Genomic DNA, 56,401 nt, shown 5'->3' with positions numbered 1-56,401 from the left:
CAAGCGCGCCAACTTGCGTGATGCCGCCGCCACCAGCGCCCATTCCGCGCTCGTTGGCGCCACGGCTCTCAGAAAAATCGCAGCTGATTCTGAGATATCCGCCCTCGAGGTGTACGGGGTGCTCACCCCCGCGCTCGCCGAGACATTCCAGCGTGCCCCACTGCAGGTCATGGCGAAATTAGACCGTATTGCAGGCGGGGAGGGAGTGCCGGAGCGCCAGGCCCCGCGGCTCAGCGCGCTGGCGCAGCTGGTGGGGCAGGTAGAAACGTGTGCGCTGCTGCACGGGGAGATCTTGGGCCACCTCATCTTCGGCCCCCGCTCGATCGTCGTGGGATACGCCACAGTGCGGCTCAATGCCATGGCCTCGGGGCTTGATCCCAAAGGGCTGGCTATGCCGGAGCCCTATCTGCTGCGTGATCCGGCTGCGCACACCGCCCTGATTCGCGATTATTGCCGCGGTGAGGTCGATCCCCTCGCGCTGGCACACTTTGCTGCCTGGCGCCGCGGCGGCGAGGAAGCCGCACGGGTAGCCGATCGCCTCTAGCATGCCGCGCTGGGCCGTGCCGGCTAGCTGGAGCGCAGTGCGCCCCAGCGGGTGCTGAGCCACCAGCTGCCCATCCCGAGCGCCAGGGCGGCGGCCACGGCGCCGCCGATACCCAGATCCTTTTTCGACGGGCTAGACAGCAGCGGTACGGGGTTTTTGAAATTCAGCACCGGCCACTCGGCGGCAAGCGCATGCTTTTTGAGCACTCGGTCGGGGTTGACGGCCCGCGGATGTCCCACCATCTCCAGCATGGGAATATCGGTGGCCGAATCCGAGTAGCCATAGCAGCGGGCGAGGTCATAGCCGTGGCTGCCGGCTACCTTGCTGATCTCGGTCGCTTTGGTGATGCCGCGGCAATAAAGCTCGAGCTTGCCGGTGTAGGCACCATCGACCACTTCTAAACGGGTGGTGATGGTGTGATCCGCTCCCAGCTCGTGGGCGATGGGATCCACCAGCTCCTTCACCGAGGCAGAAATGATGATCACATCGTGGCCGCGGGCATGATGCTCCTCGATGAGCTCGCGGGCCTCCGCGAAGATGGTGGGCACCACGCGATGCAGCAGGGTGTGGTCAATGGTGTGCTGCAGATCCTCGATGCGCAGCCCCTTGACCATCTGAGTCAACTGATCCTTGGTGTCATCCATCTGGGTTTGGGAGTGTCCCGCGATCATATATCCCGTTTCGGCGAGCACCAGAGTGAGCGCCTCTTTGGTGCTGAGCATCCCGTGGGAGACGAGGGTGCGGCCGAAGGCAAAGGCGGAGGAGGTGGCGATGATGGTCTTATCCAAATCAAAGAAGGCAGCAACAGGTGCCTCTGGGTGCTGTTCGGTCGCCATGACCCACCTCCTCGCGTGATACTGATGTGAAATAAGTGACTAAGAGTGATGCTACTGAGAAGTGGCTGTGCCTGCATCTTTAGGCCTCTGTGGGGCTATTGACGTGCTATTCAAGCTGTGACATACTCGGAACCGCACGACCCCGATATACAGTGTGGTCTGCCCCGGCCCGTCCCCCCGAGTGGCCGGGTAACCGCAGACGGCCCGCGCATACCACCCCCCCATCCCGCGCGGGCCGTCTCTTAATTTTTGGGCTCATCCTTCTCTCTTGATTTGCCCGCGCAAGCGCGGCCGCGGCGGCACTGCCGATAGCCCGCGGCGCAGGGCGCACGACGCGCGGGACCAACCCGCTGACGCTAGTGGAACAACCCGCCCACCGCACCGGTGAAGACTCTCCGCTGTGCATAACTCGCCGCAGCAGAAGGTTATGCACAACCCCCAGGCGGGAGGGAGCGACGTGGAGCGCCGAGTGCACCACACTCTGGGGCCATGAGCGCCACCCGTGATCAGTCCCAGGCCCCCGTTGTTATCGCTGTCTGTGATCCTCTCGTCCACCCCGAAGCCATTCATATCGCCGCCGCGACCGTCCGCCAGGTGGTGGAAGTGTCCACTGCCGAAGAATTGGCGCGCCACCACCATGCTGCTTTCGCCATCTTGGTAGATGAACAGGGCGCCCAGTTCCTGCTGGAGCGGCCCCAGCCGCGCCGCGACAAGGTCTTTCTTGTTGCCGCAGACCAGACGCCGGTGAACTTCGAGCTGGCGATGAAGATTCACGCCGAGCAGGCCTATGCCCTGCCTGCCGAGGCGGCATCCCTGCTCACCGACCTCGGGCGGGATACGCGCAGCGAGGAGGGTCTGGTGGTGGGAGTGACAGGCTGCGTCGGTGGCTGCGGCGTGAGTACCTTTGCCGGCGCGCTGGGCGTGCAGCTCGCGCAGCGCGCCCCCACCACGGTGGTCGATACAGACCCTAGTGGCGGGATGGATCTCATCCTCGGAGTGGAGGAGGAACCTGGCCCGCGCTGGGATGAGCTGGACTTCAACCAGGGCGATCTCGCCGCCGCCGATGTGCGCGCCGTGCTGCCCACCGCCACCGCAAGCTGTGTCAGCCACCGCCGCGATCGCGGTGCTGGCCCGCCGCCGTCGACCGACACCATCCTTGGTGCCCTGCGCACCTTGCGCGAAGAGGGCTATACGGTGGTGGATCTGCCCCGAGCGGACGCCCTAGACCCCGACATTGTGGCCGCTCTCGATCATCTCGTGGTGATTATTCCCCGCGAGGTGCGTGGCGTCTGCGCCGTGGCCGCGCAGTTGCCGCAGCTCCGCCGCACCCATGTGCCCTTAAGTTTTGTCACTATCAGCCGCACCTGGGCCTCCTTGAGCACAGCTGAGGTGGAGTCCGTGGCGGGTATTAACGTCAGCGCGGATGTGCGCTGCAGCACCGCGGTGGCCAAACAGCTTGAACAAGGCGGGCTGCGTGGCCGCTCCCCGCGGGTCCTAGCCCGGGCGGTGGAGGATATCTGCACGGATATAGAGCACACCCAGCACCGCGGACAGCAGTGGTGAGGCGGCCATGAATAGCGAACGCATCCTGGATGCCGTGCACGCCCGGCTCGCTGCCTCCGAACAGCCCCAGCCTGAGGCCGCCGTGATAGCGGAGCTCATCCGCCAAGAAGCGGGAGTGATCTCTGATCGAGAAGTATTCACCCTGCTGCAGAAGCTGCGCCATGATTCCACCGGCGTCGGCATCCTCGAGGGACTGTGCAGCCTCGAGGGAGTCACCGACGTGGTGGTCAACGGGGTAGATCGCATCTATTTCGATCGCGGGCACGGCATGGAACACGCCGCGCTGAGCTTCGACTCGCCCGAACAGATTCGCGCCCTAGCGACACGCCTGGCTGTCGCCTGCGGCCGTCGCCTCGATGATGCCCAGCCTTATGCCGATGGGAAGCTGCGGCGTGCCGATGGCAGCTCCATCAGAGTGCACGCCCTGCTGGATCCACCGAGCGATACCGGCCCGCTCTTAAGCCTGCGCATGCTGCGCTCAGCGGCCGCCACTCTCACAGAGCTAGAAGAACGCGGCACCATGCCGGCGGAGGTCACCGAGTTTTTACAGACCATGATGGCCGCGCGGAAATCCTTTGTGGTGGTAGGAGGCACCGGCTCTGGGAAAACCACCATGCTCTCGGTCCTGCTCGCCGAGGTGGATGCGCGTGAGCGCATCATCTGTATCGAAGACACCGCCGAGCTGTCGCCAGCGCATCCGCATGTGGTGAATCTCGTGAGCATGGGGGCCAACGCGGAGGGCCGTGGGGAGATCACGCTCTCTCATCTGCTGCGCCAGGCGCTGCGGATGCGACCCGATCGTATTGTGGTGGGAGAGATCCGCGGCGCGGAGATCGTCGACCTGCTGGCCGCGCTCAATACCGGCCACGAGGGCGGTGCTGGCACCCTCCATGCCAACTCGCTCAGCGAGGTGCCCGCCCGCATGGAGGCGCTGGCTGCCCTCGGCGGGATGTCGCGGGAGGCGCTGCACGCCCAGCTCACCGCCGCCGTGGAGATAGTGATCGCGATGCGGCGCACCGCCACGGGCCGGATCATCAGCCAAATCGGCGTGGTGCGTTCCCAGCCCGTGCGCATCGAGGTGATCTGGGATGCGCGCCATCCGGCAGCTGACGGTCTGGCAATTGCAGAGAGTTGGCAGCGATGATCTCTATAGCGCCACTAACTCCGCTCGCCCTCGCCGCGGCCTTGCTCTTCATCACCGGTGCGGGCCCACGGCAGCGCATCCAGCACCGCGCTCGGCGGCGGCGCGGCGGCGCCCCCTGGGTTCTTGCCGCGATCGTCATGGTGGCCATTATCTGTGTGCTCGGGGCGGTGGCTCTCACCTGCGCTGCGCTCGTGGTGGTGGCGACCATCGCCTACGTCGCTCGCGATATGCACCGCCGTCGCCGGCAGCAGCGCGCCGCCGCGGCCGCCGGCCAGTGCGCCGGGGTACTGGCGGCGAGCATCCGCGCCGGGGCAAGCCTGCACCACGCCCTGGCGACCGCCGCTGAGACCGCCGCTGCCACCCCCATCGCGCAGCCCCTAGCCGCCGCCGTGAACCGCGCCCGCAGTGGCCGCAGCCCCGCCCCCGCGCTCAGCGGCGCCACCGACATCCCCGAGCTCGCGCGGATTGGGGCGCTCTGGCAGCTCAGCGAGCAGCACGGCATCGGGTTGGTGGCCCTGCTGGAGCGCACCCAGCAGCAACTCGATCAGGAACAGCGCCATGACAGCACTGTGCAGGCCGCACTCCAAGGGCCGATGGCCACTGCCGTGCTCCTGAGCGTGCTGCCTGCACTCGGGGTGGGGCTAGGCACCCTGATGGGCGCAGCACCGCTGGCCTTTCTCAGCGGCACCACCCTCGGCGGGGTGCTCCTCATGCTCGGCACCGCACTGATGTGCAGCGGTGTCCTCTGGACATATTCGATCATCAACACCGCACGGGGGTCCTAAACCACCATGGCAATCCTCTTTCTCGCCCTCGCCCTGCTGGCCTATCCCCAGCCCACAGCACGCATCCGACTGGCTACTGACCCCAGCTCGAGAAATCGCCGCCCCCGCGATGACCCGGTGGTCAGGCCACAGGATCGCGCCGCAGACATTGAGCTTCTTGCGGCCTGTATCAGCGGCGGTATGTCCCATGCCGCTGCCGTGAGCGCCGTGGCCACCGTGGCCGCGCCCGCAGACCGGCAGCTATGGGACACCGTGGCAGCCCTGCTCCGACTGGGTTGCAGCGCCGAGAAATCCTGGCAGCCCTTCCTGCACCACTCCGTGTTCGCTCCCGTCGCCGAGTTGGCGGTGCTGAGCAGCCGCGGGGGAACCTCTATTGCCAGCGGGCTCGACAGGATCGCCGCCTCGGTGCGGCACACAGCAGAAAACAACCAGCGCGCCGCCGCTGAGCGCGCCGGGGTGGTGATCGCCATCCCTCTCGCTGCGTGTTTCCTTCCGGCCTTTCTCATTCTGGGACTCATTCCCATCATCGTTGATATCGCCAGCACCCTGTTTTAAACCCACAACACCACTCAAAGGAGTCATCATCATGAACACCATCTATCACCTCATCCAGGTCCGACTTTCCCAGCTCCACCGCGAGGAGGAGGGGATGAGCACCATCGAATACGCCATGGGCAGCCTCGCGGCTGCCGCGCTTGCCGGGGTGTTATTCCTCGTCATCAATTCCGGAGCGGTCTCGGACGCGATTGAATCCATCATCACCGATGCGCTATCGAATTCCCCGAGCTAGCCGCCGGCTCCTCGCGGCGGAGGACGGCTCCGTCACCATCGAGGCCGCCCTCGGGCTGGCCTCGATGGTGGTGGTGTTTGCCCTCACGATCAGCGGCGTCGTGGCAGTGGCGGCATATCTTGCGGCCATCGATACCGCAGGGGCCGCGGCCCGTGCTGCCGCTATCGGCGAGAGTTTCATGCCTCCCCGAGGAAGCGTGCAGATCACCTCCAGCAACGGCGTCGTGGAGGCCACTGCGGCCATGCCCTCTCCTTTCGGCACCCTGCATGCCACGGCCCGCTTTCCGGTGGAATACACCGCCGGCGACGCACCTGGGGATAGCTGATGTGGCGCGATGAACGCGGCTACGCCACTGTCCTGCTGGTGGCCATGATCGCCGTGCTGTGCAGCATCCTGGCGGGCACGGCCACCGTGGGCAGCTTGCTCATCGCTCGGCATCACGCCCAGCTCGCTGCCGATATGGCGGCCGTGGCGGGCGCCTATGCGCATAGCGACGGCCACGATGGGTGCAGCGTGGCGGGGGAAGTGGCGCGAAGCAATAACGCGGATCTCGGCTCCTGCGCAGTGGAGGGCGCCGACATCGTGGTGCACACTGTCGTGCGCGGTCGAGAGGCCGTGGCCCGCGCCGGGCCTCTTTAGTCACCTGCGGCGATGCGCTTAGAGCCTGGCCACGTAGTGGGGAAGCGCCGTGCTCCCGTGGCTGGTGATGGTTCGCCGCGTTTGGAGAGTGTGGCCGACGCTTGCGAGTACACGGGCGATCGTGCCGCAGCGCTATCGGAGGCGGCGGGCGCTGCTAGGCGGCGCCGGTCATGCTCACCAACGCCCCCAATACGGCGATGGCTGCATCCTTATCTAGCGGTTGGTTGCCATTGCCGCACTTGGGCGACTGCACACACGAGGGGCAGCCCTCGGCGCAGGGGCAGGAGCGGACCGCCTCAAAGGTGGCGCTGATCCATTCGGGGAAACGGCGAAAGCCGGTGTCAGCGAAGCCCGCACCGCCCTCGTGGCCGTCATAGACAAATACCGTGGGAAGCCCGGTATCGGGATGCTCCATCGTGGATACCCCACCGATATCCCAGCGATCGCAGGTGGCCAGAAGCGGCAGAATGCCGATGGCCGCGTGCTCGGCCGCGTGCAATGCCCCGGGCGCCTCTGCCGCGGAAACATTCAGTTGCTGAAGGATCGCGGGATCGAGGGTGTAGGACACGGCGCGGGTGCGCAGCACCTGGGGAGACATCTCCAGCGGAATCTCCTCCAGCGGTTGGCCGTTGGTATAGCGCTTCACATAGCCCACCACCTGCTTCGTTACCTCCACCTCGAGGTTGGCCACCCAGAGCCCAGGCGCATAATTCACCAGCGCCTCCTCCTCTGGTGCGGCAAGGATCCGCAGGGTGGTGGAGCTGCGGGAAAAGGTGGAGTACGGGGGTTGTTCGGGGTGGACGAGGGCGAGATTCTCGGCCACATCGAGCTCATCCACCACGAAGCTTTCTCCTTGGTGCAGATACACCGCGCCAGGAAAGACCTGGGCTTGGGCACGTGCGGGGTCCACGGTGCCGAGCATGCGGCCGTCGGTGGAATCGACGATGAGCACCTCACCGCCGTCGTTGCCACGCAGTGCCACCTGGCTGTGAATGGTGTCTACCTGCCGTGGGTCGGCGGGGTAGTAGCGGCCATGGCGGTGGCGCAGCAGCTGATCCTCTACCAGCTGAGGAAGGACCTGCCCCGCGCCCAGGGCGTCGATATCCGCGAGATTCAGCGGCTTTTCCGCGGCCGCGCAGAGCACATGTTCGCTCACCACATAGGGGTTGGTGGGATCAAAGACGTGTTCTTCCAAGGGGCGCTCGAGCAGGGCCTCGGGGTGACGGATGAGGTAGGTGTCCATGGGGTCGCTGCGGGCGACCAGCACATAGAGCGAGCCTTGGCCGCGGCGCCCTGCGCGGCCGGCCTGCTGCCACATCGAGGCCACGGTGCCGGGAAAGCCGGCAGAGACCACCGCATCAATACCTCCGATATCGATGCCCAGCTCGAGGGCATTGGTGGTGGCCACGCCCAGCAGCTCCCCCTCGTCCAAGGCCCGTTCGAGGGCGTGGCGATCCTCGCGGGTATAGCCGGCGCGATAGCTGGCAATCCGGCGGGCATAGTCGCGGTGACCGGCGTGAATGAGCTCTTCGGCGCAGCGTAGCGCCACGGTTTCCGCGGTGTGGCGGGAGCGCACAAAGGTGAGCGTGCGAGCACCTTCGGCGAGCAGTAGCGCCATCACATCGGCGGCCTCGGTACTGGCGGCTCGCCGCTGGGGCGGCTGCCGCTCGTCCGCGCTCGGGAGAAGGGAGGGCTCGAGGAGCATGATGGTCTGCTCGCCGGCAGGCGCGCTATCGCGCTCCACGCTGGTGATATCGAAGTCGGGGACATCGATGAGCCTGCTGGCGTGTGCCGCTGGGTCGCGGGAGGTGGCCGAGGCCAGCACGAAGGTGGGGTGCCCGCCGTAGTGGGCGCAGAGCCGGCGTAGCCGTCGCAGGACTAGCGCCACGTGGGCGCCGAACATACCGCGATAGACGTGGGCCTCGTCGATCACCACATAGCGCAGGTTGCGCAGCAGCCGCGTCCAGGAGCCGTGGGCGGCCAGGATGGAGGCGTGCAGCATATCCGGGGTGCTAAACACGAAGCGAGAGGCGTCGCGGATGGGGCGGCGCGCGTCGACGGGGGTGTCGCCGTCATAGGGGTGCGGGGCGACGTCGTGAAGCGCAGAAATGGTGGAGCACAGCCGCGCTACGGTGTGGAGTTGGTCATTGCCCAGGGCCTTGGTGGGGGTGATGTAGAGCGCGCAGGCGCGATCATCGGCGGCGAGGGCGCTAAGGATGGGCAGCAGGTAGCCGAGGGATTTACCCGAGGAGGTGCCGGTGGAGATGATGGTGTCGCGGCCGGCATGGACCGCTTCGGCGCATTCCACCTGGTGGGCATAGGGGCGGGTGATGCCCTTGTGTTCGAGGTGGGTGCGCAGCTGTGGCAGCACCCAGTCGGGCCAGTCTTGGTAGGCGGCGGGCCGGCTCGGGCGGGTACCGATGAACGTGGGCGTGGCGGTGGGGAGCGCAGTGCTGATGATGGTGGTGAGTTCGGCACCAAAAGAGGACATAACTGCGCCACTTTCTGTTGGTTTTGTGTGCTTATAAAAAATAGTATTAGCGCGTTGAGCTGCGGAAAGGCAGTATTTTTCAAATATAGACTATCCCTTTGCTGAAAAACATGACACACTGGGACTCGGTCGGACGTTTTCTGATAGCTGCACAGCATCAGATGTGACCAGCCCACTAAGTGGGCACACAGAGGAATCGAAGAGTTTGTAAGCGCCACATAGAGCGCCACACCACGTTGTGAACAATCCGGTGAATAAGACGCCCTCCCGGCATGGCTCGTGCAATAGGAGCTAGGTCGTATCGCACTTCAAGAAAAAGATTTGAGTTAGTTTTTATGGCACAGGGAACTGTGAAATGGTTCAACGCGGAAAAGGGCTTTGGTTTCATCGCCCCTGAGGACGGCTCTGAAGACGTCTTCGTCCACTACTCCGAGATTCAGGGTGGCGGTTTCCGCACTCTCGAGGAGAACCAAAAGGTTGAGTTCGAAATTGGCGAGGGTGCTAAGGGTCCGCAGGCCCAGGCAGTGACTGCCCTCTAAACCTCCTGGCGTATCGGCCCTCGGGTCGATTCTGCTTGAAGCCCAGCGTGTAATGCGCTGGGCTTTTGTGGTGCGTGCAGGGCATGTGCAGGAGCAGGCGCCGTTGCCGGAGTGCTCGCGCGATCGCCGGCTGTGCTGCGCTTGTGCCAGTGCATGGCGTCCCCCGTTGCTGGTACCCCAGATAGCACCGTGGAAGACCCATATATTACTGTGTACGCTAAATGACCACAGATAAAGAAGATGGGTACTGGTGCAGATGTGTCTGCGCGGTGACGCGTGGAATGTGACTAGTGTTCATCGTGGTCGGATCGTGCGGTAGCGCGAGCGTCCTAGACGCGCCCGCGGCATGGAGTGACCGCTACATGCGCAGCACCGCCCACCTCACTAACCATCTTGAGATAGCTCCAATACACGTGAGCAGCAGCCGCGAGTACCGCTAGACGGCACCGTGGCTGCACCACGCGAGGAAAGGTAACCGTGGCTGAAGGAACGAAGCGCCTAGTGATTGTCGAGTCGGCGACCAAGGCGAGGAAGATCCAGCCGTATTTGGGCGATGATTACATCGTCGAAGCATCGGTGGGGCACATTCGTGACCTCCCGCGTGGTGCTGCGGACATCCCCGCGAAATACAAGAAGGAGTCGTGGGCTCGGCTGGGCGTGGATGTGAACAACGAGTTCGCCCCGCTCTATTTGGTGAGCCCCGATAAGAAGAAAAAGGTCGCCGACCTTAAAAAGAAGCTGAAGCAGGTAGACGAGCTCTACTTGGCCACAGACCCCGACCGCGAGGGCGAGGCCATCGCGTGGCATCTGCTCGAGGTGCTGAAGCCAAAAATCCCCGTGCGCCGTATGGTGTTCAATGAGATCACCAAGCCCGCCATTCTGGCCGCCGCGGAAAATACCCGCGAGTTGGACATGAATCTGGTGGACGCCCAAGAGACCCGCCGTATCCTCGACCGCCTCTATGGCTACGAGATTTCGCCGGTGCTGTGGAAGAAGGTGATGCCGCGGCTGTCCGCAGGCCGCGTGCAGTCGGTGGCCACCCGCGTGATCGTTGAGCGCGAGCGCGAGCGCATGGCCTTTGTTTCGGCCGAGTACTGGGATCTGGTGGCGGAGGTGGCCGCGCAGCACGCGAAGGCCGATGAGCCGCGTGATTTCCAGGCGAAGCTCACCGGGGTGGAGGGCAAGCGCATCGCCCAGGGCCGCGACTTCAACGATGCTGGCGCGCTGCGTAAGCCGGATGATGTTGTGGTGGTGGATAAGTCCACCGCCGAGGCCCTCGAGGAGGGCCTGAAGGGCCAGCCCCTGCGGGTTAGCGCGGTGGAGGAAAAGCCCTATACCCGCAAGCCCTATCCGCCGTTTATGACCTCTACGCTGCAACAGGAGGCTGGGCGCAAGCTGCATTACACCTCGGAGCGGACGATGCGCATCGCGCAGCGCCTCTACGAAAACGGTCATATCACCTATATGCGTACCGACTCCACCACGCTGTCGCGTGCCGGCCAGGAGGCTGCTCGGGTGCAGGCCCGGGAACTCTATGGCGAGAGCTATGTGCCCTCCAGCCCGCGCCAGTACTCCCGCAAGGTGAAGAACTCCCAGGAGGCACACGAGGCGATCCGCCCCGCCGGCGAGTCTTTTGCCACCCCGGCTTCCCTGTCGGGCCAGCTGGATGCCGAGGAGTTCAAGCTTTATGAGCTGATTTGGCAGCGCACCGTGGCCTCCCAGATGGCGGATGCCAAGGGCACCTCCATGAAGGTGAGCATCGCGGGCACCGCCCAGTTGTCGTCCGGGGACCAAGAGGTGGAGTTCTCCGCCACCGGTCGCTCGATCACCTTCCCCGGCTTTTTGAAGGCCTATGTAGAGACCTCGCGTCTCGCCGATGGTCGCAATGTTGCCGATAATGCCGAGAAGCGTTTGCCGCGTCTCAGCTCCGGTGATGAGCTGCGCACCAAGGACGTGCATGCGGAAAGCCATGCCACCAATCCTCCGGCTCGCTACACCGAGGCGAGCTTGGTGAAGAAGATGGAAGACCTCGGTATTGGTCGCCCGTCCACCTATGCCTCGATTATCAAGACCATTCAGGATCGCGGCTATGTCTTCCCCCGCGGCAATGCGCTTGTGCCCTCGTGGGTGGCCTTTGCCGTCGTGGGGCTGATGGAGTCCAACTTCTCGGCATTGGTGGATTATGATTTCACCTCCTCCATGGAGGATGAGCTCGACGATATCGCCGTGGGTAATGAGGATGGTCACCACTGGCTGAGCGATTTCTACTTTGGCAACAAGGCCGCATCTGAGAACACGGCGGAGTCGATCGCGCGTTCCGGTGGGCTGAAGTCGCTTATCGACGACAACCTGGAGAGCATCGACGCCCGCTCCGTTAATTCCCTGACCCTCTTTGATGACGAGCAGGGGCGCCCCATCGTGGTGCGCGTGGGCCGCTATGGCCCCTATCTGGAGCGCGTTGTTGGCACCCAATCGGATGGCAGCCCCGAATATCAGCGGGCGAACCTGCCGGATTCCACCACCCCCGATGAGATCACTCTCGAGGCAGCGGAAAAGCTCTTCGCCACCCCCCAGGGCGGCCGTGAGCTGGGCCGTAACCCAGAGAATGGTCGCATGGTGGTGGCCAAGGAGGGCCGCTATGGGCCCTATGTGACGGAGCTGGTGACCAACGATGAGGAAAGCCACATCCTCGAGGTGGCGGAGCAGATCATCGCCGAGGAGCGCGCGGCCGAGGACGCCGAGCGCGCCAAGGAGGGCAAGCGCGCCAAGAATTGGGAGACCAAGACTGCGGCGAAGCAGAAGGAAAAGCGGGTCCGCGAGATCATCGACGAGCGCCTCAAGCCCGGCACGGCCTCGCTGTTTAGCTCGATGGAGCCGGCCACGGTGACCCTCGACGAAGCCCTGAAGCTGCTGTCCCTGCCGCGCGAAGTGGGCGTGGACCCGGCCGATAATGAGCTCATCACCGCCCAAAATGGCCGCTATGGCCCCTACCTGAAGAAGGGGAATGACTCCCGTTCGCTGGGCGATGAAGAGCAAATCTTCAGCATCACCCTCGAGGAGGCGCGCCGCATCTACGCCGAGCCGAAGCGCCGTGGCCGGGCCGCCGCCAAGCCGCCGCTGAAGCAGCTGGGCGATAACGATGTCTCGGGCAAGCCCATGTCCGTCAAGGACGGCCGTTTCGGCCCCTATGTCACCGATGGCACCACCAATGCCTCGCTGCGCAAGGGCGATACCCCAGAAACCATGACGGATGCTCGCGCCTGCGAGCTGCTCTCTGAGCGGCGCGCGAAAGAGGCGGAGAACCCCAAGGCCTCGAAGTCCGCTAAGAAGTCGCGGAAGAAGGCGAGCAAGAAAGCCAGCAAGAAAGCCACGAAGAAAAGCAGCAAGAAGTCGGTGAAGCGCACCACCAAGAACGTGGTGAAGGCCGGATCGCGGCGGCGTTCGGCGAAGTAATGGCTACAGGCGTGGTGCGGGTGACAGCCGTGGTGGTGCGGGATGAACACGGCCACGTGCTCGCCGTGCGTAAGCGCGGCACCACCCGGTTCATGCAGCCCGGCGGGAAACCGGAACCGGGCGAAAGTCCCAAAGACACCGGCATTCGGGAATTGCGCGAAGAGATCGGGCTCGTGCTCACGCCGGAGGAACTGGACTCGCTCGGGTATTTCGAGGCCCCAGCCGCCAATGAGGCGGGCTGGGTGGTCTCAGCGGATGTCTTTGTGTGCACCCGTCTGCTCAGCGCGGCCGAGGCCGCGGCCATCGCGCCCGCCGCTGAGATCGAGGAGCTGCTGTGGATGGATCCGCACCGGCTATCCGACTATGGCGTGGAGTGCGCCCCACTGATGGTGCGGGAGATTCTGCCGCGCCTCGGCACTTAGGAACGCTCCGCCAAGGTGGGGCGGATGGGGCGCGCCAATTGCGTCATCGCTTGGCGCCCGCGCAGCTCCACAGACTTCAACACGGTCCAGCGGGCCTGCTCGGCCTCGTTGGCGTCGCGCAGCGTGGAGGCAGAGGTCAGGGTCTTGCCAGGGGTGTCCTTGGCGAGTTCGGTGAGGCGGGCGGCCTGGTTTACCGCATCACCAATCACGGTGTATTCGAAGCGGTCATGGCCGCCGATATGCCCGGCCACCACGTGGCCGGTTGCGACACCGATACCGCATTCCAGCTGGCTGTCCTTGAGGCGGCGCTGCAGATCGCGGGCCGTGGCTAGGGCGGCACCGGTGGAATCAGATAGCGATACCGGCGCCCCAAACACGGCGAGGGCGGCGTCTCCCTGGAACTTATTGATGATGCCGCGGTGCTCATGCACCGATTCCACCACGTGCTCGAAAAACTCATTGAGCACGGTGACCACTTGCTCGGGGGTGTGGTGCACGGCGAAGGTGGTGGAGCCAATAACGTCCACGAAGAGCACCGCCACCTTGCGGTCCTCGCCGCCCAAGGTGGGCCGTTCCTCGAGGGCGCGGCTGGCCACCTCGGCGCCGACATAGCGGCCGAAGATATCGCGCACCCGCTGGCGCTCGCGCAGCCCGCGCATCATTTCATTGAAACCGGCTTGGAGCACACCCACCTCGGAGCCGTCGTAGATGTCCACGGCCACGTCCTTCTCGCCGCGCCGCACCCGGTTGATGGCGTCTTGCAGCTCCATGATGGGATCCACCACGCTCATGATCAGCAGGGTGGTCGCGAGCAGCCCGGTGATGAGCGCCACCACACAGAGCGCCAGAATAGCGGGCAGAATGTCGGCGGGCTCGGTGGTGAAATATCCCACCGACTGCCCGGTGAGCAGCAAGATGATGCCGACGATGGGCATGGCGGTGGTGGCCAGCCACGTCAGCCGCATGCGATGCGACACGGGCGGCTCGAGGGTGGAATCTTCGAAGCGCCGAGCCAGAGCTTGGGTGGCCACGGGACGCACAAGGCGCTGCGCCTCGAAATAGGTGAGCAGCACAACCGCGGAGCCGCCAAGGAAGGTAGCGAAGAAGATCACCGCGGCGAAACGCCCCGAGACACTACTGGCGACGATGGTGAGAATCGCGATACCGATCAGCCACACCACGCCCGCAATAATCGCCTGATAGACGGGGATGCGCATCACCAGATTGCGCACCATATTGCGGTCATGTTCATCGGGGTGGCGCTGCCACATCAGCACCGGTTTGAAGAGGTAGTAGGTGGCGATGGCCCCCACGATCATGGCGAAGAACACGTAGAAGATGCCGATGGAGGCGACGTCGAAACGCGACTGGCCAAAGTTCGTGCCCTCAGGCAGCGGGATGAGGTAGTGGATGAACGCCATGATGGCCACGGCACCCAAGAGGTTCGACCCGAGAACAGTGGCGCCATAGAGCGGCCACGCAGTTCCCCAGAGCCATGTCAGTGCCCGTGCCAATCGATTCATAGTGATTACTTTAATCAGTTGATCTCCGTTTCGGTGAGCTACGCTAGTTTGTCGTGAGCTCCGAAGTATTCAACCGCCTCGCTGGGGCGACGAGCGTGACACGGGCGCTTGTCGACGCCGCCTCGCACCCCGAGCACATGACCCATGCGTGGCTCCTCACAGGCCCACCCGGATCTGGACGATCAGTGGCCGCTCGAGCTTTTGCCGCCGCGCTCGTCTGTGACACCCCAGGCGGCTATGGCTGTGGGCAGTGCGAGGGCTGCCGGATGGTGTTCGCCGATACCCACCCCGATGTGTTTCACCTCGTGCCCGAGGGCGTGGTGATCCCCGTGGCCCAGGTCCGCGACCGCATCGTCCCGCTGGCCAATACCTCGCCCACCCACGGGCGGTGGCGCGTGATCATCATCGAAGACGCCGACCGGCTCGGATCGGAGTCCTCCAATGCCTTGCTGAAGACTGTGGAGGAGCCGCCGGAGCGCACCGTCATGATCTTCTGCGCGCCCTCCACCGACCCTGAGGACTTCTCGGTGACGTTGCGCTCGCGCTGCCGCCACCTCTATATCCCCATGCCCAGCCCCGAGGACGTGGCCGAGCTACTGATGAGGGAGGGGGTGGCCAACGAGCAGGCCGCGCACCTAGCGGCGGCAGCCTCCAGCGGGCACATCGGCCGCGCCCGGCACCTCGCCACCGACACCCAGGCGCAGAAACGACGGGCACGAGTGCTGCAGCTCGCGGAACTCGTCAACCACGGCTCCAGTGCCTTCCAAGACGTGGCGGCGCTGGTGAAAGTGATCGAAGACGAAACCGAGAGCACCCTCGCCGCCCACAATGAAAAGGAAACAGACGAGCTGAAGCAGTCCCTCGGCATGGGCTCGCGGGGCAAGGGAACCGCCGCGGCGCTGCGGGGCAGCAGGGGCGAGCTGAAAGAGCTCGAAAAGCAGCAGAAGCGGCGGCGGACCCGCTCCACCCAGGATGCGCTCGATCTGGCTCTCACCGACCTCGCTGGACTGTATAGGGATGCGATCATTGTGGCGAGCGCGGCGTCGACAAGCCTGACGCACCCAGATTTTGCGGGGCTCTCGCGCGATCTCGCCGAACAGGTGGGGGTGGCGGGGCTGCTGCGCTGCATCGATGCGATTGCGGAATGCCGGGAGATGCTGACATTTAATGTGCGCCCCACGGTGGCGTTGGATGCGATGATCGGGAAATTCCGGCTGGCGTATGGGGTGGAGCAGTAGCCGACGGGCGGATTTAGGAATGTGCGCTGTGGTGCGCTACACTTCCAGTCGGTAATGGCGACGCCTCTGGCGTCGTGATACCGGCCGCCTTAGCTCAGTCGGTAGAGCATCTCACTCGTAATGAGAAGGTCGCGAGTTCGATTCTCGCAGGCGGCTCCACTGAAAAAGCAGGTCAGCCCCACTTTCCGGGAAAGGAAGGTGGGGCTTTTTCTTATGGCTGGTGGCCTCGACCTGCGGTGGTGGTCGTTTCTTGCCCCTCCTCCCAATCGCCCAGGGTCTGTCTTGTCTCCGTCTTCCAGAGGGTCCGCCCATTCGCGGATACCCAGCCAGAGACGATGGCCCCGGCGGCGGAAGGGGAGGTGAACACGACGTTTTTCACTAGCTGGACTAGATCCGGTGTGGGGCCGGGTCTGGAGGTTTCCACGATCGTCGCATGCAGGGCTTGGCGGTTGGTGAATTGTTTCCTCGTCGAATCGGACCAAGCGGGGTTGTCCTTCATGGCCGCGGGGATGATGGAGCCTGCCAAGAGAGTGAACTCGCCATCGATGAGCTGTGCTTGGGCGTCGGCCCCTTTCCGGTTTCTAAAGTAGAAGACGGGGCTGTCCGAAGACTCAGAGGCTTCATCAGTCGGCGCAGGAGCGACTGGGGCAGTGGACCCCTCGGGGATCGTCAGTGGGGTGGTGCGGCCTCGGAAGATATCGAAGCCGAGAACCGGCATGAGAATCCGTATCTGGGTGATGAAGTACTGCATGTCGGATTGATCAGCCTCGGGCAGGGCAGCTCCGCCGCTCGGGGAGACACTGTTGTAAAGGGAGATCCGACCGATGGACTTAGCGAGTGTAATCAGCTCCGACTCGAGGTACCTCACGTGGGCCTTGGTGAGGTTCATGTCCTTGGATGTGATGATGACGACGTCTTCCCAGAAGTCCTTGCGGGCGTTGTGATTCTCCAGCCGTTTGATGACATTGTCGCCCTCGCCGATATAGGCGGCCCGCTCACCGTCCTCATTAGTGCCGAAGAGGACGTAAACGCCAGTTCTTTGGGCTTCCTCGCGATTCTTGAGCCTAGCGAGGTCCTTGCGGCGTGCCCGGAGCATGTGCCCAGTCCAGTTGAGAATCTCGGCGGTCATCAGCCCGCCGACGGTGCCGTCGACGAGGTAGAGCCGAACTTGCTTGCCATTCATCGAAACATCCTCCGATTTTTATCCCAGCCGGATTCGGTACAGGCTCTCCAGGGACTCTGGCGGGGCTGGGGTTGCGACACAGATCTGTTGTATAAGCCTATCGGGACGCGAAGCGGAGTGGACTCTTCTCCGCCAGTGACAAGAGCCGATTGGGTGGAGTGCCCAGTGGGTATGAGCAGCCGAGCTGAGCACAATCGCTGTGGCACAGGCACAGGCGTTGTAAGTTGAGGCTGGAGATACGTGGTGTCCGTGTGGTGGTCGGGTCTGTGGAGGAGATGTCATGGCGGTATCGCAGAAAGCTCTGAGGGCTGCTCTCGCTGTTCTGGGCGCACCGGAGGAGGCTGTATCCCCAGAGACCGTGTGGGAGCAGACAGTCAGCTTTTACCCCGCATCGTGGAAGAAGAAGTGGCCGGCGGAACTTCCCCTGCCGTGGTTCTTGGAGAGAAAGGAGCCGGCCCTTTCGGTGTCTCGGCAGAGGCTGTTCGAGATCGGGCAATCCGTGGAGACCGAAGAGGACGCCGTGAACTTCTACGTCGCTGTCTGCTCCTGGGGTGCTGGGACGAGTGCTCTGCAGATTTCTCGAAGTGTTCGTCCCCTCCACGAGCCCGACGCGCCCGGCAGGCTCGTGGAGGGGATCACAGCTGCGTCGACAGTGCCGGCGGCCGAAGGCTATGCACTGTTCTATCGTTCGGGACCAGCAAAGATTACAGGGTTGGGGCCTAGCTTCTTCACCAAGCTGCTGTACTTCGCCGCGGGGCAGCCTAGCCCAAGCGATACCCGGCACCCGCTCATTCTCGATAGGAGGGTGGCGCAGTCCCTGGGGTGGAAGACAACGACAGGCTGGACACCTGCCGGCTACACCTCATATCTCGATGTGGTTGAAGCAGCGCATGAACGATGGCGGCCGGATCTTCCTACTGACGTCATCGAGTACACCCTTTTCCAGGGGCATACTTCCGAGACTCCCCCGTCCATATAACGGGTGCAGCCCCACGGGTGTGGCGCGCCATCTCTTGCGGGACTAGGCGGCGCCCGCAGGTGTTTCTTGGTGGGTGTCTTTTCGGCAGCTACTGTGTATGACACGCTACTAGGTTGGGCGAGGGGGCTATATGGCGGAATCGCAATTGCGCAAGGGAGCTATCGAGCTGGTTGTGCTTGGGCTGCTGCAGGAACGAGCATCCTATGGCGGCGAGGTGCTCGAGCGGCTGCGCGTGGAGGCGGGCCTCGAGGTCTCCTCCGGCACGGTCTATCCGCTGCTCGCTCGACTCCGCAAAACCGGAATGGTGGGCACCTCGTGGGAGGAGTCTCCTATAGGGCCGCCGCGCAAAATCTATGAGCTCACCACTTCTGGGCGCACCCGCCTCGTGCAGCTGGCAGAGGAATGGGAGCAGCTCGCGGCGGCGGTGGCGGCAACAACACGGAAGGCATGAGTGAGCACAATGAACTGGTGGACTCTCGACGAGGATGGGCAGCGGCGCGTGTGTGGGCTGCCGGTGTCCTCGTTCTGGGCGGGGGATCGAGATGCGGTGCTCGATAACTTCGAGCCGGAAAATCCGCGTCTGTTTGTGCCCCGCACCTTGGGGTTGGGCTGGGATCTCAACCTCGGGGCGGTGGCGGTGAAGGCGGGTTGGATTCGCCCCGATGATTCCTTGCCGGATCTCGCCGAGCATATTCCTGCTAGGTGGCGTCGCGTGCTGCAGCTCGGGCCGCGTATCGGCGGTCTTGGCGTGGCTGCTGGCGCCCTCGCGGTGGCGAGTCTCAAGACGGCGCCCGTCCAGTGGTCGCTGGGTGGCCAGCCGAAGAAATGGGGTCCAGGGATCGTGGCGGCGGCCCTGCCGGCGGGGATCGTCGGTGTTATCGCAGTGCTGCCGCAGCTGACGGGGCGCCGCGGCTCGGAGGCACCTCAGGAGGCAGATCTCTCGCAGGCGTTCTCGGTGGCCTCGCGGGCGGAGCTATGTGGTGCACAAGTCATGGCACTGCTGGCGCTGCATGCCACGTTCTGGTCGGCGCTTCGGCCCGAGCGACGCCAGATTGTGGGTGCAGCCGCACCGTGGGCGTGGCCGGTGATCAGCGGTGGGCTCAAGATCGCGTGTGTGCGCAGCGCCTTGACGGCGCTCGATGCCCAGCTGCGGGAGGCGGACTGAACTGGGCTGAGAGGTTGGCCATCCATCCCCAGCCCGCGTCGGCAGTGCCGAATGACGCCTAGGATGGCCCTATGAGTGCTACACACACATCACAATCCACCCCTGACTCCACCGATCGCGCTGCACAGCAGCGGCGCACAGTGCGCGAGCTCATCCGCTCGGCGCGTTTTGCCATGGTCACCACCACGGATAGCGCTGGGTCGTTGGTGTCTCGTCCCATGACGGTCCAGGCGGTCCGCGACAACGGCGAGATCGTATTTATCCTTCCCCAGGAGGGCGATACCGCCCAGCAGGCAGATGGGGCGCAGGTGAATCTGGCCTTCAACGATGACATGTCTTTCGTCTCCGTTGCGGGAGTGGGCGAGATTTCCCACGACACCGAGCTGCTCGCCGAGCTCTGGGGCCCGGGCACCGATGCTTTTTCGGAGGAGGGCGAACACCCCGAGAACACCGACAAGGTGGTTCTGATCGTGCGTGGCGAGTCCGCCCAGTACTGGGAAAGCCCCTCGCGCCCCTCCCTGATGGTTCGGACATTTACTGGTCTCGTCTCCGATGAGCGCCCCTCGGGCGATAGCGGCACCGTCGAGCTCTAGATTCCTTTCCCCAATCCTAGGAGCACACCGCCTATGACCACCTATGATGTCATCGTTATTGGCGCCGGCGTGGCCGGTTTGGCCGCTGCCCGCGCCGTGCAGGACAGCGGCCACAGCGTCATCGTCCTCGAGGCGAGCGATCGCCTCGGCGGCCGCATCACGACCGAGGAGGTCGATGGCTTCCTCGTCGACCGCGGCTTCCAAATCTTAAACCCCGCCTACCGTCACCTGCGCGCCAGCATCGACATCACGCGGCTCGGGCTGCGTTCTTTCCCCGCGCGCTACGGGTGCGCACCGAGTCCGACCTAGTGGAGCTCAACGACCCCACGCGCTGGCCGCAGGCGCTGCCCGCCGTGCTGAAATCTGGTTTGGTGGCCAAGGAGGATCTCGCCGCGTTGCGCCTGCTCAAGGGGATTACCAGCGCCGATACCACGCGCGCCGAGGCCTTCGATAAGGCCGGTTTTAGTGGCGCTTTACGACGCCACGTTCTCGATCCTTTCCTCGCTGGCGTGGTGGCAGAACGAGAGGGCAGTACCTCCTTTAGGCACACCGCGTGGCTGCTGTCGATGTTCATGGCCGGTACTCCTGGCCTGCCGAGCGGCGGCATGCGCACCCTGCCGCGCATCATGGCTGAGGGCCTAGATGTGCGGTTGAACCAGCCGGTGAGCCGAATCGATACCACCACGGCCACCATGTGGGTGGGAGAGACAGAGCTGCACGCGCGCAGCATTGTGCTCGCTGCCGGACTGGAGTCCTCGGCTGAGTTGATGGGTACTGATACCCCGGCGATGCATGGCACGCGCACCTTCTGGTTCGCCGCCGATGAGGCCCCCAGTGATACCGCTGCGGTGCATATCGACGGGCGTGGTACCTCCGGAGAATATGGACCTGTGACCACGACCTGCGTGGTGAGCCATGTCGCGCCCGAGTATGCGCCGGCCGGCCAGCATCTCATTGCCGCGCTGACGCTCAGCGATGATACCGAGCCGAGCGAGGAGGATACGCGCCGCCACCTGGGTGAGATCTACGGGGTGGACACCACCGCGTGGCGCTGTGTGGCCACCCACGATGTGCCCGATACTCTGCCCGCCGTGGCCCCTAGCGAGCCGGGCGGCGACCGCGCGCTGCGGCATGAATTGGTGGTGGCCTGCGGCGATCAATTCGGCAATGCGTCCACAGATGGCGCTATCGCCTCCGGCCAGGCGGCCGCGGAGATCGTGGAGGATATTCTCGCCACTCAGTAGTGCGGAGCGGCGTGCTCGTGGCGTCGATAAGCGGCGCCGGGAACCTACCCCAGAAACAATAAAGGGATCCCACGCACCCGTCAGAGCTCGCTGACCCTTGCTGCATTCCTGCCCTGGGGGAGTTCACAAGATGGACGCCGCGTGGAATCCGTGTACCACTGTAGCAATAGCCAAGCGTGAGAAGCAATAAGGTAGGCGATCTCGGCGGGCTCTGGGGCGACCGGCGCGCCGGGCTGCTGGTTGACCGGCGAAAAGAGGGCGGCTGACAAGGCGTTTTTGGGTTTGTGGTCGAGTGTGTGTAGTGTATCTAGCGAACAGAGGCGCTCTGCGCTTGTGTTTGGCATGGAGGATTCGACTAGCGGCCTATGTCACACGCCTGGAACGCGTGCGGGGTTCACGCCCCTCGTGGGTTCAAATCCCACATCCTCCGCCACTGACAAATCTCCCGACGCATCCTGATAGATGCGCCGGGAGATTTTTTTATGTCCTTCAGTGGGGCGGCGCGGTGCTTAACCGAGCTCGCAGCGGTTGAATCTGTAGATTCCCCACAGGAACACCACGAGCACTAGGCTCAGTGAGCTCCCCACGGGAATCAGCCAGGCCTCTACCGCGTCCTGGCTCGAGATCTCAGTGCTCAGGCGCGACAGGCCCAGTGGGCTATAGGCGGCAATTCTGTCGAATGTCCCGCCGATTGCAATGAGAAGATAGAGCCCGACTCCGGCCAGTACTGGGGCTCCGATACCTGGTTTTAGTGTGGTGGCGAGGAGCTGGACTGCGCTGATGAGCGTCATTTCTAGACCCCACACCAGGCTGGCAACGAGGACTGGGAGATAGGGGGCGTCAGAAAATACCAGTGCGGTGCCTGCCCACGTGAATGTCGCCCCGATGACCGCATAAGCAAAGATGGCGCACCACGTAGAGATAGCCCCCGTCGCTAGGTAGTAGGAGCGTCGCAGGTTCTTCGTCAGAATAAAAGGAACATCGCCGTTGCTGCTCAGCTGCGCGTATCCGAGTGCGTTGATGGTGAGCAGCCCGAGCGTGATGATTTGCGCCAGGTTTTTCATCCATCCTGCATAGGAGTGGTGCCACGATGGTTCAGGCATCGTGGCGGCCAGAAGCTCGGTCATCTCTGGCCCAGCCAGACTGCTCATGATCTCGGGCATATGCGAGCTAATCACGCCCTGGGTGCCTGCCATCGCCACGATGAGCGCGAGCATCACCCACGTGCTGGTTGAGCGCAGTAGCCGCACACCGTGGTAGCGCCATAGGGGCAGTAGCTGCTGAGACGCCATCACTGCTCCTCCTTTCCCTTGGTGAGGCGTGCGTAGAAGTGCTCGAGTCCCTGGTGCTGCGGTTCGATGCGTGACTGCGGGTCGATTGCGTGAATGGCTGCGGCGATGCGCTCGGCGTGCTCGGCGCGGGTGCTGAGGGCAAAGTGTGCCCGCGGCATCCCGTGTGATTCGAGAAGCTCGTCGATCTGCCCCTGGGCGAGAAGCCGGCCGCGATGGAGCACTCCAAGGTGGGTGGATACTTTTTCGACATCCGCCAGAATGTGGGAGGAAAACATGATGGTTGCGTGCCCTCTCAGCTCCTTAATGATCGCCAGCACGTCCGCACGCCCCATGGGGTCCAGAGCGCTGGTGGGCTCATCCATGATCAGCAGGGTCGGTGCAGTAATCAGTGCCGCGGCGATCCCTAGCCGTTGCTTCATTCCCCTCGAGAACGCGCCGACTGTGCCCGGTGCATGTGTCAGCCCTACGAGTTCTAGTAGCTCAGTAGCTCTGTGCGACGCCACCTCCGATGGCACATTATCGAGGCGGGCAAGTGTGATGAGGGCGTCTGTGGCGCCGAGCCACGGACTGAGTTGTGGCACATCGGGAAGATACGAGACCCCTCCTCGTGGTGTGGGCGGCAAGGTGCCGCGAGGAGTGCCCAGCACCGTGGCCTGCCCGCTGCTGGCAGCGGCAAGGCCTAATAGGATCCGGATCGTGGTGGTTTTTCCGGCCCCATTCGCCCCGACGAAGCCATAAACAGCGCCCCGTGGTACCCGCAGCTCCACGTCTGTGAGCACGCGGTGGCTGCCGTAGTTTTTGCACAGCTTCGTCGTCGTTATTGCCCATTCCATGGTGGTTTATTCCTTATATACACCGTCGATCACAGACGAGACGCCCGTGCCGTGGTCACGTGGTTGCTGTTTCTGGGCGCGATGGAAACGCTCCTGTTCAGCCATCGCCCGCTCTTCCCTGATGTGCATGATGAGGAACACAACAGGGCCGAGGAGCTGTCCCATAAGGATGATGGCTGTCCAGATCGAGCGAGGCAGCCCAGCGATACGCTCGCGCTTATCTTTCCAGAGCCGGAGCAGGGCCCACACCATCGCGCCGAGCTGGCACACGATGAGAAGGGCGAGAAGGACCAGCAGGTACGTGGGCAGATCCTGCACAGCGTCGAATGTGTTCATGATGTCCTCATTGTTCTTCTGGAATGTACTTGCCGTACATAGTAGCTTGTAATACATACTAGCAGGCGGCACACGACCCGCACCGCGATTGTATGCGGCGAGCGGCGAGGCGGTGGCGGCATCTTTGTGCCCGCGACGAGAAGCTCCCCTGACCCGAGACAGGACTAATCCCCCGCAGGATACGTCCTGCGGGGGATTGAAGGCGTCAGCTTAACGCAGCGTCAACGGGGTGGTAGCGGTGCCGTCGTTGAAGTGGATGACCTGGGTGCTGCCGTCGATGTTGGGGTAGGCGGCGCAGCCGGTGAGGGTTTGGAAGTCACCGGCGAAACCGGCTTGGCCATCGCAGACCACCGGGGTGGTGCCGTCGATCGTGACCATGGTGTCGGGGCCAGCGATGCCGATGGCGAGGCCCGGCTGAACGCCGTGGGCCTCTACTACTGCACCCTCGCCTACAGCGATAGCGGCGGGGCCGGAGAAGTTGGAGGCGTGGGCGGTAGCGGAGCCATTGAGCACGGAGATGCCGAGGGCGATGGCGTCATCAGCCTTGGCGTGAGCGTGGCCATTCTCAACATCCCACTGGGGAAGAGCACCAGCGACGTTAAAGCCCGGGAGGGTGGGCTGGAGGGCATCCTCGAGGGTGCCGGCCTGGGCAGCGGCCGGAGCGAGAATCATGGAGCCACCCAATACGGTCATGGCAGCAAATTTGGTGAAGCGTTTCATAGAAGTTTCTCCTTTGAGAGGGTGAAAAATTACTTGTTCGGTATCAGGACGGTGTCGATGATGTAGACCCGAGCGTTCTCGGTGGGCACATTTCCACAGCCCACGGTGGCGTCATTGGCCATCATTGGATCACCGTCGGTGACGGTCAGCATTGAGCCTTCAACGGTGGAGTGCTCGCCTACGACCGCATTCATGTCGGCTTGGCCTTCAACAACGTGGTAGGTGAGAATGCTGGTCAGCATGTCGGAGTTGGTCTTCAGCTCTTCGATGGTTGCTGGGTCAAGCTTCTCGAATGCGTCGTTGGTCGGGGCAAAAATGGTCCATTCCCCGCCTTGTATCGTGCTGACGAGATTGACGTCTGGGTTGAGTTCTCCAGTCAGTGCTGCGGTGAGCGTGGAAAGCTCGGGAATATTCGGCAGCGCCTCGACTATGTTCTGGCCGGCGATGACCTCGAGGGAGGCGGGGCCGTCCGGGTGGGCGTCGGCATATGCCTGGCATAGCGGGCCGCGCGGAGCGTTGGATGCAGCCTCTGTCTCAGCTTCGGTCTCAGCCTCAGCCTCGCTGGAAGGGCTGTCCTCAGAGCTGGCCATGCTGGAGGTGCTGGAGGTGCTGTCCTTTGTCTCAGCGCTATCGGAGTCATCGGCGGTACAGCCGCTGAGCATAATCCCGGTGGCGCCGAGAATAGCGGCTGCGGTGAAAATTGGGTGGCGATTAAGTTGCATATAAATCCACTTCGTTGTTTTGAAAACAGGCAACTATTTTGTTGCCCTCACAAAGTGTTCGGAGCCAAAGAGGGATCGGGTGGGTGTCGCTCGAAATATTCTTTTCGTGTGTAGGCTTGGCCCTGTGCCTAACGTTAAATCTCACCTCGACGCTTTGCTCGAGGCCACCTCGCGGGGGGACGTACAGGCTTTTGAGCAACTTTTTGCACTTCTGCATAAGCGCGTCTACGGACTAACGCTTCGCATTCTCACTGACCGCAATTTGGCGGAAGACGCCGCTCACGAAGCATGGCTATCGGTATGGGAAAAGTCCTCGTCATTCGACTCGCATAGAGGATCTGCCGAGGGCTGGGTTCTCGCCATGGCACATCGCCGAGCAGTTGATGTCGTACGCACCAGAGAAGCCCACCATCGCCGTAGCGCTGAATATGCCCAGTCCATGAGCCTAACTCAGTCCGTGGATGCGGCAGATACTCATCTGCTTCGTATTGATGAGCATGCAGAACTAGCCGAGTGTTATGAACAACTCACCCCAAAACAGCGTCAGGCAATTTCTCTAACGTATTTTGAAGGGCTGACGTACCAAGAAGTAGCTGATCTGCTCGGAGCTTCTCATTCGGCGATCAAAACTCGTTTACGAGATGCAATGAAAGCTTTAAGGAGGTGTATGGGCTCATGACTACACAACAACCATCGCGGGAGGAACTAGAGGCGCTGGCCGCCCTCTCGGCCTTAGGGTCGCTGCCGCTCGATGAGCAAAGAAAACTGGGTGTGGCAGATAATGACGAGTTCATTCATCTCCAGCATCAGTATCGAGATGTCCTCGCCGGCCTCAACTCCGATGTCGATATGCCTGATGCCCAGGCTGCGTGGGAGCGCCTGCGCCGAGATATTGCTCCCGTGGCCACGGTGGACACCCAAGCGACTCGACGGCGCCGGCTGCCGCTGTTGCTGGCGAGCGCCAGCGCCGTGGTGGTGCTGGTCATCGGCACTATTACCTTCACCACCATGTATGCCTCCTCCGATCGCTCAGAGACTGAGCAGTCCGAGGTGAGCACTAGTGAACGCCAGGTAGCTGGCGGCACGGTGACTGTGGAGTATGCCCCAGGCGCCGACACGGCGAAGGTGATGTTGCGCGATGTTCCCGCACCGCCACCGGATCAGGCCTATCAGATGTGGCTTGTGGAGGATGCCGGTCCCCGTTCCGTCGGCGTGATGGAATCCGCAGAGGTACTGCCCGAGATGGACGTGGAGCTTGACGGCGTCGCGCAGGCGCAGTCAATCATGATTAGCCAAGAACCTGCGGGTGGATCGACCACTCCATCGATGTCGCTGCTCGACATTGTTTTGCCATAGTTCGCCTCGACGTCGCCACGCGGGCGAGGATGAGACAGCCGACTACCGCGCCCTGCAGGGCTAGAATCCGCTGCTCATCTGTGTGCGATCATAGAAAAACGACAGACCGAGCAGTAGAGTAAGGGCGGAAATGATCGCCCACGACTATCACCTGTGGCGTGACTGACCACGAGAACAACCAGAAATACGGAAGGGCGGGTCGCGACGTGACCGAACTGAAGGATATGAAGCAACAGGACTTCGAGGAGATTGCCGCCGATGCGCGCAATCGTTATGAGGAGCTCGTTCAGCGCGACCTGCAGCTGGATCTGACCCGCGGTAAGCCCTCTGCGGAGCAGCTCGACTTCGCGGAAGAGCTGCTGGCTCTGCCTGGGAAGGGCGACTATCGCACCGCCGATGGGGTCGACGTCCGCAACTACGGTGGCCTCAACGGCATCGTCGATATCCGCGAGATCTATGCCGAGCTGCTCGGGCTCGATGTCTCCCAGGTATGCGCCGGTGATTCCTCCAGCCTCAACATCATGTTCGACATCATGAGCTGGACCCACACCTTCGGTAACTGTGATTCCCCGCGCCCGTGGTCGCAGGAGGAGAAGCTGCGCTGGATCTGTGTGGTGCCCGGCTATGACCGCCACTTCTCCATCACCGAGCACTATGGCTTCGAGATGGTGACCGTGCCCATGCTCGAGGACGGCCCGGACATGGATGCCATTCGCGAGCTGGTGAAGGATCCGAGCGTGAAGGGCATGTGGGCGGTGCCGGTGTTCTCCAACCCCACCGGTGTGACCTTCTCCGAGGATGTGTGCCGAGAGCTCGCCGAGATGGAGACCGCGGCACCTGATTTCCGCATCATGTGGGACAACGCCTATGCGGTGCACGTATTCGATGAATTCCCCGAGAACCACAATGTGCTCGAGATGGCCAAGAAGGCCGGCAACCCCAACCGCTTCTGGTATCTCACCTCCACCTCGAAGGTCACCTTCGCCGGTTCGGGCGTGGCCATCTTCGCCTCCTCCGCCGCCAACCTGGAGTGGTACGCCTCCCACGCAGGTATTCGCGGCATCGGCCCGAACAAGGTGAATCAGCTGGCCCACGCCCGCTATTTCGGCTCTGCTGACGGAGTGCGCGAGGTGATGCGCAAGCATGCCGGCTCTTTGGCGCCGAAGTTCCACAGCGTGCTGGAGATTCTCGAGCAGCGCCTCGGCGGGCTCGGCATCGCCACCTGGACGAAGCCGGAGGGCGGCTACTTCATTTCCCTCGACGTGGTGGATGGCACCGCCTCTCGCGTGGTGGAGCTGGCCAAGGAAGCCGGCATCAAGCTCACCGCCGCTGGATCGACCTTCCCGCTCAAGCAGGACCCCAACGATCGTAATATCCGCCTCGCCCCCTCGATGCCGCCGCTGAATGAGGTCCAGGTCGCCATGGATGGTGTGGCCACCTGTGTGCTGCTCGCCGCGGTAGAAAAGCTCGCGCACTAAATCTTCCTCTGTACAGGCATCTCCCTCGTTCCCGCAGCGCGCGGGGCGGGGGAGTCGTGCGCTGGGCCGTCGCCAGCAGCTGCGCTTATGCCCGTGCAGATGCCGGTTCGGCTGCGGTGGATGTGTCACACTGGAGGAATGAACACAGCAGAGATCAGTGTCTGGTTTGCGCAGCTCTTCCAGCTGGGCGAACAGCCCGAATGGCAGGAATACAGCGTCGCCGGCCATCGCGCCGCCACCTTTTCTTCTGACCATCGGGCCACCGCAGTCACCCTGGATATGTCCACGGTGGATACGGGCCTGCGGGCGGTGGCCCCGCCCGAGGCACAGAACCCGCTGAGCGAGGCAGATATTCGGGTGGAGCTGATTCTGCAGACCACGGATGCCCACCGAGATCAGCTGCACGAGGCGCTGGGCCGCGCTCTCGCGGCGCTGAGCGAGGCTGACTCGCAGGTGGCACCCCAGCCGGGTGCCATCCTCGCCGATCTTATGCCGGAGCTGTCCACCCGCCACGGGCTTCTGGTCGCGCCGCAGCTATGGGAGAAGGGCGTGCCCCATCTGTGGGAAGAACCCGAGCAGACCGGGCGCTCTCATGGCCAGCTCACCCTGCCGTTGCAGCTGCTGCTGCTCACGCCGGAGGAGCTGGAGTATGCGATCACATATTCGGCGGAGGAGCTGCAGGAGCAGATGCCGGCCCAAGGGATTGATGTGCATGAGTGGAACCGTTGATGCCCGTATCGGCGGTGCTGGCCGCTACGCGCCGTCGCCAAGCGGAGAACTGCACTTCGGTAATCTGCGCACCGCGCTGATCTCGTGGCTGGTGGCCCGCTCGCACGGGCTGCCTTTTCTGCTGCGGGTTGAGGATGTCGATACCCAGCGCAGCTCGCTGGAGTCGGCGGCGGCGCAGCTGGAGGATCTCGCCCGCCTCGGCCTCGACTGGGATGGGGACGTGCTCTACCAGCACCAGCGTTTTTCCGCCTATGAGCAGGTGGTGGAGGCCCTGCGCGGGCGGGGGCTGGTGTATGAGTGCTATTGCTCGCGCAAGGATATCGCGCATGCGGCCTCGGCACCGCACGCCATCCCCGGCCATTATCCGGGCACCTGCCGTGATCTGGATGAGGACCAGCGTCGTGCGAAGCGGGAGCAGCTCAGCGCCGCAGGTCGGTACCCCGCGCTGCGGCTGCGTAGCGACGCCACCTCCGCCACAGTGGAGGACTATTGGGCCGGCAGCTATCGCGGTGATGTGGATGACTTCGTGCTGCGGCGCGGCGGCCAGGCCCCCGACTGGGCCTATAACCTCGCGGTTGTGGTCGATGATCACTACCAGGGCGTGGGCCATGTGGTGCGCGGCGATGATCTCTTGTCCTCTGCCCCGCGACAGGCCTATCTCGCCAGGCTGCTCGGCTATGAGCCGCCGCTGTATTTGCATGTGCCCTTGGTGCTCAATGAGCAGGGCAAGCGGCTCGCTAAACGCGATGGCGCGGTGACCCTGCGTGAGATGGAGCAGCAGCGATCTACCGCTGATGTGGTGCAGGCGCTCGGTGCATCGCTCGGGGTTCCTGGGGCCCGCTCCACGGCGGAGATTCTGGAGCGCTGGGAGTTGGATCAGCTGCCTGCTGAGGCGGTTACTTTTCGCAGTTAGCGGCCTGGGCGGCCGCGGCGGTGGTGTGCTCGGGAAGGTGGCGGGCAAAGCGGTGGCTGAGGCGCTCGACCACGAGGCCTGAGACCACCCCCAGCACCATGCCGGAGACCAAGCCGATCAGCGGCTGCTCCCGAAATACCCAGCCGCCGAGATAGCCGAATAACGTGCCCTGTACTGCCCAAATAATCACCCCGATGGCGTCGAAGAAGGCGAAGCGGGCGTGGGAGTAGTGGCTGGAGCCGAGCATCACGGTGACCACCCAGCGCGCCCCAGGGATGAAGCGTGCGATCACGATAACCGAGGCATCGCGGCGGTAGAGATTATCGTTCACCCAGGTGATGGCCTTCTGCAGGCGGCTGCGCTTACGGAGATACCCCATGGCACGGGTGAGACTGCGGCCTAAAATGAAGCAGATATTATCGCCGATGATCGCCCCAGCGGCGCAGCAGATCATGATGAGGATGAGATGCGGGAAGCCGAAGATACCGGAGTAGGCACCGGCGAGGTTCATGGGCAGCTCGCCGGGGATCACGGGCACGATCGCATCGCCGAGGGTGACGCCCCCGAGCAGCAGATAGATCCAAGGGGAGGCCATCAGTGGCTCCAGCCACTGGAATACGATCTCTTCCACGGTAGGCTGCTCGCCCCCTTTCTCGGACTCGGTGCGCCAGTAAGCGCGGGCGCGGTGGGCACCTCGCGTTCTCCTAGCGAGCTTAGCGCGTGAATAGATTGCCTCCTGCCACGAGGGCGGGCAGCTGCTGGCGGCGGTATCGCGCTTGCGCGCCGAAGAGTACTACGATTTTCAGCATGAACACTCTTGTTACTGGCGGCGCTGGCTTCATCGGCTCCCATTTGGTGGATGCGCTCGTGGCCCGCGGCGATAGCGTGGTTGTGGTGGATAATCTCTCCCATGGCCGACGGGACAACCTGCGCGATGCGCTGGAGACGGGGCAGGTGACACTGCTCGAAGATGATGTGCTCAGCTGTGATTTTCTTGCTGTGTGCAGGGAGTATCGTCCCGAGGTGATCTTCCACTTGGCGGCGCAGATCGACGTGCGTTCCTCGGTGGCTGATCCGGTATTCGATGCCGAGATGAACACCATTTCTACGATCCGGATTGCTGAGGCGGCGCGTCAGACTGGGGTGCGCAAGGTGGTCTACACCTCCTCGGGCGGTGCTATCTATGGCCGCCCGGAGTCCTTCCCCGTCAGCGAGGAGGAGCCGGTGCGCCCGATGTCTCCCTATGCGGCCTCGAAGGTGGGTGGCGAAACCTATCTGAACATGTATCGCCGCCTCTACGGGCTCGACTGCACGCATATCGCCCCGGCGAATGTCTACGGCCCCCGGCAGGATCCCCACGGCGAGGCCGGGGTGGTGGCGATCTTCAGCAAGAATCTGCTGGCTGGTGCCTCCACCGTGGTATTCGGCGAGGGCAGCAACACCCGCGACTATGTGTATGTGGGCGATCTGGTGCGCGCCTTCGTGGCCGCCTCCGGGGAGCAGGGCTCGGGAATGCGCTTCAATATCGGCACCGGGGTGGAAACCACCGACCGTGCCCTGCACAGCCTCGTGGCCCAGGCGGTGGGAGTGGCGGATGAACCCCGCTTCGAGCCGGCCCGGGTGGGCGATGTGCCCCGCTCCTGCCTCGACTCCAGTCGTGCCCAGGCGGTGCTCGGCTGGCGGCCCGAGGTGGATGTGGCCGAGGGCATCGCCCGCACGGTGGAGTATTTCCGCAGCCTCTAAGGCCGGGGCCTATGCGTGACGACGCCACCCTCCATTCCCCTGAAACGCTGGGGCGAGGGTGGCGTCGATAAGCATGCGGAGCGCGGCTACTGGCTGTTCTTGGCGGGAACCCGCACGGATTTATAAGCCAGCACCATAGCGACGATGCTGAGGATGAACAGCAGCACCATGGCGCCGTTGATATTCATCAGCAGTGTGGCCACGCGCAGCTGGATGGCGGACTGGGTCTCGGTGGAGAGCAGCCCGCCGAGGCTCGTGGTGGCGTTGGTGGCCATGTAGAGCACGCCGAGGACGATGAAGAACACCCCGGCGAGCATATTGGTGGAGTTCAGCGTGAGCGGGCCGAGCTGTACCTGCTTGCCCCGCAGCCAAGAGGCCTCACCGATGTTGAACTTCTCCCACAGTGCGGCCAGCAGGAAAAGCGGCAGGGTCATGCCGAAGGCATAGGCGGCCATGATCGCCAAGCCGTAGAGCACGCTGGAGCTGACGAAGGCGGTGGTGAGCACCGCCCCCAACATGGGGCCGGCGCAGAACCCGGCGAAGCCATAGACCGCGCCGAGCAAGAAGGTGGGCACCCATCCCGCGGCGCTCATGCCCACCCTGCCCGCGAGGGAGGAGAGGCCGGGGATCTGGAAGCCGCCGCCGAAGAAGATGAATACGCCCAGCGCAATCATGATGATTCCGCCGACCATGATGAGGGTGCCGCGTTCGCTGCTGAGCCACTGGCCCAGCGCGCCGGCGCCCGCTCCGATGGGGGCGAGGACGGCGACGAGGCCGAGGAAGAACACGACGGTGCGGGTGATCAGCTCCGTGCGGGAGCTGAATGCATAGGCGAAAAACGCCGGAAGCAACAGCGCCGAGCAGGGGCTGAGAATGGAGAGCGCCCCGGCGACGATGGCGCCGAAGAGTCCGATAGAGATCATTGCGGAACGCTCACCTCGCCGGCAGCCACCTTGGCTAGCTCCACATTGATGACCTCAACGAAGGTCTCAGTGGGCTGGGCGCCAGACACAAAGCGGGTGCCCACCACGAAGCTCGGGGTGCCTTGAATACCCAAACCATTGGCGTAGCGCTGGGCCTGTGCCACCGGCTCGGCGTAGGTTTCATTGTCTAAAGCCTCGGTGAAGGCGTCCATGTCCTCCACCCCAGCCTCCTGCGCGAAGCGGATATAGTCCTCCCGGCCGAACTCGGGGTGGCCGGTGATGTCCTTCGACGCGGTATAGAGCGCATGCTTGAAGGCGAAGAACTTGCCCTGGGCGGCCGCCGCACGCCCCGCCTGGGCGGCGCTGACGGCGTGAGGGCCGTTGATGGCATAGTCATTCCATTCAATGCGCACCAAGCCATCCTTGACGTACTGGTCAATGAGTTCCGGCTCGGTGGCATTGGCGTAGCGGGAGCAGAAGGGGCACTCGAAATCCGAGAACTCCGAGATCACCACGGGGGCATCCACGGCGCCATAGGCGAAGGGATCTGCCGCATCGCGGCGAGCTACCTTCATGATGTCCGCCACGGACTGAATCTCCCCGCCGGGGCCGTAGATGGTGGCGTCGAAGGAACCGTCCTCGGACTCCGCGTCGAGGGAGCCCGTCCCCGGCTTCACCTGGGCCACCAGCTCCGCGATCTCCTCCTTGCTCAGCTTCTCCACCGCAGACTCCTCCGCGGCGGCGGCATTACCCGAGTCCTGCTGTGCGGACGAGGGCGCGGCCTGGGTGGTGGCGCTATCGGTGGTCTGCGTGCCCACGAGGTAGCCGCCGAGGCCGGCGATTACCAGCAGCACGCTAAACAGGGCCCACACCACGGTGGGTACCTGGGAGATCGGGGAGACGGCTGTTTCCTCGGTGTCCTCAGCGTCCGCGGCGGCTGCGGTGTCCACAGTGGCTGCGGAATCAGTCGCGGGATCGGCCGCGGAGTCGGCGTCGACACGCGTCGCGTCGGCAGCGTCGGGCGCCGCGGGGGTCACGGTCTCGGCGTCCTCGGGGGTGGGGGTGTGGTCCGGTCCGTTTTTCGGGGCCTTAGGCATAAATGTCGTCGTCTCACTTTTCTGCACGGCCGCTGGCCGTGGGGTCGGTGCCATCGCGGGATGGATCAGGTGTCTCGGGTCGGATCGCCGTTTGCAGGGCGACGGCGCGAGCTAGCCTAGCGTAGCGCAGTTCCTGCTCACGGAAGCGAATGTAGCTTGAGATCGTGGTGAACATGAAGGCCACCACCAACAGGTAGAGCAGCAGATCCGTGCCGCGGGACACCCCGAGCCAATTGGCCACAACGGTGAGGTCATCGGGGCGGACAATCGCCCAGATGCAGGAGATAAAGAACACCACAAAGCCGAGTTTCACCCAGGCCTTGGCGCGGGCCTTTTTGCGCTTGCTCACAAAAAAGATGGCCAAACCGATGGTGGCGAGCAGCAGCACCACCTGAATAATGCTTTGTCCCGAACTCATGACAGGTTCCTCGCTATAAATCCATCGGCCAGAATATTGACTCCATTAAAGAGAGATTGGCCCTTGCTCATCGAATACTCGGTGTAGAGAATATCCACCGGCTGCTCGCTCACTCGCCAGTTATTGGTGTCCATGAGCGTGACAAATTCGCTGGCATGGCTCATGCCATTCATACGGAGATTCAGCTGCTCAGCCACCGTGCGATTGAACACGCGCAAACCATTATGGGCGTCGGTGAGCCCCAGCTTGCGGGTGCGCCGCGAGAGCAGCACCACCGTTTTCAGCACGATGCGTTTGATCAGTGGCACCTGATCATCGGCGGCGCGGGGCCGGCCGAAACGGGTGCCCACAATGATGTCCACCTCTTCGGTGCGCAGCCGATCGATCATGGCCACCACGTCTTTGACCTGGTGCTGGCCATCGGCGTCGAAGGTGACAAAGTTCTGCGCGCCGGGTTGGGCGCGGGCGTATTCCACGCCGGTTTGAATGGCGGCGCCTTGGCCGAGATTCACGGGGTGATTCACCAGATGCGCGCCGGCGGCGTGGATTGCCGCAGCGGAGTCATCCTTCGAACCATCATTGACCGCCACGATATTGGGGAAAGTCTGGCGGGCATGTCGGATCACATCACCGATGACGGGTCCCTCATTAAAACACGGGATCACCAACCACGTATCCGCATAGTCGCCGGGGTGACGGCAGGCGTCATCGGCGGGGCGGGGAGTATCAACAACGGGCATGCCTGTCATGCTAGTAACTTCTCGGACAGACACCGCGGCAGCCACGCGCGGTAGACAGTGAATGAAAATCGGCGTTCGCTCACAGAGCATGCGTGACGCCGCCGCCTTCACTGCCCATCAGGCCAGTTAGCGGCGGTGGAACAGGAGGCGATAGACCCGCCCGAGCAGGCGCTTGGGGAGCAGCCGGTAGAGGGAACGAAGAAGAAAGTTGCCCACCGCGCGAAACGCGCTGACGGTCCCATAATCCACGAGGTGGCGCTGCATGCTCAGCTCGGCGCGGATCATATCCAGCCCCGTGCGGCGTGACATCTGCTCCTCGCCGACCCGGAAATACACCAGCTGCTCCGGCATATTGGCCAGCACTTTGCCCCCGGCCACGAGCCGTGCCATGAGGTCATAATCCTCCATCAAGTGCACCGGCTGGTAGCCGCCGACTTCGCGGATGGCCTCTACTCGAGCCATGATCGTCGGGTGGTTGATGGGGTTATTGATGGTGAGATAGCGGTTGATCTCTGCGGGGCTTTCCGGCAGCGCGCGTACGCCCACCGGTTCGGTGGGGGAGTGAATAAACTCCGTCATGGCCGAGCCCACCAGATCCACCCGGGGGTGCTCGGCGAGGAAGGCGAGCTGGCGCTCGAAGCGCTCTGGATAGGAGATATCGTCGCTATCTTGGCGGGCATAGAACTCGGTGCTGAGGGTGGCAAACCCGGCGGCCGTGGCCACCGCATTGCCTTCGTTCTGCTCTCGCCGCAGCACCCGTACCTCGGGGCGGGTGGCCTCGGCAGTGCTGAGGATGGCCGCCACACCCTCGCTAATGGGGCCATCCTGGATCAGCAGGATCTCCTCCGCTGGCCGGGTTTGGGCGTAGAGGCTCTCCAAAGCTTGGCTTATGTGCGTCGCGGTTGTTCCGTGATACACCGTCATCAGCACCGTCAGGCTTGGACCAGCCACCGTGAGTACACCTTTCAGCTCGGAAGAATTCAGCGGCCCTAAGCCTAGTCGGCTGGGCTGAGAACTAGCTGTGATCCATCCAGAACTTCAGGGTGTCCGAATTCAAGGAGGCAAAAGCGAATACGCAGGGATCGGCGTGGGCCCGTAGTTCCTCGCGCGGTTGGGCGCGCAGCCAAGTGAGATACTCCTCCTTGAAGAAGGACTCATCTAGCCCGGACTCTTCGCGCTCCTCGGGGCTGAGACTCTCCAGCTGGGCGGCGGTAGCCACGCCCAAGAACTGGCAGGCATCGCCGTCCGCGCTTTGCCACTGCTCCTCCTGGAAGGAGGCGAAGGAGGGGGTGCGCTTGATGAGTTCCTCCGCGCGCTCCGGTGGCATGCCGTCGGGGGCGGTGGGGACGAAGCGGGCATCGTATTTCTCGGCGGCGGCACCCGAGGCGATGCACCACGGGCACAGATTCTCCACGCGCTCCAGCGCATAGGGGCGATACACATAGGCCCATCCGGTCGTGCGTTCACAGCAGGGGCACTCGGCCTCCTCATTGCGCACGATGGCGCCTGTGATCACCGGGTCGGGATGGTAGCGGAAGACGGGGAGTTCCTCGTGGGCCGGTTCTACCGTCGCCTGGGACTTAGCCGCAGACTCGGTGATGGGGGTGCTCACCGTGGCGATATCGGGAAGGATGGGGCGATCGATCCGGTACTGCAGACCAGCCATGAGCGAGGGGAACTCGTGGGGCAGCACCGAGTACACCAAGGCATCGTCCACATTGCCATCGCCCAGGCGCGAGGCACTACGCAGCGTGCCTTCATAGCGCAGATCCGCCTTTTCCGCGGCGCGCCGGGCCTGAATATTGGTGCGCGGCACCACCATGGAGAAGCGCTGGGCGCCAAGGGTATCGAAGCTATAGGCGATCAGGAGCGCCAAGATTTCCGGGAAGACACGGGTGGACTGGGCGCCACGGGTGACCCAGGTGTGGCTCAGTGTGACGGTGGGAACATCGGGGTTATCGATGGTCAATCCGGTGACTCCCACGGCGCGGTTATCGCTATTCAACCGCACCAAAAGCGGCAGGGAACGACCCGTATCGGCCGTCGCGCAGAGGCGCTCCAGATACGCGGGTATGCCGTCCTGCTCAGGCACCCCCGACCAGTACTGTTTGTGCAGGTCCACGGCGGCGCTGGCGAGGATTTCTGCGTGGTCGGTGCTCAGCGGCGTCAAGGTGATAACGCTGCCTTCTAGGGTGACTGAGGAATCAAACATAAGAACTATCTTAAGAAAATTCGAAGGTGTGCGCAGGTTCCGAGCCTGCCCCAGCGATAGCCATGCCACTAGCGCGCGTTAATGAAAAACAGCACCGCTAGCTGTTGTTTTGTAGCGTGGGCGGCATGACATTTCGCGTGAAAGCCGTGCAGAAGACCGCCCCTGATTCCCCCTTCGAGATTGCCGAGATCACTCGCCGTGATCCGCGCCCCGATGATGTGGTGATCGATATCACGGCGGCCGGTATCTGTCATAGCGATATCCACACCATTCGCAATGAGTGGGGCGAGGCCCACTTTCCGCTCACGGTGGGCCATGAGATTGCCGGTGTGGTCTCCCAGGTGGGGGCCGAGGTTACGGAGTTCGCCCTTGGTGAGCGCGTGGGTGTGGGATGCATGGTGAACTCCTGTGGCGAGTGCGAGCAGTGCCGCAACCATCAGGAGCAGGACTGTCTCCATGGCGCCGTGGGTACCTATAACGCGCAGGATGTGGACGGTAGCATCACCCAAGGTGGGTACTCCCAAAAAGTGGTGGTGAACAAGAATTTCGTCTGCCGTATCCCCGATAGCATCGATGATGCTCACGCGGCCCCGCTGCTGTGCGCGGGAATTACCACCTACGCGCCCATCGATCGCTGGGGCGTGAAGGACGGCGATAGCGTGGCCGTTCTCGGCCTCGGCGGGCTGGGACACATGGCGGTCCAGATCGCCGTCGCCAAGGGGGCGCGGGTGACGGTGCTCTCGCGCAGTATGCGCAAGCAGGCGCAAGCCCGCGAATTGGGTGCGGAGCGCACGCTCGCCACCACCGAGGAGGGATTCTTTGCGAAGTATCGCGGCGAGTTCGACTTCATCCTCAACACCATTAGCGCCGATATTGACGTCAATGCCTATCTCGGGCTGCTCAAGCCGCACGGAGTGATGGTGGTCGTGGGGCTGCCGCCGACGCAGCAGCAGCTCCACTTCGGCTCCATCGTCGGCGGGGCGAAGGTGCTCGCTGGATCCAATATCGGCGGCATCAAGCAGACCCAAGAGATGCTGGATTTTTGTGCCGAGCACGGCATTCGTGCCCGCATCGAGAAGGTCTCAGTGCACGAGGTGGATGAGGCCTATGAGCGCGTAGCTAATGGCGAGGTGCAGTTCCGGTGTGTGATCGACACCGCCAGCTTCGAGCAGGCCTAAGCCGCCGGCGCAGCTAGTGCTCGTGGCCGAAGACAGTGTGGGAGATCAGCTCGGCGCGGGTGCGTACCTCGCCGAGGATCTCGCGGGGGTCCACCGGGCAGTCGATATGGAAAGACACCGCGAGGGCCGCCGCCGGCTGGCCGAGGTGGTCCAGGATGGGGGCGGAAAAGGAGCGGTGGGCGCGGTCGATGCGCTCATTCTCCTCGGCCCAGCCCCGTTCACGGATGATGGCCAGTTGCTCAATCACCTCGCGGAAGCTCATGTGATTCGGCACCGGGGAAGTGGAGTAGGTGGCCTTGACCTGCTGCTCTGAGCGGAGCGAGAGCATGGCCATGCCCGAGGCTGTAATGAAGGCCGGAATGCGCACCCCGGCATCGAAAAGCAGGCTATTGGCGTTTTTGCTGCGCTCTTCCAAAATGTAGAGCACATCGCTGCCCGAAAGTTTGGAGATATGGGCGCTGCCACCAATGAGCTCGGCCAGGAACTTGGCGTGGCGGGCGCCGACGCGCACCAGCGGCTGCTGGGTGGTATATGCCGAGGCCATGGCATAGGCGGCCACGCCCAGCCCATAGGTCTTTTCCTCGGGCAGCCGCACCACATAGCCGGCATCCTCCATCACCGTGAGCAGGTGATAGACCGTGGAGCGTGGCAAATCCAGCTCGGTGTAGATGCGGGCGGCGGAAACGGGCACATCGATACTGGTCAGCAGCGTAAGAATGCGCAGGACGTTGGTGGCTGCTGGGACCCGCGAAGAATGTCGTCGGGTATGCTCGCTCACTTTTTTCACGTCCTCCTTCTGCTCGGGGTCTAGCGCTGCATGGCCGCACAATGCGGGTGTTCCTTAAAACTATACCGAGGAACTAACGGTTCGGTAGCTTAGCCTGTGTTCTCGGGGCTAATCACGAGGGTATATGGGCGCCCAGAGACGAAAAACCGCCCCGCGCACAAGGGCGTCGGGGCGGTGCTACTGCGCGGGGGCAGCGAAGCATTAGCGGTTGGGTTCGTCCCAGCCGGTGGTGGTGTTGTTGATATCCGAGCTATCGAAGGCCGTGGTCTCAGCATCGAAGCTAGAGGTCGTGCCCGCGGCGGGTGCCGTGGCGGCAGTGGTGGTGGCCGGGGCATAAGCAGCGGAGGTAGCGTCCTCGTCGGCCGCGTCCTTGCGATTACGGAAGGGGCGCACCAGGAGGTGGTCCAGCGAGACGCGACCAGCGCCGGCAGCGGCGAGTAGCAGACCGGCGGCGCCGACCACACCGGCGAGCTCCCAGCCGCCATCGGAGACGAACACGCCGCCATCGCGGTGGGCGAACCAGACGGCGCCGGCCATCAGGGCAAAGAGAACCGGGCCGACGAGGCGGACCAGCAGGCCGAGCACGATGGCGATGCCGCCAGCAAACTCGAAGTAGGAGGTAAATTGGGCAGCGAGCTCAGGGTTGGGCACACCCAAGTTGCTGAACATGTCGGTCACACCAGAGATGGTGATGTCGTTGATTTTCTGCCAGCCGTGTGCGATGAGCACGGTGCCGAGAATAATGCGGGCAATGAGTTGGAAAATATCTTTAATTACAGTCACGCCTACACACCCTACATAAAGGTTCGATTAAGCAAAATACGGAAGTGCGTGAAAATAATAAGAATATCGTCCAGAAATATAATTTAATGAACGCGCCGCACGTGTGCGCCGAGCAAAGAATAGACGTGCACCGCCATGCCGATGAGTGGGCCGAGAATCAATGCGGCGCAGACCGCGGTGGTGAGCGAGAAGGGCAGCAGCAGCACGCCGAAGGCGCTGGCGGTGGCCACCACCCAGCCGAGCACGTACACGCTATGGCGCTCGTGACTCAGCGCGGCACAGCCGGTGATCATCAACGAGCCCGTACAGGCGGAGGCGAAGGTGAGCACAGCCAGTAGCCAGCCGGGCAGCACATAGCTGGCGGGCAAGAAGAGCCCGAGGATCCACGGTCCGAGCAGCCACGCCAGTCCTGCCCCGGCAACGCCCACGGCGCCGACCACAGCCAGCGGAATCAGCAGGGCCGATAGGAGGCGCTCTCGCCGATCCACGAAGTACACCACGAGGGCGGACTGGAAGCGTTGGGTGGGCACCAGGATCGGGGCGCGGGTCAGGAGCACCGCCATGATGATGGCTGCCACGCTCACGCCATCCACGGAGCTATCCCCAGTGCCGTGGGTGATGCGCACCAGCGGCGGGAAGCCGGTAATCAGGGCGGCCGATGCCCCAGTGGCGGCCATGGCGGAGACAACGCCGCGTCGATAAGCGGCGGAGGTGACATCGACTGGGGCCTGTAGCGCGGCGCGGGCCTGCGGGGAGAAGGCGATGATGAGCAGCCAGGTGGCGGCACCCATGACGGTAATGAGGAGGAAGGCGCCGATACCCCAGCCCTGCCACCATGCGCATGCCGCGGCCAGCATGCGCACCCCAGAGTCGATGGCCACCAACCAGGCATAAGCACCCCAGTGCTTGAGCCCAGAGAGCACGCCCGAGAGCAGCGCCTGGAACACATAAGAGGATAGGCCGATGGCAAAAAGCGCGATCGCCGCGGGATGGGGGTGGTGCAACAGGAAACCCATCCACACCCCGCCGGTGGCGAGGATGCTGATCCCAGCGATGAGCGCCACCACCCCGGCCAGCCGTACCGGCCGTGCCGAGCGGGGGCTGGCCCCGGCGCGCACCGCGGAGGTTGCGCGGGTGGTTTCCTGCGTGATGCCGTCGATAAGCCCCGCGAGTGCAAAGAAGAGACCCCAATAGGCTTGGAAGTCTGCGTTGATGGTCTCGGGCAGGGCCCAGGAGGCGACGATGACCACCACGAACCCCGAGAGGGCCGCGAAAATAGTGGCGAGAGACAGCGCGCGCATGGCAGTGGTCCTAGGCGGTGGGGAAAGGCGGAAGTGGCAGGGAGAGCAGCCAAGCGGAGCGCAGCTCATCCAATTCGGCGTGCCGTTCGGGTGCGAGGTGGGCGCGCAGGATATTGAAGAGATCCACGGGCTCGACCACGCCGTGGCGGTCGCGGCGGGCATAGTCGCGCAGCGCGGCGAAGAAGGCCGCATCGCCGAGTAGCAGGCGCAGGGCGTGCACAAAGACGGCGCCGCGCTTGTAGAGGCGATCGTCGAACATGTGCTGCGGGCCCGGATCGGCGAGGAACAGGTCCTGCGGTTTCTGCTGGAGGCCGCGATAGTGCTCGCGGGCGTAGTGCTCGGCGGGGGTGCCGGTGGAGTGCTCGAACCACAGCCACTCGCAGTAGCAGGCGAAGCCCTCGTTGAGCCAAATATCGTCCCACTGCGCCACGCCGAGGGAATTACCGAACCACTGGTGGGAAAGTTCGTGGGCGATCAGGCGCTCCCAGGTCCTGCGGCCATCGGCGTGATTGGCGCCGAAGATCGATAGCCCATGGGCCTCGAGGGGGATCTCGAGCTGATCGGCGGTGATGACCACCCGGTAGTCGGGGAAGGGGTAGGGGCCGAAGAGCTCGGCGTAGAACTCGAGCATGCGGGCCTGGTCGGCGAAGTCATGCAGCACCCGCTGGCGCAGGGCAGCTGGGGCATAGGCGGTGACGGGCACGCCCGCCGCGGAGCCGAGGGGGATGGTGCTGAACTCGCCGATCTGCACCGAGGCGAGATAGGTGGCCATCGGTTCCTGCACCCGGTAGTGCCACGAGGTGGTGGAATTGTTCCGCTGAGTATCCACCAGCACCCCGGTGCAGATCACGCTGAAGGGATTATCGGCGGTGATCCGAATGTCGTAGCGGGCCTTCTCATCGGGCGTGTCATCGCAGGGGAACCAGCTATGGGCGCCGTGTGGCTGGCTGGCCACGAGCGCCCCGGCATCGGTTTCCTCCCAGCCAATCTCACCCCAGCGGGAGTTGATGGGCTGCGGATTGCCGAAGTAGCTGATGGCCAAGCTGAACTCGGTATCTGCAGGGATCTCGCGGTCGAACAGCACCACCACTTTGTTATCGCCGCGGTGGCGGAACTTTTTCACCTTCACCTGCGCGCCACCCACACCTTGGGCGGTGATGCGCCGCACGGTGAGGGTGCGGGCGAAGTCGAGGGTGAGCTGCTGCAGCGGGAGGTAGCTGAGCACATCCAGCGTCGCCGTGCCACTGAGGTGGTTGGGCATGACCCGATAGGTCAGGTCGAGGTCGTAGTGACGGATGTGGAATCCAAGGTTGAAGTCCACACCCGTGTAGCGGTCCCGGGTGCCGGGGATCTCGGTGGTGCGCAGGCGTGTAAAGGAACTCATCGCGGCTAAGTCTAGTCCGCGGAGCGCTGAGCCTCCGCGCCCGCCGCCGCGAGCTGCTGCTCCAGCCAGGTAAACACGATGGCCTGCTTCCATGCGATCTGATCATTATCGGCGGCCCCGGCATGCCCGCCTTCGGAGTTTTCTACATAGTCCACCGGCTGGCCGGCGGCGGCGAGGGCGGCGGCGAACCAGCGCGCATGGGCGGGGTGGACCCGATCGTCTCGCGTGGAGGTGGTGATCAGCGCCGGCGGATAGGTCGTGTCCGCAGCGGAGACCACACGCTGCAAGGGCGAGTAGCTTTCGATCACTGCCCGCTCCTCGGGGTTATCGGGGTGGCCGTATTCCGCTACCCACGAGGCCCCCGCGAGCAGGGTGTGATAGCGCAGCATATCGATCAGTGGCACCTCGCTCACCACCGCGCCAAGAAGCTCGGGATAGCTGGTGAGGGCCACCGCGGTGAGCAGACCACCATTGGAGCCGCCGCGCACCGCGAGCTGCTCGCGGGTGGTGATCCCGCGCTCCACGAGATCATTGAGCACCGCCTGATGATCCTCAAATACCTTCCGGCGCTCCAGCTTTGTGGCCTGGGAGTGCCAGCGCGGGCCGAACTCGCTGCCGCCGCGCAGATTCGCCTGCACCAGCAGATGCCCTTTTTCTAGCCACGCGATGCCGTTCACCGCGGAATAGTAGGGCAGGAGGGAAATCTCGAAACCGCCATAGGCGTGCACCACGCAGGGCTTCGGGGTGGGGGTGGCGCCGTCCTCGTGCAGTCGGCCGGTGAGGAAGTAGGGAATCTTCGTGCCATCGGCGGAGGTGGCCCAGTACTGCCGAGTGCTCATCCCAGAGGCGTCGAATTGCTCGGGCGCGCTTGTGACCACCGTGGAGAAACTCTCTGGGTCGCGGGCGTCGGCGCGCAGCAGCCTATCCGGGGTGGTGAAGCTGGAGGAGTAGAGCCACACTTCCTCGCCGATCTCTGGGTCCTCCGAGAGCGGAGCGGTAGCCACGACGCTGGTGCTCGCCAACTCCGGCAGGGACACCCGCACGCACTCCTCCGGCGCATCGAGGCGCACCCGGTAGAGGGTGGTGGTGACATTCTCCAGAACCTGGATCAGCGCATAGCTGCGGGTGAAGTGCAGCGTCTCCAGCGATTGATACTCGGTGGGGGAAAAGATCACCTGTACCTCGGTACTCGCGGGATCCGCCACAAAGCTCTCGCAGTCGGCCACTCCCACGCCGCCGGCGGGCACCCCGTGGACTTCCGTGCGGGGGAGCAGGAAGATCTGGTCGCGGTGAACGATAATCTCGCAATCCACCGGCACCTCAATGCGCACCGGCTCCGAGCCGCGCAGCAGGTAATTCTCGGCGGTGAACATATCCAGCCGCCGCTCAATGAGCACCCGCTCGAACCCAGGCGTGCGATCCGCCCACCCGCCGGAGGCGATATCGCTGCGCTCGCCGCTGAAGAGCAGCTCGGCCTCGCGCGGGTCGGTGCCGCGGTGCCAGCGATACACCCGCGCTGGGTAGCCAGACTCCGTGAGGGAGTTCTCGCCCACATTGGTGCCGAGGATGAGGGTATCGAGGCTTTCCCACGACACATCGGATTTATCCTCCGGCAGAGTAAAAGGCGTATCCTCCACGAAGCTGCAGCTAGTGATGTCGAACTCGCGGATCACGGTGGCGTCACTGCCGCCGCGGGATAGCCGCAGCAGGGCCCGGTCGCATTCCGGTTCGCGCACGTGCGCGCCCTTCCACACCCAGCTTTCCCCATCGGCCGCGGCGAGGGCGTCCACATCGAGCAGGATCTCCCACTCCGGCGCCTCGCTGCAATAGGACTCATAGCGGGTGCGCCGCCACAGCCCCCGCGGATGCTTGCTATCGCGCCAAAAGTTGTAGAGGTAGTCGCCGCGCCGAGTCACATAGGGCACCCGCGCGTCGGCATCGAGGGCCGCGCGCAGCCGCTGCTGCAGGGCGGTGCGATGGCCGCCTTGGCTATCGATGTTCTCGATGGTGGAGGCCGTCCACTCCTGCGCCCACCCAAGGGCCGTGGGGGAGCCGATAATTTCAAGCTCGCTCGGCGGCGGCGTCTGTGCTGGTGCGGTAGTGCTCATAGTGCCGCCGATTATACGGGTGATACCCCCATTGCACCAGTGTTAGTGCAGCTCATTGGCACTTTTATGGCTGGTGGTACGAGTTAAACTCAGCGGCCCTTTTCCGGACGCTTATCGACGCCACCCCGTAGCACAGAAGCACCGCCGCGGCAGCGGGCCGCGGCGGTGCTGAGCGGGGGATGATTAGAAATCGATGGGCGGATGCAGCTTCTTCATGGTCCACGTTCTATCGCGCCGGGCACCGAGAGCGGTACCTAAGAGGAAGATCGTGAGGAAGAAGCAGAGCGCGATCACTGCTTGCAGCATGCGGCCGTCGAAGTCGCCGTAGAGTGTCTGGCGGAAGCCGTTGACGGTGTAGGTCATGGGCAAGAAGGGGTGGATCCAGCTCCAGAAATCCGGTTCCGTTTCCACGGGGTAGAGCCCGCCGGAACCCAAGAGTTGCACCATGAGCATCGCCATACTGGCCACCCGTCCTGGGCCGGAACCAAGGAGAACGATGAGCACTTGGTTCATCGCGGCAAAGACCAGCGCGGTGAGCATCATGAACACGGTGAGGCCGAAGAATGTGGCCGGATCCAGCGGCACCGCCAACACGGTGGCGGTAGAAACCACGATGGCCTGGATCATGGCGATCAGGCCGGCCGGGGCCAGACCGTCGATAGCGGCGCGCAGCGGGGAGATGCCGGCGGCCACGGCGCGGGCCTGCAGCGGGCGCAGCAGCAGGAAGCTCACGAGGCTACCGATGTAGAGGGCCAGCGAGAAGAAGAAGGGAGCCAGACCAGCACCGAAGGTGTTCTCCCCACCGGAGTTGGACTGGTTGATCTCTACCGGCCCGCCGATGGTCTCCGCCATGGTTGTGCGGTGATCGGGCGACCAATCTGGGGCCTCGCCCGCAGCCTGTCCGAGTTTGGTGGCCAGCTCGTTGCTGCCTGTGGAGAGCTTGCTGGAGCCGTCCTTGGCCTCGGCGAGAGCGGAATCAAGTGTGCGGCCGCCGTCGAGCAGCTGGGTGGCGCCGTCATTGAGCTTATTGGCGCCATCATCGAGTCGGGTGACACCCGAGCCGAGCTCGCCGATACCGGCGTTGAGGCGGTGGGCGCCATCGTTGAGGGCCTGGGCGCCGTCATTGAGCTGATTGACACCGCCCACGAGCTCGCCGAGTTTCCCGGGTAGATTGCCCTGGTCGATGTCCGCGGCAATGCCATTGATCCGGTCGAGATCCTGCTTCAGCGGGGAGTGGGGGCCGACACCTTCGGTGTCCACGCGGTGCGCAATATGATCCACCTGGCCGGCGGTCTGCTGCGCCAGCGGGTCGGGGATCTGGCGGATCGCCGCGGCGAGATCGCGTAAATCCTGCGCGAGGGAGCCTTGGATTTCGGAGGCTTCGCTGGCGGTGGCGTGGTAGTGGTGCACCTCGCCGGTGAGGCTCTGGAGTTTGCCTATGGCCTGGTCGATTCCGCCACTGAGCTGGTTGGTGCCCTCTACCAGGCGCTCCGTGCCATTGGCGAGCTCGCCCGAGCCGGCCTGCAGCTTATCGGCGCCTTCACGAAGCCGACCGGTGCCCTCGACCAGCTGGGTGGTGCCTTCCTTATTGCGCTCGAGGCCGGACACGAGATCGCCGGCGCCCTGCTGGATCTTGCCCAGCCCAGAGTCGAGCTTGGTGGCGCCATCATCCAGTTGGGCGGCGCCATCGGCAGCCTTGTGAATGCCCTCGCTGGCGTTGACCACGCCCACCAGCAGCTTATCCACGGCCTCTGTGCCGATTTTGTCGGAGACCACGGCGAGCACCTGGCGCATGGCGTTTTGGCCGATGAGCGTGGAGAGCCAGCCGTTGGCGTCATTGTAGTGCGTCACAATGCGGGCCTTCTCCGGATTCTCGGAGGTAGGAGAGGCCACTGCTTGGGAGAAATTCTCCGGCAGGGTCACCGCAAAGTAGTATTCGCCGGTTTTCACGCCCTCGAGGGCGTCCTGTTCGGTCACGGTGATCCAGTCCAGGGACTGATCCTCGAGCAGGCCCTCTTCGATCTGCTTGCCGGCGTCGATACGCTGGCCATCGACCTCGGCGCCGGTGTCCTCATTGACGAGGGCGACGGGCATGCGGTCGAGACGGCCGAAGGGGTCCCAGAAGCTCCACAGGTAGAGCGTGGAGTAGAGCAGGGGAAGCAGGCAGATGGCCACGATGGCGATCTTTCCCAGCTTGGCTCGACCGAAGCGGCGAAGCTCGCTGCCGATATGCAATGTGGCAAGCATTTACTGCTCCTCCTTGGTGGTAGTGGACTCGGTGGTGGTCGACGCTGTGTCGCTCTTGGCGTGGCGCGGTTGGGGATGCTCGCCCTGGCGCAGCGCGGTCCAACGCGCCAGCAGGTCCTCGAGGTGCTGGTCGGTGGTGCCGCTGCTCGCGGGGGCGATGTGCCCGCGGTCGGTGAAGAGCTCAATCACCTGCGAGCCTGGCAGCGTTGCCGCGCTCGGCGGATTCACAGAGTTCACCAGCACGGTCATCTCCTTCGAGAGGCGGTTGAGCACGCTGAGCAAAATGGCGCGGTCGCTGAGCTCCCGCACCTGCTCGAGATCGTCCAGGATGAGCAGACGAATCTTCTCATCGTGGGCGGGGTGCAGGGCCATGCCGATGCGGATGAGGATGCGATCCAGTGCGGGGATCTGGCTGACGTATTGGTTCAGATCCGGCAGTGAGCGGCTGCCATATACCTTCGACAGGATCTCCTCGCGGTAGGCGTCATCGGCTTTGGGGACCCACCCGAACCAGCCATGGCACCACGCGCGGTGGTCGGTGAGCACATCACGCACCCGCACATCGCGGTCGAGGGCATCAATAACGTCCACCCCGGCAATGGCGACGGTATCGCGAATATCTTTGAGCTGGTCGTGGCCGAAGACAGTGAGAGTTCCCTCGGTGGGTTTCATTCGTCCCGCCAAGGTGAGGGCGAGCGCGGTGCGGCCCGAGCCGCCGCGGCCGGAGAGAAACACGAGGGTATTATCGGGCACGCGCAGGTCAATGGGCCCAAATACCGGCCCTTCCTCGCCCACCACGGATAGCCCATCGGCCACGAGCACATAGGCATCGTCGGCCTCCGGCTCGCCAAGGGGCGCGGTGGTGTCTGCAGCAGCACTGGTGGGTACAGCGTGGAACTGGCGGGTGTTATCCGCGGGTTCCTCGCCCTGCGTGTGGATCTCCCTGTCTGACATGCTCTCTCCTCAGCACTGTGTATCCCTGACTGGCTTCAGCGCCAGTGCGTCTGCGTCCGGCACTGGGTGGGTGATACTCATCCACGGTGCTGCGTTCTATCTCCTCGGTGCCAGCCGCATGCGCCGCCGCCGGGGACACGGAGATCTCAGCCGTGGTGCGTATCTTCAATTCTGCCGGCACACACGTAGGTATGGGCGGACAACCACGGCGGCGAGGGGCGCCACAGGCTGCTGCGCCTAGCGCAGCAGGGCCGGCGCTGCTGGCACGAGGACGACTCCGTGTCGAGACGATTCATCGCTCGCGTGCCTCGCAGTATCCGCCCCGTAGTATCCACAACCCTTAACGCAACGGGTGTAGCTTAAGTTCCTTAATGAGTCTTTGATTCTAGCCATAAAGTGGAATCTACCTGCAACGCGGCCAGTTGTTCGCCATAGCTGACGCATAGACATAACCCACACCAACGTGTGTTGTGATGTGGGAAGAGGGGGTAGCGCAAGGGAGTGAGCTGGGAGTGTAAGGGAGGTGGGTGAACCGATTATGGGAGGCGGTTCAAGAGTGCGGCTCTATCTTCATCCGAAAGGGGGTGTTCCACTTATTGTGACTAATTGCCCTCTGGCGCCCGTTCGACAAGCATATGCCCGTTTGTGATTATGCCCACACGGCCTAGGGAATGGTGGTGGTCTGGGGCTACATGGAGGAGGTGGGCGTCGATGCGCATCTCTGTGCGCTTGTCGACGCCCACCTCCTAGCCGAGCGGTGTGCGGCGTGAGTTGCTAGTAGCGAATGGCCATGCGGCCGTCGACGCCGCCGTGGCGCAGCTTCTCAAAGACGTCGTTGACGTCCTCGAGGGCGCACTCGCTCACGGTGGGGTGAATGTAGCCGCGGGCGTAGAAGTCGAGTGCTTCCGCGAGGTCTTGGCGGGTGCCCACGAGGGAGCCGCGGATGGTCAGGCCCTTGAACACGATGTCGAAGATCGGGGCGGGGAAGTCTCCCGGGGGCAGGCCGTTGAAGACGATGGTGCCGCCCTTGCGCGCCATGTGAATGGCTTGGCCGAAGGCCGCCTCATGCACGGCGGTGACGAGCACGCCGTGCGCGCCGCCCTTGGTGTAGTCCAGTACGGCCTCGCCGGGGTCTGTCTCGCGGGCATTGACGGTGAACTCGGCGCCGTGCTTTGTCGCTAGCTCCAGCTTGTCCTCTGCGATATCGACAGCAATCACGCGCATGCCCATCGCGACCGCGTACTGGACGGCGATATGGCCGAGGCCACCCACGCCGGAGATCACCACGAACTGGCCGGGGCGGGTTTCTGTTTCCTTTAGGCCCTTGTACACCGTGACGCCGGCACAGAGTACGGGTGCAACCTCGAGGAGGTCGGCGCCCTCGGGGATGCGGGCGCAGTAGCGGGTGTCGACCAACATGTACTGGCCGAAGGAGCCGTCGACAGTGTAGCCGCCGTATTCGGCATTGGGGCAGTAGGTTTCGCGGCCGGTGCGGCAGAACTCACAGGTGCCGCAGGCGGACCATAGCCACACATTGCCCACCATGGATCCGACCTCGATATCGGCGTGGTCGCCTTCGCCGAGAGCGACCACTTCGCCCACGCCCTCGTGGCCGGGAACGAAGGGTAGGCCGGGCTTGACTGGCCAGTCGCCTTCTACGGCATGAAGGTCTGTGTGGCAAATGCCGGAGGTGTGTAGCTTTACCAGTGCCTGATTGCGGCCTGGGCTGGGTAGATCGATCTCGCTGATGGTGAGGTTGGGGCCAAACTCGGTGGCTACTGCGGCGGTGAATGTATCGGACATATCAACCACTCCTTGGGGGTAGGGTTCGCGTGGTCGAGGGGCATTGGTGCTGGCCTCGGTGGGGACGCGGCGGGGTGTGAGGTCCACCAAACCACCGGGGGCAGTGTGTCTGCCATAACTGTGAATGACTATTGCTTGATTCTCAGGAACGCTTGACTGTGCCAATTTTCATTAAGGGGTCCTTGCTGAACATGGCTACGTTAGCAAAGTCTGTGAAGGGTGCCCTTAGCTATGCTTCTCAGGTTGTCCACCCCCGTGTGGTACCCCCGTGCGGCGGGAGGGGCAGGGGCGGCCGGTCGCATTCGTGGCCGGGGCGTCTCGCGGACGGCGGCGCATCCGCCACGGCGAGAGGAGTGAGCGAAACTGGCTGCCTAGGTGGCAAGAGGTGCAGAGGCGGGAAGAAAGCCGCACAACGCTGGAAAACAGGTTCGCAAGGCGAATATGCGCAGGCAGAGCGTAAGAAGCTCCAAGCGGCACACGCACTCCGACAGAGTAATGGAAAGGTACTCGTGGACGGGTGTTAGCGACGGCGATGGACATCTTGACGCAGGCAGGAAAGGCTCCGTCAGGGCGAACCGTGGGTCAGGAAGTAGGCATCACCCGTCAGCAGGCTGATTGTCATCTGAAGGCTCTGCGCGACGCCGGGTTTATCTAGTTGAAAGGTGGAACATGTCGTAAGCAATATACGGTTCCCCTGTCGCTAGGCAGTTAGCTAGATCTTCTTTGGCAAAAATCATGACAGCGAGATGCCACCGATGTGAGACCGCTAGACCATGGCCAAGCGCGTGCGTGGGGATGTCATCGGTTGCGTCTTTTAGTGTGGTGTATCTTTATATCGGCGTCGGTGCTTATGAATGCACGAAGCGACCACTGCTGTGCCTTTCGGGGCCGTAACCACACTTCCTCGACAGGGGCACCGGGAGGGTCGCTGGCCTCTATTCTGTCGACCCGACCACTTACCTCGGCCAGCTATTGGCTCAAGCCTCGCCGGACCTGATGTGTGTGATGCTACAGAAGTTCATCAACCCGATCCTGTCGGCCCAGGCTGACCAGATCTGCGGCGCCAATTACGCTATCGTCGGCGACGCGCGTATCAATCAGTGCAATGGATACTGCCACCGCAACCTCGACACCCGTGTTGGCACCGTGGACATCGCCGTTCCCATACTGAACACTGGATCGTTTTCCTAGCTAGCTACTGGAACGACGTGCCTAGGCAACCCCTATCTCGACCGGACGCATCACGTGGCCCTGATGGAAGCGGTAGCGCAGCGGAATGCGAGCACCGGACTGACCGTGGTGATGGTGCTGCATGGCATCAATCTCGCGGCCCGCTACTGCCACCGCATGATCGTTATGCACGAGGGGGGCATCGTGGCCACGGGAACCCCTTCCGAGGTGCTTACCTCTGAGTGCATAGGCGAGCTCTACGGGGCGCGGGTAGATATCCACCATGTCGATGGTTCTCCGGTGGTGGTATCGACAGCCGGCGCGAGCGACTGAGACGGGTGGAGGGATTGAGTGCACCTGATCGACCTGCCCTGAGCAGGAAGTATGCTCGGAGCGGCAACTATCTCCGAGGTAATCCCGCATAGTAGAAGCTGCATCTCTTATAGTGAGAACATGCATGGACAGAATAAGGATGCAGATCAGTATGGAGTAGGGGCGCAAACGATAGCCGCAGAGGAGCGCTCTGCGGCTATCGCGGTGTGGGCATTTCCTGCCTTTATCTTGGCAGGGGCGGTGTTTGCCTTTCTCTTTCCCGAGCCGGTCGCACCGATTGCTGCTTATATCACCCCAGCCCTGATCTTCATTATGTTCTGCATGGGGCTTACTCTCACCGTCCCAGACTTAAAAGAAGTGGTACGTCGACCGTGGCCGATCGTGATCGGGGTGGTTGCACAATTCGTGATCATGCCCCTCATTGCGGTGGCTGTCGCTAAGCTCTTGGGGTTGAATCCGGCGCTGTCGGTGGGACTGTTGATGCTGGGTTCGGTGCCCGGCGGCACTGCCTCAAATGTGGTCGCCTACCTAGCAAAGGGAGATGTGGCCTTGTCGGTGGCGATGACATCGGTGTCTACTCTGCTTTCTCCGCTCGTCACGCCCATCATTATGTTGACTCTGGCTGATGCTGAAACACCCGTGAATGGCCCCAGCATTGCCTGGATGCTCGCCCAAACTGTGCTATTTCCCGTTATCGGCGGGCTGCTCGTCCGTTTCTTCTTCACTAGCTTCGTTGATCGCATCCTACCGGCGCTGCCATGGCTCTCGATTCTCGGCATCGGTGTGGTGGTGTTCCCCTCGGTGGCGAAGGCGTCCGAGAAGCTCGTGGATGTGGGCGTGATTGTGTTCGTGGCCGTGGTGCTGCACAACCTGCTGGGCTATATTCTCGGCTACCTCTCGGCGCGGGTACTAAAGATGCCGGAGCCAGCCTGCCGCACCACCGCCATCGAGGTCGCCACACAGTCCGCAGGCCTGGCCTCGGGCATGTCGGCGAAGTTCTTTTCGCCCGAGGCGGCCATCCCTGGCGCGATCGCCGCCGTGTGGCACAACGTTGCGGGCGCACTTTTTGCCTTCGTGGCTCGGAAATTCACAGCCGCGAGCAGATAAGGCACCCATCCTCAGCCATTGCGTGCGGCGAGGGGCGGGGCCGCGAGGACTGCGTCGATAAGCATGGGCGGGTAGCGAGGCAGGAGAGTGGGCATGAACACATGCATAAAACGGCACTGGGGTGGCCGTCTCTGTCATGCTGAGATGTCCACAAACGGCGGGGTGCCGCCGGCGTAGAAGTGTGCAACCTTCCCGACACTTTTAGGCAGGAACGCCTTACCTAGGTTATTTTAGGGTTAACTGAGAACGAGCTGGGTGCCTCTCTTATGCACCAGCGCCTCGCCCTGCGCCGATCGAGGGGTGGCGCGGGCAGGGGCACGGTGGAAGGAGATCTTGTGTTCCTCGCACGCACTGCGCCGCTGCTGGAAGGAGTGGCTGGATCGTATCGCCCCACCGATACCGCCCTGCGCACGAGTTCTGGCGAGCTCACCTATCGGGAGCTCGAGGAGGCGACGCAGCGGCGTGCGGAGGAATTCCTGCAGAGCTATGAGCCCGGCACTCTGCTGCACCTGTCCTTCCGCCCCACCCTCGAGGCTGTGGTGTCATATCTCGCGGCGCTGGCGGCGAAGATGCCGATCCTGCTCACCGCGGACACAGCGGGGTCAAGCGCCGATGCTGATGATGGCCCCTATGCGGAGATTTTGCGCACCTATTGCCCCGCGGCCAGCATCGATCCGGCCACAGGCCAGCTGCTGCCGCGCCAGGAACAGCCGGGAGAGCCCCTGCACCCCGATATCGCGGTGCTCTTGTCTACCTCGGGCTCCACGGGGGCGAAAAAGCTCGTGAAATTGAGCCTGGAGAATCTGCGGGCGAATGCCCACGCCATCGTGCAGGGGCTGGGGCTGCAGGCCGAGGACTGCGCGATCACCCTGCTGCCGCTGCACTACTCCTTCGGGCTGTCCGTGCTGAACTCCCATCTCTTCTGCGGGGCGAGTATCGCCGTGGAGGAGTGCTCGGTGGCGGATCCGGACTTCGCTGCGGCGCTGCAGCGCTATGGAGTGAGCAATGTGGGCGTGGTGCCGCACATGCTGCAGGTGCTGCGCACCGCCGATGGCGGCCAGTGCTTGACGCAACTGCGTCTGGTGTACCAGGCCGGCGGCAAGCTGGATACATCCGATGTGCAATGGTGGCACAGCTTTTTGGCCGAACACGACACGGATTTCCGAGTGATGTACGGCCAAACCGAGGCCACCGCCCGCATGAGTATCATGCCGCCGGAGCTCATGGCCGACTATCCAGAGGCGGCCGGCGCGCCGCTGGTCGGACACTCCATGCGGATCAGCGAATCCGGTGAGCTCATCTTTAGCGGCCCCTCGGTCATGCTCGGCTACGCCGAATGCCCAGAGGATCTGCGCACCGGCCGCACCATTGAGGAACTTCATACCGGTGATCTGGGAGAGCTGGTGCCGGTGGACTCGCCCACAACAGACGAGATCCTGCGCATCACTGGGCGCTCCTCGGACTTCGTGAAACTCGCGGGCCTGCGCATCTCCTGCGAGCAGGTGCGAGGCTGGCTTGCCGATGTGGGCCTCGCCGCCTGCGTGACCGGCGATGATACCGCCCTGCGCGTGGCGGTAGATCAACAAACCTCGCAGGAAGAACCCGATGCCGCAGAGATCGAAAGGGAGCTCTGCGCCCGCACTGGGCTCACCCCAGCCTTCATCCGCGTGGTGGTTGTGCCCACCTTCCCCCTGATCGATAATGGCAAACTTGATCGCCGCCGCTGCGCGGAGCTGGCCGATGCCGCCGCCGGCGCTCCCCAGGACACTGGAACACAGCCCGCTGCCAGCGCCGCGGGCGTGGAGTCGGTGATCGAGGCCATCGCCCAGGCCCTCGGCACCGTGCCGAGCGCGGTACGCCGTGATCTCTCCTTCGTGGACAATGGCGGCAGTTCCATGAGCTTTGTGCCGGTGGCGATGGCTTTTGCCCGAGCCGGGGTGGAATTGCCCGCCGGCTGGCACCATATTCCCCTCGCGGAGCTGCTCGACGATGCAGGATCCCAGCACAGCTCAGCAGCGGCCGCAGGCACGCAGTGTGGAGCTGAGGGCCAGGCGCCGTCCTCGCTGATCTGGCTTGATTCTTCGCTGGTGCTGCGCGCCATCTGCGCCATAACCATCGTGCTGGGCCACGCCACCACCTTTACCTTCCTGATGGGCGGCGCCCACTCCCTCTTGGTGATCGCCGGCGTGGCCCTAGGTAGCTTTGGCCTGACTATGCTGAGCTCGACCACGCGCCTGCGTGCCACGGCCCGCTCCCTCCTAGCGGTGGTGCTGCCCACAGTGCTGTTGGTGCTGGTGGGCATGGCGACCACAGGCAGATATGGCCTGAGTAACCTGCTCTTTATCCACTGGTTATTCCCCAGTGAAGGCGCCAGTGGATCCCTGTGGTTTATCGAGTCCTATGTACTGGGCTTGATGATGATCATGGGGCTGTTGGCCATCCCTGCGGTGTATCGCCGCTACCGCCACGAGCCTTTCGTGACAGCTTGTGTGCTCACTGGCCTATTTCTCATTTTGCGTTTCGCCGTCGGGGCGTGGGATATCGTCCAGACCCGATTCGAGCCGCCGGGAGCGATCTGGTTCATTGCTGCCGGCATCATGATCTCGCAGGCGCGCAGCCGCCGGCAGAAGCTCATCGCCGCGGCCATTCTCGTGGCCGGCTCGGTGACGCTATTCGAATACATCACCCAGTGGATATATGTGATGGTGGTGAGCGCGATTCTGCTCTCCGAGGTGCGCCTGCCGGTACCATGCGCGATCGTGCGCCCAGTGGGGCTGATCGCCTCGGCGTCGCTGTATATCTATCTGATCCAGTTCGACATTCTGGCTCAGCCCTTGAGCGAGTTCATCACGGTGCCGCTCTGCTTCCTCGCAGGGCTTGTGCTGTGGAAGGCGTCGACAAGCGTGGTGTCGTGGCTCGCGCAGCGGCGGATGGTCTAAGGCCACCGCGCCGCTTATCGACGCCTCCTTGGAGGCTTAGCTCCCCACGGGCGTCATACGCACCGTGTGCTGGGCGAGACGGGCGGAGTCTTGCTCGTCGTGGGTGACCAACACGCTGGTGACGCTGTACTGCTCGATGATGGCGGCTACCTCATCGCGCACTTGGCCGCGGAGGGCGGTGTCGAGATTAGAGAAGGGCTCATCCAGCAGCAGCACCCGCGGCGAGGGGGCGAGGGCACGCGCCAGCGCTACGCGCTGCTGCTGCCCACCAGAAAGCTCGTGCGGGTAGCGTTTGTCGTAGCCCTCGAGGCCGACCGCGGCGAGCATGGCCTGCACTCGGTCCTTGGTGTCTGCGCGGTTCATCTTGCGCAGACCGAAAGCAATATTGGCGCGCACCGTGAGGTGCGGAAAGAGCGCATAGTCTTGGAATACCAAGCCAATGGCGCGCTTTTCTGGGGGCACAAATACCCCCGGGCCTGCCAGCAGGGTCTCATCCATATACACCGATCCCGAGCTGGGCTGCTCGAGGCCCGCGATCAGGCGCAGCGCCGTTGTTTTGGCGCAGCCACTGGGCCCTAGGAGCGCGGTGCATTCCCCAGCGGGGGCTTCGAGATTGAAATTATCCAACTGCCGAGTCTCAGACCCGGGATAGCTGAAGCACACATCGCGCAGCGTAATCGTGGGGCAGGAGGAAGTATTAGTCATGGGTAGACCCTTCAAGCTGTGCGGAAGAAGCGGAGCTGTCGTCCTCGCTGGGCGCAGTGGTGGTTTTTTGTCGCCACAACAACACCAGCAGCGGCAAGGCGGCGATGAGAACAATCATGAGCGAGGCCAGAGAGCTCTCCGGGATCTTCTCATCATTGGCATACTCAAAGACGCGCGTGGCGAGGGTAGAGAAGTTGAAGGGGCGCAGGATCAGCACGATCGCCAGCTCCTTCACCATGTCAATGAACGCCAAGAGGAAAGCTCCCACTAGGGCGGTGGAGATCATGGGCATGTCCACGCGGAAGAATGCTCGCGTCGGGCCGGTGCCCAGCATGCGGGCGGATTCGTGGAAGCGCACGCCGGTGCGCTCGAAACCGGATTCCACCGATTGCATACTTACCGCCAGGTAGCGGATCACATAGGCCACAATCACGATCGTCGGCGAGAGCATGAGCTGCAGCGGCGAGTGGGAGTCGATCCACAGTGCCACCGATAGGATCGCCAAGGCGATCACAGTGGAGGGCACCGAGTAGCCCATCACCGTGATGCGGGCCAAAAAGCGCGAGACCCGCGAGGGCCACAGCCGCTGGTTATTCGCCACAATGACAGCGAATACCGTGGTCAGTGCCGCGCCGATGCCGGCGACCCACACGGTGGTGATCGCATCCTCGAGCATCCCCTCGGTGCGGATATTGGGCAGCGAGAGAATGGCCCAATAGGTCATTTGTGCCACCGGGATGAGCAGGGCAAACGCCAATGTTCCCCAGCCCAGCAGCATGACCAGCCACTTGCTGGGGCCCTGCAGGGTGCGGCGAGTAATGGGCGTGACTCGGCCCGAAGAATAGGCTGCAGAGCGGGAACCGCGCATCACCTTCTCGCCGACGCTGATGATTGTGACCACCAGCAGCAGAATGCCCGCGAGTTTCAGCGCCGAATTCACGTCCTGAAAACCCAGCCAG

Annotated in this window: 53 protein-coding genes, 2 tRNA genes, 1 other RNA gene and 2 pseudogenes (2 of these 58 cut by a window edge); 31 read left to right on the top strand and 27 right to left on the bottom strand. The window is 63.4% G+C overall.

Annotated elements, in window-relative coordinates; genetic code table 11:
- Positions 1-544, top strand: the 3' portion of a protein-coding gene (locus GBB11_RS08830) for a hypothetical protein (RefSeq protein ID WP_151549678.1). 110 nt of this gene lie to the left of the window's left edge; only the last 544 of its 654 coding nucleotides appear in the window; its start codon lies beyond the left edge, outside the window; it ends in the stop codon at positions 542-544.
- Between the two features lie 23 nt (positions 545-567).
- On the opposite strand, the gene GBB11_RS08825 is transcribed toward GBB11_RS08830, so the two are convergent.
- Positions 568-1,380 (bottom strand): HAD family phosphatase, encoded by an 813-nt coding sequence (locus tag GBB11_RS08825; protein ID WP_151549677.1) that lies wholly within the window; start codon positions 1,378-1,380, stop codon positions 568-570.
- 489 nt (positions 1,381-1,869) lie between these two features.
- On the opposite strand from GBB11_RS08825, the gene ssd reads away from it, so the two are divergent.
- From ssd to GBB11_RS08790, 7 genes are read left to right on the top strand one after another with little or no spacing between them, the layout of a single operon-like run.
- Positions 1,870-2,943 carry a septum site-determining protein Ssd gene (gene ssd / locus GBB11_RS08820; RefSeq protein WP_151549676.1) on the top strand — a complete coding sequence of 358 codons (1,074 nt, stop codon included), beginning with the start codon at positions 1,870-1,872 and terminating at the stop codon, positions 2,941-2,943.
- A gap of 7 nt (positions 2,944-2,950) precedes the next feature.
- Positions 2,951-4,087 carry a TadA family conjugal transfer-associated ATPase gene (locus tag GBB11_RS08815; RefSeq protein WP_151549675.1) on the top strand — a complete coding sequence of 379 codons (1,137 nt, stop codon included), beginning with the start codon at positions 2,951-2,953 and terminating at the stop codon, positions 4,085-4,087.
- Positions 4,084-4,872, top strand: coding sequence for a type II secretion system F family protein (locus GBB11_RS08810; RefSeq protein WP_151549674.1), 789 nt, complete (start codon positions 4,084-4,086; stop codon positions 4,870-4,872). The genes GBB11_RS08815 and GBB11_RS08810 overlap by 4 nt, the downstream gene beginning before the upstream one ends.
- 6 nt (positions 4,873-4,878) lie before the next feature.
- Entirely contained in the window at positions 4,879-5,427 is a 549-nt protein-coding gene (locus GBB11_RS08805; protein WP_151549673.1) for a type II secretion system F family protein, read from the top strand.
- Between the two features lie 31 nt (positions 5,428-5,458).
- A complete protein-coding gene (locus GBB11_RS08800) occupies positions 5,459-5,662 on the top strand; it encodes a DUF4244 domain-containing protein (protein WP_151549672.1) in 204 nt (67 codons plus the stop codon).
- Positions 5,637-5,987 (top strand): hypothetical protein, encoded by a 351-nt coding sequence (locus tag GBB11_RS08795; protein ID WP_151549671.1) that lies wholly within the window; start codon positions 5,637-5,639, stop codon positions 5,985-5,987. The genes GBB11_RS08800 and GBB11_RS08795 overlap by 26 nt, the downstream gene beginning before the upstream one ends.
- A complete protein-coding gene (locus GBB11_RS08790; protein ID WP_151549670.1) occupies positions 5,987-6,301 on the top strand; it encodes an Rv3654c family TadE-like protein in 315 nt (104 codons plus the stop codon). Before GBB11_RS08795 ends, GBB11_RS08790 begins: the two co-directional genes overlap by 1 nt.
- A 154-nt stretch (positions 6,302-6,455) precedes the next feature.
- Here the strand turns inward: GBB11_RS08790 and GBB11_RS08785 are convergent, their stop codons facing one another.
- Positions 6,456-8,792, bottom strand: coding sequence for a DEAD/DEAH box helicase (locus GBB11_RS08785; protein WP_151549669.1), 2,337 nt, complete (start codon positions 8,790-8,792; stop codon positions 6,456-6,458).
- Positions 8,793-9,127: 335 nt separating this feature from the next.
- On the opposite strand from GBB11_RS08785, the gene GBB11_RS08780 reads away from it, so the two are divergent.
- The 3 genes from GBB11_RS08780 to GBB11_RS08770 all read left to right on the top strand — a co-directional run bounded on the left by GBB11_RS08780 (position 9,128) and on the right by GBB11_RS08770 (position 13,206).
- Positions 9,128-9,331, top strand: a complete 204-nt coding sequence (locus GBB11_RS08780; protein ID WP_018019572.1) for a cold-shock protein — start codon at positions 9,128-9,130, stop codon at positions 9,329-9,331.
- A 477-nt stretch (positions 9,332-9,808) separates the two neighbouring features.
- Entirely contained in the window at positions 9,809-12,784 is a 2,976-nt protein-coding gene (topA, locus tag GBB11_RS08775; protein ID WP_151549668.1) for a type I DNA topoisomerase, read from the top strand.
- Positions 12,784-13,206 (top strand): NUDIX domain-containing protein, encoded by a 423-nt coding sequence (locus GBB11_RS08770; RefSeq protein ID WP_151549667.1) that lies wholly within the window; start codon positions 12,784-12,786, stop codon positions 13,204-13,206. The genes topA and GBB11_RS08770 overlap by 1 nt, the downstream gene beginning before the upstream one ends.
- On the opposite strand, the gene GBB11_RS08765 is transcribed toward GBB11_RS08770, so the two are convergent.
- Entirely contained in the window at positions 13,203-14,729 is a 1,527-nt protein-coding gene (locus tag GBB11_RS08765; protein WP_151549666.1) for an adenylate/guanylate cyclase domain-containing protein, read from the bottom strand. The genes GBB11_RS08770 and GBB11_RS08765 overlap by 4 nt on opposite strands.
- A gap of 53 nt (positions 14,730-14,782) precedes the next feature.
- Here GBB11_RS08765 and GBB11_RS08760 point away from each other — a divergent pair, with 53 nt between their 5' ends.
- The gene (locus GBB11_RS08760; protein ID WP_151549665.1) at positions 14,783-15,967 is read left to right on the top strand and encodes a DNA polymerase III subunit delta'; all 1,185 of its coding nucleotides are present in this window, start codon (positions 14,783-14,785) and stop codon (positions 15,965-15,967) included.
- Positions 15,968-16,050: 83 nt separating this feature from the next.
- Positions 16,051-16,126 (top strand) — tRNA-Thr (locus tag GBB11_RS08755).
- A gap of 52 nt (positions 16,127-16,178) precedes the next feature.
- On the opposite strand, the gene GBB11_RS08750 is transcribed toward GBB11_RS08755, so the two are convergent.
- Positions 16,179-17,150: a GIY-YIG nuclease family protein gene (locus GBB11_RS08750; protein WP_151549664.1), complete on the bottom strand. Its 972-nt coding sequence runs from the start codon at positions 17,148-17,150 to the stop codon at positions 16,179-16,181.
- A 280-nt stretch (positions 17,151-17,430) separates the two neighbouring features.
- Here GBB11_RS08750 and GBB11_RS08745 point away from each other — a divergent pair, with 280 nt between their 5' ends.
- The 5 genes and pseudogenes from GBB11_RS08745 (at position 17,431) to GBB11_RS08725 (ending at position 21,131) form a co-directional block, all read left to right on the top strand.
- On the top strand, positions 17,431-18,129 hold the full coding sequence (locus GBB11_RS08745) for a hypothetical protein (protein ID WP_151549663.1): 699 nt from the start codon (positions 17,431-17,433) through the stop codon (positions 18,127-18,129).
- 130 nt (positions 18,130-18,259) lie between these two features.
- Positions 18,260-18,580: a PadR family transcriptional regulator gene (locus GBB11_RS08740; RefSeq protein WP_151549662.1), complete on the top strand. Its 321-nt coding sequence runs from the start codon at positions 18,260-18,262 to the stop codon at positions 18,578-18,580.
- Positions 18,581-18,589: 9 nt separating this feature from the next.
- Positions 18,590-19,294, top strand: coding sequence for a DUF5808 domain-containing protein (locus GBB11_RS08735; protein ID WP_225979216.1), 705 nt, complete (start codon positions 18,590-18,592; stop codon positions 19,292-19,294).
- A gap of 71 nt (positions 19,295-19,365) precedes the next feature.
- The gene (locus tag GBB11_RS08730) at positions 19,366-19,887 is read left to right on the top strand and encodes a pyridoxamine 5'-phosphate oxidase family protein (protein ID WP_151549660.1); all 522 of its coding nucleotides are present in this window, start codon (positions 19,366-19,368) and stop codon (positions 19,885-19,887) included.
- Positions 19,888-19,920: 33 nt separating this feature from the next.
- Positions 19,921-21,131 (top strand): annotated as a pseudogene (locus GBB11_RS08725) (FAD-dependent oxidoreductase).
- Between the two features lie 58 nt (positions 21,132-21,189).
- On the opposite strand, the gene ffs reads toward GBB11_RS08725, so the two are convergent.
- Positions 21,190-21,284: signal recognition particle sRNA small type (ffs, locus tag GBB11_RS08720), an RNA gene on the bottom strand.
- Positions 21,285-21,475: 191 nt separating this feature from the next.
- Here ffs and GBB11_RS08715 point away from each other — a divergent pair.
- Positions 21,476-21,564 (top strand) — tRNA-Ser (locus GBB11_RS08715).
- A gap of 76 nt (positions 21,565-21,640) precedes the next feature.
- Here GBB11_RS08715 and GBB11_RS08710 read toward each other — a convergent pair.
- From GBB11_RS08710 to GBB11_RS08690, 5 genes are all read right to left on the bottom strand, one after another.
- Entirely contained in the window at positions 21,641-22,423 is a 783-nt protein-coding gene (locus GBB11_RS08710) for an ABC transporter permease (RefSeq protein ID WP_151549659.1), read from the bottom strand.
- Positions 22,423-23,256 carry an ABC transporter ATP-binding protein gene (locus GBB11_RS08705; protein WP_151549658.1) on the bottom strand — a complete coding sequence of 278 codons (834 nt, stop codon included), beginning with the start codon at positions 23,254-23,256 and terminating at the stop codon, positions 22,423-22,425. The genes GBB11_RS08710 and GBB11_RS08705 overlap by 1 nt, the downstream gene beginning before the upstream one ends.
- A 6-nt stretch (positions 23,257-23,262) precedes the next feature.
- The gene (locus GBB11_RS08700) at positions 23,263-23,592 is read right to left on the bottom strand and encodes a hypothetical protein (protein ID WP_151549657.1); all 330 of its coding nucleotides are present in this window, start codon (positions 23,590-23,592) and stop codon (positions 23,263-23,265) included.
- Between the two features lie 210 nt (positions 23,593-23,802).
- Positions 23,803-24,312: a hypothetical protein gene (locus GBB11_RS08695; protein WP_151549656.1), complete on the bottom strand. Its 510-nt coding sequence runs from the start codon at positions 24,310-24,312 to the stop codon at positions 23,803-23,805.
- A gap of 29 nt (positions 24,313-24,341) precedes the next feature.
- Positions 24,342-25,034 carry a fasciclin domain-containing protein gene (locus tag GBB11_RS08690; protein ID WP_151549655.1) on the bottom strand — a complete coding sequence of 231 codons (693 nt, stop codon included), beginning with the start codon at positions 25,032-25,034 and terminating at the stop codon, positions 24,342-24,344.
- A 124-nt stretch (positions 25,035-25,158) separates the two neighbouring features.
- On the opposite strand from GBB11_RS08690, the gene GBB11_RS08685 reads away from it, so the two are divergent.
- The 5 genes from GBB11_RS08685 to gluQRS all read left to right on the top strand — a co-directional run bounded on the left by GBB11_RS08685 (position 25,159) and on the right by gluQRS (position 29,510).
- On the top strand, positions 25,159-25,713 hold the full coding sequence (locus tag GBB11_RS08685) for a sigma-70 family RNA polymerase sigma factor (RefSeq protein WP_192795965.1): 555 nt from the start codon (positions 25,159-25,161) through the stop codon (positions 25,711-25,713).
- Positions 25,710-26,390, top strand: a complete 681-nt coding sequence (locus tag GBB11_RS08680; protein ID WP_151549653.1) for an anti-sigma factor — start codon at positions 25,710-25,712, stop codon at positions 26,388-26,390. The genes GBB11_RS08685 and GBB11_RS08680 overlap by 4 nt, the downstream gene beginning before the upstream one ends.
- 224 nt (positions 26,391-26,614) lie before the next feature.
- Positions 26,615-27,868, top strand: coding sequence for an aminotransferase class I/II-fold pyridoxal phosphate-dependent enzyme (locus GBB11_RS08675; RefSeq protein WP_192796362.1), 1,254 nt, complete (start codon positions 26,615-26,617; stop codon positions 27,866-27,868).
- Positions 27,869-28,006: 138 nt separating this feature from the next.
- Entirely contained in the window at positions 28,007-28,597 is a 591-nt protein-coding gene (locus GBB11_RS08670; protein WP_192796358.1) for a suppressor of fused domain protein, read from the top strand.
- Entirely contained in the window at positions 28,575-29,510 is a 936-nt protein-coding gene (gene gluQRS / locus GBB11_RS08665; RefSeq protein WP_151549650.1) for a tRNA glutamyl-Q(34) synthetase GluQRS, read from the top strand. Before GBB11_RS08670 ends, gluQRS begins: the two co-directional genes overlap by 23 nt.
- On the opposite strand, the gene GBB11_RS08660 is transcribed toward gluQRS, so the two are convergent.
- A complete protein-coding gene (locus GBB11_RS08660) occupies positions 29,494-30,141 on the bottom strand; it encodes a DedA family protein (RefSeq protein ID WP_151529367.1) in 648 nt (215 codons plus the stop codon). The genes gluQRS and GBB11_RS08660 overlap by 17 nt on opposite strands.
- Before the next feature lie 176 nt (positions 30,142-30,317).
- Between GBB11_RS08660 and GBB11_RS08655 the strand changes: the two genes are divergently transcribed.
- Entirely contained in the window at positions 30,318-31,253 is a 936-nt protein-coding gene (locus tag GBB11_RS08655; protein WP_151549649.1) for a GDP-mannose 4,6-dehydratase, read from the top strand.
- A gap of 86 nt (positions 31,254-31,339) precedes the next feature.
- On the opposite strand, the gene GBB11_RS08650 is transcribed toward GBB11_RS08655, so the two are convergent.
- From GBB11_RS08650 to GBB11_RS08625, 6 genes are all read right to left on the bottom strand, one after another.
- The gene (locus tag GBB11_RS08650) at positions 31,340-32,176 is read right to left on the bottom strand and encodes a cytochrome c biogenesis CcdA family protein (RefSeq protein ID WP_192796357.1); all 837 of its coding nucleotides are present in this window, start codon (positions 32,174-32,176) and stop codon (positions 31,340-31,342) included.
- Complete coding sequence (locus tag GBB11_RS08645; protein ID WP_151549648.1) at positions 32,173-33,273, bottom strand: thioredoxin domain-containing protein; 1,101 nt, start codon at positions 33,271-33,273, stop codon at positions 32,173-32,175. The genes GBB11_RS08650 and GBB11_RS08645 overlap by 4 nt, the downstream gene beginning before the upstream one ends.
- 13 nt (positions 33,274-33,286) lie before the next feature.
- Complete coding sequence (locus tag GBB11_RS08640) at positions 33,287-33,691, bottom strand: DUF2304 domain-containing protein (RefSeq protein WP_151529364.1); 405 nt, start codon at positions 33,689-33,691, stop codon at positions 33,287-33,289.
- Positions 33,688-34,431 (bottom strand): glycosyltransferase family 2 protein, encoded by a 744-nt coding sequence (locus GBB11_RS08635; RefSeq protein ID WP_192796356.1) that lies wholly within the window; start codon positions 34,429-34,431, stop codon positions 33,688-33,690. The genes GBB11_RS08640 and GBB11_RS08635 overlap by 4 nt, the downstream gene beginning before the upstream one ends.
- Before the next feature lie 126 nt (positions 34,432-34,557).
- Positions 34,558-35,382 carry a glycosyltransferase gene (locus tag GBB11_RS08630; protein WP_225979208.1) on the bottom strand — a complete coding sequence of 275 codons (825 nt, stop codon included), beginning with the start codon at positions 35,380-35,382 and terminating at the stop codon, positions 34,558-34,560.
- Between the two features lie 64 nt (positions 35,383-35,446).
- Positions 35,447-36,643, bottom strand: coding sequence for a CbrC family protein (locus tag GBB11_RS08625; RefSeq protein ID WP_151549647.1), 1,197 nt, complete (start codon positions 36,641-36,643; stop codon positions 35,447-35,449).
- A gap of 125 nt (positions 36,644-36,768) precedes the next feature.
- Here GBB11_RS08625 and GBB11_RS08620 point away from each other — a divergent pair, with 125 nt between their 5' ends.
- Positions 36,769-37,821 (top strand): NAD(P)-dependent alcohol dehydrogenase, encoded by a 1,053-nt coding sequence (locus GBB11_RS08620; RefSeq protein ID WP_151549646.1) that lies wholly within the window; start codon positions 36,769-36,771, stop codon positions 37,819-37,821.
- A gap of 13 nt (positions 37,822-37,834) precedes the next feature.
- Here GBB11_RS08620 and GBB11_RS08615 read toward each other — a convergent pair whose 3' ends face one another.
- The 8 genes from GBB11_RS08615 to GBB11_RS08580 form a co-directional block, all read right to left on the bottom strand.
- Positions 37,835-38,599: an IclR family transcriptional regulator gene (locus GBB11_RS08615; protein WP_151529361.1), complete on the bottom strand. Its 765-nt coding sequence runs from the start codon at positions 38,597-38,599 to the stop codon at positions 37,835-37,837.
- Positions 38,600-38,809: 210 nt separating this feature from the next.
- Positions 38,810-39,391, bottom strand: a complete 582-nt coding sequence (locus GBB11_RS08610; protein ID WP_151549645.1) for a DoxX family protein — start codon at positions 39,389-39,391, stop codon at positions 38,810-38,812.
- Positions 39,392-39,474: 83 nt separating this feature from the next.
- On the bottom strand, positions 39,475-40,692 hold the full coding sequence (locus GBB11_RS08605; protein ID WP_151549644.1) for a hypothetical protein: 1,218 nt from the start codon (positions 40,690-40,692) through the stop codon (positions 39,475-39,477).
- A 10-nt stretch (positions 40,693-40,702) separates the two neighbouring features.
- On the bottom strand, positions 40,703-42,076 hold the full coding sequence (locus GBB11_RS08600; protein WP_151549643.1) for a M1 family metallopeptidase: 1,374 nt from the start codon (positions 42,074-42,076) through the stop codon (positions 40,703-40,705).
- Between the two features lie 11 nt (positions 42,077-42,087).
- Entirely contained in the window at positions 42,088-44,184 is a 2,097-nt protein-coding gene (locus tag GBB11_RS08595) for a prolyl oligopeptidase family protein (protein WP_151549642.1), read from the bottom strand.
- Between the two features lie 183 nt (positions 44,185-44,367).
- Positions 44,368-46,431 carry a YhgE/Pip domain-containing protein gene (locus GBB11_RS08590; RefSeq protein ID WP_151549641.1) on the bottom strand — a complete coding sequence of 688 codons (2,064 nt, stop codon included), beginning with the start codon at positions 46,429-46,431 and terminating at the stop codon, positions 44,368-44,370.
- Positions 46,432-47,385 (bottom strand): ATP-binding cassette domain-containing protein, encoded by a 954-nt coding sequence (locus tag GBB11_RS08585; protein WP_151549640.1) that lies wholly within the window; start codon positions 47,383-47,385, stop codon positions 46,432-46,434.
- A 774-nt stretch (positions 47,386-48,159) separates the two neighbouring features.
- Positions 48,160-49,188, bottom strand: coding sequence for a zinc-dependent alcohol dehydrogenase (locus GBB11_RS08580; protein ID WP_151549639.1), 1,029 nt, complete (start codon positions 49,186-49,188; stop codon positions 48,160-48,162).
- A gap of 517 nt (positions 49,189-49,705) precedes the next feature.
- Here GBB11_RS08580 and GBB11_RS11070 point away from each other — a divergent pair.
- The 5 genes and pseudogenes from GBB11_RS11070 to GBB11_RS08555 all read left to right on the top strand — a co-directional run bounded on the left by GBB11_RS11070 (position 49,706) and on the right by GBB11_RS08555 (position 54,737).
- A complete protein-coding gene (locus GBB11_RS11070; RefSeq protein ID WP_192796416.1) occupies positions 49,706-49,843 on the top strand; it encodes a hypothetical protein in 138 nt (45 codons plus the stop codon).
- A gap of 317 nt (positions 49,844-50,160) precedes the next feature.
- Positions 50,161-50,373: pseudogene (locus tag GBB11_RS08570) on the top strand (transposase); the annotation flags it as partial.
- A 60-nt stretch (positions 50,374-50,433) separates the two neighbouring features.
- The gene (locus tag GBB11_RS08565) at positions 50,434-50,691 is read left to right on the top strand and encodes an ABC transporter ATP-binding protein (RefSeq protein WP_151549638.1); all 258 of its coding nucleotides are present in this window, start codon (positions 50,434-50,436) and stop codon (positions 50,689-50,691) included.
- A gap of 120 nt (positions 50,692-50,811) precedes the next feature.
- Positions 50,812-51,798, top strand: coding sequence for a bile acid:sodium symporter family protein (locus GBB11_RS08560; RefSeq protein ID WP_151549637.1), 987 nt, complete (start codon positions 50,812-50,814; stop codon positions 51,796-51,798).
- Between the two features lie 335 nt (positions 51,799-52,133).
- Complete coding sequence (locus GBB11_RS08555; protein ID WP_192796355.1) at positions 52,134-54,737, top strand: AMP-binding protein; 2,604 nt, start codon at positions 52,134-52,136, stop codon at positions 54,735-54,737.
- 36 nt (positions 54,738-54,773) lie between these two features.
- On the opposite strand, the gene GBB11_RS08550 is transcribed toward GBB11_RS08555, so the two are convergent.
- Positions 54,774-55,442, bottom strand: a complete 669-nt coding sequence (locus tag GBB11_RS08550; protein WP_151549635.1) for an ABC transporter ATP-binding protein — start codon at positions 55,440-55,442, stop codon at positions 54,774-54,776.
- Positions 55,435-56,401 carry the 3' portion of an iron ABC transporter permease gene (locus GBB11_RS08545; RefSeq protein WP_151549634.1) on the bottom strand. The gene runs 701 nt beyond the window's last position, so 967 of the gene's 1,668 nt are visible here — the last part of the coding sequence; its start codon lies off the right edge, out of view — the gene reads right to left on this strand; its stop codon occupies positions 55,435-55,437. The genes GBB11_RS08550 and GBB11_RS08545 overlap by 8 nt, the downstream gene beginning before the upstream one ends.

The sequence above is a fragment of the Corynebacterium sp. 74A genome, from assembly GCF_008930665.1.
GTDB classification, from domain to species: Bacteria; Actinomycetota; Actinomycetes; order Mycobacteriales; family Mycobacteriaceae; genus Corynebacterium; species Corynebacterium megadyptis.
This window is presented reverse-complemented; position numbering and strand designations above follow the sequence as displayed.

Coding starts and splice junctions, on each gene's coding strand:
- GBB11_RS08825 (WP_151549677.1), bottom strand. CDS start 1,380: ATGGCGACCGAACAGCACCCAGAGGCACCTGTTGCTGCCTTCTTTGAT.
- ssd (WP_151549676.1), top strand. CDS start 1,870: ATGAGCGCCACCCGTGATCAGTCCCAGGCCCCCGTTGTTATCGCTGTC.
- GBB11_RS08815 (WP_151549675.1), top strand. CDS start 2,951: ATGAATAGCGAACGCATCCTGGATGCCGTGCACGCCCGGCTCGCTGCC.
- GBB11_RS08810 (WP_151549674.1), top strand. CDS start 4,084: ATGATCTCTATAGCGCCACTAACTCCGCTCGCCCTCGCCGCGGCCTTG.
- GBB11_RS08805 (WP_151549673.1), top strand. CDS start 4,879: ATGGCAATCCTCTTTCTCGCCCTCGCCCTGCTGGCCTATCCCCAGCCC.
- GBB11_RS08800 (WP_151549672.1), top strand. CDS start 5,459: ATGAACACCATCTATCACCTCATCCAGGTCCGACTTTCCCAGCTCCAC.
- GBB11_RS08795 (WP_151549671.1), top strand. CDS start 5,637: ATGCGCTATCGAATTCCCCGAGCTAGCCGCCGGCTCCTCGCGGCGGAG.
- GBB11_RS08790 (WP_151549670.1), top strand. CDS start 5,987: ATGTGGCGCGATGAACGCGGCTACGCCACTGTCCTGCTGGTGGCCATG.
- GBB11_RS08785 (WP_151549669.1), bottom strand. CDS start 8,792: ATGTCCTCTTTTGGTGCCGAACTCACCACCATCATCAGCACTGCGCTC.
- GBB11_RS08780 (WP_018019572.1), top strand. CDS start 9,128: ATGGCACAGGGAACTGTGAAATGGTTCAACGCGGAAAAGGGCTTTGGT.
- GBB11_RS08770 (WP_151549667.1), top strand. CDS start 12,784: ATGGCTACAGGCGTGGTGCGGGTGACAGCCGTGGTGGTGCGGGATGAA.
- GBB11_RS08765 (WP_151549666.1), bottom strand. CDS start 14,729: ATGAATCGATTGGCACGGGCACTGACATGGCTCTGGGGAACTGCGTGG.
- GBB11_RS08750 (WP_151549664.1), bottom strand. CDS start 17,150: ATGAATGGCAAGCAAGTTCGGCTCTACCTCGTCGACGGCACCGTCGGC.
- GBB11_RS08745 (WP_151549663.1), top strand. CDS start 17,431: ATGGCGGTATCGCAGAAAGCTCTGAGGGCTGCTCTCGCTGTTCTGGGC.
- GBB11_RS08740 (WP_151549662.1), top strand. CDS start 18,260: ATGGCGGAATCGCAATTGCGCAAGGGAGCTATCGAGCTGGTTGTGCTT.
- GBB11_RS08735 (WP_225979216.1), top strand. CDS start 18,590: ATGAACTGGTGGACTCTCGACGAGGATGGGCAGCGGCGCGTGTGTGGG.
- GBB11_RS08730 (WP_151549660.1), top strand. CDS start 19,366: ATGAGTGCTACACACACATCACAATCCACCCCTGACTCCACCGATCGC.
- GBB11_RS08710 (WP_151549659.1), bottom strand. CDS start 22,423: ATGGCGTCTCAGCAGCTACTGCCCCTATGGCGCTACCACGGTGTGCGG.
- GBB11_RS08705 (WP_151549658.1), bottom strand. CDS start 23,256: ATGGAATGGGCAATAACGACGACGAAGCTGTGCAAAAACTACGGCAGC.
- GBB11_RS08700 (WP_151549657.1), bottom strand. CDS start 23,592: ATGAACACATTCGACGCTGTGCAGGATCTGCCCACGTACCTGCTGGTC.
- GBB11_RS08695 (WP_151549656.1), bottom strand. CDS start 24,312: ATGAAACGCTTCACCAAATTTGCTGCCATGACCGTATTGGGTGGCTCC.
- GBB11_RS08690 (WP_151549655.1), bottom strand. CDS start 25,034: ATGCAACTTAATCGCCACCCAATTTTCACCGCAGCCGCTATTCTCGGC.
- GBB11_RS08680 (WP_151549653.1), top strand. CDS start 25,710: ATGACTACACAACAACCATCGCGGGAGGAACTAGAGGCGCTGGCCGCC.
- GBB11_RS08675 (WP_192796362.1), top strand. CDS start 26,615: ATGAAGCAACAGGACTTCGAGGAGATTGCCGCCGATGCGCGCAATCGT.
- GBB11_RS08670 (WP_192796358.1), top strand. CDS start 28,007: ATGAACACAGCAGAGATCAGTGTCTGGTTTGCGCAGCTCTTCCAGCTG.
- gluQRS (WP_151549650.1), top strand. CDS start 28,575: ATGTGCATGAGTGGAACCGTTGATGCCCGTATCGGCGGTGCTGGCCGC.
- GBB11_RS08655 (WP_151549649.1), top strand. CDS start 30,318: ATGAACACTCTTGTTACTGGCGGCGCTGGCTTCATCGGCTCCCATTTG.
- GBB11_RS08650 (WP_192796357.1), bottom strand. CDS start 32,176: ATGATCTCTATCGGACTCTTCGGCGCCATCGTCGCCGGGGCGCTCTCC.
- GBB11_RS08645 (WP_151549648.1), bottom strand. CDS start 33,273: ATGCCTAAGGCCCCGAAAAACGGACCGGACCACACCCCCACCCCCGAG.
- GBB11_RS08640 (WP_151529364.1), bottom strand. CDS start 33,691: ATGAGTTCGGGACAAAGCATTATTCAGGTGGTGCTGCTGCTCGCCACC.
- GBB11_RS08635 (WP_192796356.1), bottom strand. CDS start 34,431: ATGCCCGTTGTTGATACTCCCCGCCCCGCCGATGACGCCTGCCGTCAC.
- GBB11_RS08625 (WP_151549647.1), bottom strand. CDS start 36,643: ATGTTTGATTCCTCAGTCACCCTAGAAGGCAGCGTTATCACCTTGACG.
- GBB11_RS08620 (WP_151549646.1), top strand. CDS start 36,769: ATGACATTTCGCGTGAAAGCCGTGCAGAAGACCGCCCCTGATTCCCCC.
- GBB11_RS08605 (WP_151549644.1), bottom strand. CDS start 40,692: ATGCGCGCGCTGTCTCTCGCCACTATTTTCGCGGCCCTCTCGGGGTTC.
- GBB11_RS08600 (WP_151549643.1), bottom strand. CDS start 42,076: ATGAGTTCCTTTACACGCCTGCGCACCACCGAGATCCCCGGCACCCGG.
- GBB11_RS08595 (WP_151549642.1), bottom strand. CDS start 44,184: ATGAGCACTACCGCACCAGCACAGACGCCGCCGCCGAGCGAGCTTGAA.
- GBB11_RS08590 (WP_151549641.1), bottom strand. CDS start 46,431: ATGCTTGCCACATTGCATATCGGCAGCGAGCTTCGCCGCTTCGGTCGA.
- GBB11_RS08585 (WP_151549640.1), bottom strand. CDS start 47,385: ATGTCAGACAGGGAGATCCACACGCAGGGCGAGGAACCCGCGGATAAC.
- GBB11_RS08580 (WP_151549639.1), bottom strand. CDS start 49,188: ATGTCCGATACATTCACCGCCGCAGTAGCCACCGAGTTTGGCCCCAAC.
- GBB11_RS08560 (WP_151549637.1), top strand. CDS start 50,812: ATGCATGGACAGAATAAGGATGCAGATCAGTATGGAGTAGGGGCGCAA.
- GBB11_RS08550 (WP_151549635.1), bottom strand. CDS start 55,442: ATGACTAATACTTCCTCCTGCCCCACGATTACGCTGCGCGATGTGTGC.